General features: G+C 35.1%; 41 protein-coding genes and 2 tRNA genes. 27 read left to right on the top strand and 16 right to left on the bottom strand.

Translation table 11 applies throughout. The features are described from left to right. Positions 1-283: 283 nt before the first annotated feature. The 3 genes from SP041_RS14130 to SP041_RS14120 all read left to right on the top strand — a co-directional run bounded on the left by SP041_RS14130 (position 284) and on the right by SP041_RS14120 (position 2,050). Positions 284-372 (top strand) — tRNA-OTHER (locus SP041_RS14130). Between the two features lie 81 nt (positions 373-453). Beyond that, positions 454-542, top strand: a tRNA-OTHER gene (locus SP041_RS14125). Positions 543-1,243: 701 nt separating this feature from the next. Continuing rightward, the gene (locus tag SP041_RS14120; RefSeq protein WP_025563781.1) at positions 1,244-2,050 is read left to right on the top strand and encodes an ankyrin repeat domain-containing protein; all 807 of its coding nucleotides are present in this window, start codon (positions 1,244-1,246) and stop codon (positions 2,048-2,050) included. A 171-nt stretch (positions 2,051-2,221) separates the two neighbouring features. Here SP041_RS14120 and SP041_RS14115 read toward each other — a convergent pair whose 3' ends face one another. The 3 genes from SP041_RS14115 to SP041_RS14105 are packed head-to-tail and all read right to left on the bottom strand — an operon-like array spanning position 2,222 to position 5,127. Next, entirely contained in the window at positions 2,222-3,283 is a 1,062-nt protein-coding gene (locus SP041_RS14115; protein ID WP_025563783.1) for an iron ABC transporter permease, read from the bottom strand. Continuing rightward, positions 3,283-4,260, bottom strand: a complete 978-nt coding sequence (locus SP041_RS14110) for an ABC transporter substrate-binding protein (RefSeq protein ID WP_025563785.1) — start codon at positions 4,258-4,260, stop codon at positions 3,283-3,285. Before SP041_RS14110 ends, SP041_RS14115 begins: the two co-directional genes overlap by 1 nt. A 6-nt stretch (positions 4,261-4,266) precedes the next feature. Continuing rightward, positions 4,267-5,127, bottom strand: a complete 861-nt coding sequence (locus tag SP041_RS14105; RefSeq protein WP_025563787.1) for an ABC transporter ATP-binding protein — start codon at positions 5,125-5,127, stop codon at positions 4,267-4,269. A gap of 388 nt (positions 5,128-5,515) precedes the next feature. Here SP041_RS14105 and SP041_RS14100 point away from each other — a divergent pair, with 388 nt between their 5' ends. The 4 genes from SP041_RS14100 to SP041_RS14085 all read left to right on the top strand — a co-directional run bounded on the left by SP041_RS14100 (position 5,516) and on the right by SP041_RS14085 (position 11,699). Then, positions 5,516-6,733, top strand: coding sequence for an ammonium transporter (locus SP041_RS14100; RefSeq protein WP_025563789.1), 1,218 nt, complete (start codon positions 5,516-5,518; stop codon positions 6,731-6,733). A 263-nt stretch (positions 6,734-6,996) separates the two neighbouring features. After that, entirely contained in the window at positions 6,997-7,623 is a 627-nt protein-coding gene (upp, locus tag SP041_RS14095) for a uracil phosphoribosyltransferase (protein ID WP_025563791.1), read from the top strand. Positions 7,624-7,797: 174 nt separating this feature from the next. Beyond that, positions 7,798-9,072 carry a uracil-xanthine permease family protein gene (locus SP041_RS14090; RefSeq protein ID WP_025563793.1) on the top strand — a complete coding sequence of 425 codons (1,275 nt, stop codon included), beginning with the start codon at positions 7,798-7,800 and terminating at the stop codon, positions 9,070-9,072. Between the two features lie 212 nt (positions 9,073-9,284). Next, positions 9,285-11,699 carry a DNA polymerase II gene (locus SP041_RS14085; RefSeq protein WP_081695363.1) on the top strand — a complete coding sequence of 805 codons (2,415 nt, stop codon included), beginning with the start codon at positions 9,285-9,287 and terminating at the stop codon, positions 11,697-11,699. A gap of 272 nt (positions 11,700-11,971) precedes the next feature. Here SP041_RS14085 and SP041_RS14080 read toward each other — a convergent pair whose 3' ends face one another. Continuing rightward, positions 11,972-13,024, bottom strand: coding sequence for an aldo/keto reductase (locus tag SP041_RS14080; RefSeq protein WP_037048563.1), 1,053 nt, complete (start codon positions 13,022-13,024; stop codon positions 11,972-11,974). Positions 13,025-13,396: 372 nt separating this feature from the next. Here SP041_RS14080 and SP041_RS14075 point away from each other — a divergent pair, with 372 nt between their 5' ends. The 3 genes from SP041_RS14075 (at position 13,397) to SP041_RS14065 (ending at position 15,179) form a co-directional block, all read left to right on the top strand. After that, positions 13,397-13,636, top strand: coding sequence for a hypothetical protein (locus SP041_RS14075; RefSeq protein ID WP_025563799.1), 240 nt, complete (start codon positions 13,397-13,399; stop codon positions 13,634-13,636). 639 nt (positions 13,637-14,275) lie between these two features. Continuing rightward, a complete protein-coding gene (locus SP041_RS14070; RefSeq protein ID WP_025563801.1) occupies positions 14,276-14,800 on the top strand; it encodes an NADPH-dependent FMN reductase in 525 nt (174 codons plus the stop codon). Between the two features lie 37 nt (positions 14,801-14,837). Then, positions 14,838-15,179: a DUF1294 domain-containing protein gene (locus SP041_RS14065; RefSeq protein WP_025563803.1), complete on the top strand. Its 342-nt coding sequence runs from the start codon at positions 14,838-14,840 to the stop codon at positions 15,177-15,179. 244 nt (positions 15,180-15,423) lie between these two features. Here SP041_RS14065 and SP041_RS14060 read toward each other — a convergent pair whose 3' ends face one another. Further along, complete coding sequence (locus SP041_RS14060; protein ID WP_025563805.1) at positions 15,424-16,050, bottom strand: hypothetical protein; 627 nt, start codon at positions 16,048-16,050, stop codon at positions 15,424-15,426. Positions 16,051-16,277: 227 nt separating this feature from the next. On the opposite strand from SP041_RS14060, the gene SP041_RS14055 reads away from it, so the two are divergent. The 5 genes from SP041_RS14055 to SP041_RS14035 all read left to right on the top strand — a co-directional run bounded on the left by SP041_RS14055 (position 16,278) and on the right by SP041_RS14035 (position 22,922). Then, a complete protein-coding gene (locus SP041_RS14055) occupies positions 16,278-18,266 on the top strand; it encodes a DNA topoisomerase III (RefSeq protein ID WP_025563807.1) in 1,989 nt (662 codons plus the stop codon). A 51-nt stretch (positions 18,267-18,317) separates the two neighbouring features. Then, entirely contained in the window at positions 18,318-18,737 is a 420-nt protein-coding gene (locus SP041_RS14050; protein ID WP_025563809.1) for a DUF3010 family protein, read from the top strand. A gap of 311 nt (positions 18,738-19,048) precedes the next feature. Beyond that, complete coding sequence (locus SP041_RS14045; protein WP_025563811.1) at positions 19,049-19,453, top strand: hypothetical protein; 405 nt, start codon at positions 19,049-19,051, stop codon at positions 19,451-19,453. Positions 19,454-19,957: 504 nt separating this feature from the next. Then, positions 19,958-20,503, top strand: coding sequence for a HupE/UreJ family protein (locus SP041_RS14040; RefSeq protein ID WP_037048582.1), 546 nt, complete (start codon positions 19,958-19,960; stop codon positions 20,501-20,503). A gap of 388 nt (positions 20,504-20,891) precedes the next feature. After that, complete coding sequence (locus SP041_RS14035; protein WP_025563815.1) at positions 20,892-22,922, top strand: LTA synthase family protein; 2,031 nt, start codon at positions 20,892-20,894, stop codon at positions 22,920-22,922. A gap of 162 nt (positions 22,923-23,084) precedes the next feature. Here the strand turns inward: SP041_RS14035 and SP041_RS14030 are convergent, their stop codons facing one another. Beyond that, entirely contained in the window at positions 23,085-24,014 is a 930-nt protein-coding gene (locus SP041_RS14030) for an AraC family transcriptional regulator (RefSeq protein ID WP_240791476.1), read from the bottom strand. A gap of 273 nt (positions 24,015-24,287) precedes the next feature. On the opposite strand from SP041_RS14030, the gene SP041_RS14025 reads away from it, so the two are divergent. Then, positions 24,288-25,196 (top strand): EamA family transporter, encoded by a 909-nt coding sequence (locus SP041_RS14025; RefSeq protein ID WP_025563819.1) that lies wholly within the window; start codon positions 24,288-24,290, stop codon positions 25,194-25,196. Positions 25,197-25,285: 89 nt separating this feature from the next. Here SP041_RS14025 and SP041_RS14020 read toward each other — a convergent pair whose 3' ends face one another. From SP041_RS14020 to SP041_RS14010, 3 genes are all read right to left on the bottom strand, one after another. Next, positions 25,286-29,035, bottom strand: coding sequence for an EAL domain-containing protein (locus tag SP041_RS14020; protein ID WP_025563821.1), 3,750 nt, complete (start codon positions 29,033-29,035; stop codon positions 25,286-25,288). Further along, entirely contained in the window at positions 29,032-29,244 is a 213-nt protein-coding gene (locus SP041_RS14015; RefSeq protein WP_025563823.1) for a hypothetical protein, read from the bottom strand. Before SP041_RS14015 ends, SP041_RS14020 begins: the two co-directional genes overlap by 4 nt. A 314-nt stretch (positions 29,245-29,558) precedes the next feature. Next, on the bottom strand, positions 29,559-31,970 hold the full coding sequence (locus tag SP041_RS14010) for a diguanylate cyclase (RefSeq protein WP_025563825.1): 2,412 nt from the start codon (positions 31,968-31,970) through the stop codon (positions 29,559-29,561). An 812-nt stretch (positions 31,971-32,782) separates the two neighbouring features. On the opposite strand from SP041_RS14010, the gene SP041_RS14005 reads away from it, so the two are divergent. From SP041_RS14005 to SP041_RS13990, 4 genes are all read left to right on the top strand, one after another. Continuing rightward, complete coding sequence (locus SP041_RS14005) at positions 32,783-35,176, top strand: diguanylate cyclase (protein WP_240791475.1); 2,394 nt, start codon at positions 32,783-32,785, stop codon at positions 35,174-35,176. A 145-nt stretch (positions 35,177-35,321) separates the two neighbouring features. After that, on the top strand, positions 35,322-35,732 hold the full coding sequence (locus SP041_RS14000) for a hypothetical protein (protein WP_137297887.1): 411 nt from the start codon (positions 35,322-35,324) through the stop codon (positions 35,730-35,732). 206 nt (positions 35,733-35,938) lie between these two features. Then, complete coding sequence (locus SP041_RS13995; protein WP_137297886.1) at positions 35,939-36,802, top strand: DUF6279 family lipoprotein; 864 nt, start codon at positions 35,939-35,941, stop codon at positions 36,800-36,802. 836 nt (positions 36,803-37,638) lie between these two features. Continuing rightward, positions 37,639-37,953: a DUF4144 family protein gene (locus tag SP041_RS13990; protein WP_025562408.1), complete on the top strand. Its 315-nt coding sequence runs from the start codon at positions 37,639-37,641 to the stop codon at positions 37,951-37,953. A 244-nt stretch (positions 37,954-38,197) separates the two neighbouring features. Here the strand turns inward: SP041_RS13990 and SP041_RS13985 are convergent, their stop codons facing one another. From SP041_RS13985 to SP041_RS13975, 3 genes are all read right to left on the bottom strand, one after another. Continuing rightward, complete coding sequence (locus SP041_RS13985; protein ID WP_025562407.1) at positions 38,198-41,332, bottom strand: efflux RND transporter permease subunit; 3,135 nt, start codon at positions 41,330-41,332, stop codon at positions 38,198-38,200. A 4-nt stretch (positions 41,333-41,336) separates the two neighbouring features. Then, the gene (locus SP041_RS13980) at positions 41,337-42,551 is read right to left on the bottom strand and encodes an efflux RND transporter periplasmic adaptor subunit (RefSeq protein ID WP_025562405.1); all 1,215 of its coding nucleotides are present in this window, start codon (positions 42,549-42,551) and stop codon (positions 41,337-41,339) included. A gap of 289 nt (positions 42,552-42,840) precedes the next feature. Continuing rightward, positions 42,841-44,700 (bottom strand): DUF294 nucleotidyltransferase-like domain-containing protein, encoded by a 1,860-nt coding sequence (locus SP041_RS13975; RefSeq protein ID WP_025562404.1) that lies wholly within the window; start codon positions 44,698-44,700, stop codon positions 42,841-42,843. 502 nt (positions 44,701-45,202) lie between these two features. On the opposite strand from SP041_RS13975, the gene SP041_RS13970 reads away from it, so the two are divergent. Both SP041_RS13970 and SP041_RS13965 read left to right on the top strand, forming a co-directional pair. Next, complete coding sequence (locus tag SP041_RS13970) at positions 45,203-46,537, top strand: CinA family nicotinamide mononucleotide deamidase-related protein (protein ID WP_025562403.1); 1,335 nt, start codon at positions 45,203-45,205, stop codon at positions 46,535-46,537. A 137-nt stretch (positions 46,538-46,674) separates the two neighbouring features. Further along, positions 46,675-47,004 carry a rhodanese-like domain-containing protein gene (locus SP041_RS13965; protein ID WP_025562402.1) on the top strand — a complete coding sequence of 110 codons (330 nt, stop codon included), beginning with the start codon at positions 46,675-46,677 and terminating at the stop codon, positions 47,002-47,004. A 104-nt stretch (positions 47,005-47,108) separates the two neighbouring features. On the opposite strand, the gene SP041_RS13960 is transcribed toward SP041_RS13965, so the two are convergent. Next, positions 47,109-47,702, bottom strand: a complete 594-nt coding sequence (locus SP041_RS13960; protein WP_025562401.1) for a PEP-CTERM sorting domain-containing protein — start codon at positions 47,700-47,702, stop codon at positions 47,109-47,111. A 244-nt stretch (positions 47,703-47,946) separates the two neighbouring features. Here SP041_RS13960 and SP041_RS13955 point away from each other — a divergent pair, with 244 nt between their 5' ends. Then, on the top strand, positions 47,947-48,198 hold the full coding sequence (locus tag SP041_RS13955) for a rhodanese-like domain-containing protein (protein WP_025562400.1): 252 nt from the start codon (positions 47,947-47,949) through the stop codon (positions 48,196-48,198). Positions 48,199-48,325: 127 nt separating this feature from the next. Here SP041_RS13955 and SP041_RS13950 read toward each other — a convergent pair whose 3' ends face one another. After that, positions 48,326-48,919 (bottom strand): PEP-CTERM sorting domain-containing protein, encoded by a 594-nt coding sequence (locus tag SP041_RS13950; RefSeq protein ID WP_025562399.1) that lies wholly within the window; start codon positions 48,917-48,919, stop codon positions 48,326-48,328. Between the two features lie 439 nt (positions 48,920-49,358). Between SP041_RS13950 and SP041_RS13945 the strand changes: the two genes are divergently transcribed. Beyond that, the gene (locus SP041_RS13945) at positions 49,359-50,327 is read left to right on the top strand and encodes an endonuclease/exonuclease/phosphatase family protein (protein WP_025562398.1); all 969 of its coding nucleotides are present in this window, start codon (positions 49,359-49,361) and stop codon (positions 50,325-50,327) included. 616 nt (positions 50,328-50,943) lie between these two features. Here the strand turns inward: SP041_RS13945 and SP041_RS13935 are convergent. Next, positions 50,944-51,123, bottom strand: a complete 180-nt coding sequence (locus tag SP041_RS13935; protein ID WP_025562396.1) for a DUF6435 family protein — start codon at positions 51,121-51,123, stop codon at positions 50,944-50,946. Between the two features lie 151 nt (positions 51,124-51,274). On the opposite strand from SP041_RS13935, the gene SP041_RS13930 reads away from it, so the two are divergent. From SP041_RS13930 to SP041_RS13920, 3 genes are all read left to right on the top strand, one after another. Beyond that, on the top strand, positions 51,275-51,649 hold the full coding sequence (locus tag SP041_RS13930; RefSeq protein ID WP_025562395.1) for a MerR family transcriptional regulator: 375 nt from the start codon (positions 51,275-51,277) through the stop codon (positions 51,647-51,649). A gap of 190 nt (positions 51,650-51,839) precedes the next feature. Beyond that, the gene (locus SP041_RS13925) at positions 51,840-52,169 is read left to right on the top strand and encodes a multidrug efflux SMR transporter (RefSeq protein WP_025562394.1); all 330 of its coding nucleotides are present in this window, start codon (positions 51,840-51,842) and stop codon (positions 52,167-52,169) included. Positions 52,170-52,360: 191 nt separating this feature from the next. Then, positions 52,361-52,945, top strand: a complete 585-nt coding sequence (locus SP041_RS13920) for a VTT domain-containing protein (protein WP_025562393.1) — start codon at positions 52,361-52,363, stop codon at positions 52,943-52,945. Here SP041_RS13920 and SP041_RS21065 read toward each other — a convergent pair. Next, a partial coding sequence (locus tag SP041_RS21065) for a hypothetical protein (protein WP_205961202.1) occupies positions 52,902-53,114 on the bottom strand: 213 nt, incomplete at its 5' end. The two genes, SP041_RS13920 and SP041_RS21065, sit on opposite strands and share 44 nt — an antisense overlap.

The raw sequence follows: 53,114 nt of genomic DNA, 5'->3' as shown, positions 1-53,114 counted from the left end.
GCTTTTTGAGTACAAAATAATGCTTCTTCAATCCATTTAGAATCAATCGCTGTTAATACATTGTCGTAAGCATCTTTATTTTCAAATGATTCATACACCAATTCCATTTCTTGATTAAACAAAAAAATCCCCAACCTTAAATAAGAGTGGGGATTATGTTCTATCTGCAAGATCGTTCAAGTTTTCTTCTTAGATCCTTAACCGATCGGCATTATACTCAATGAGTAGGCTTTTTTTTGCTTAAAATTTAGAAACTGTTCAACAGACTAACAAATAGAACCATTCCTCTTTAACTCAGTTGGTAGAGCAACGGACTGTCCTCTTTTGAAGGTATAGCGTGTGTCGCTGGTTCAAGCCCAGCAAGAGGAGCCACATTCAAAAGCTTACTCAATGAGTAGGCTTTTTTTTGCTTAAAATTTAGAAACTGTTCAACAGGCTAACAAATAGAACCATTCCTCTTTAGCTCAGTTGGTAGAGCAACGGACTGTCCTCTTTTGAAGGTATAGCGTATGTCGCTGGTTTAAGTCCAGCAAGAGGAGCCACATTTAAAATCCTGAACATTATTGTTCAGGATTTTTTTCCTAAAATTTATGCTCTCCCTAATACATTAGCAAAAAGAGCAATTCCTCTTTAACTCAGTTGGTAGATCGACGGACTGTCCTCTTTTGAAGGTATAGCGTGTGTCGCTGGTTTAAGCCCTGCAAGAAGAGCCACATTTAAAAGCCTACTCGTTTGAGTTAATTTTTTTGCTTTAATTTTGCAAAAAGACCAAAATACAATTTCTCTTTAACTTAGTCGGTAGAGCAACTAACTGTCTGTTTTCAATGTATAGCGTGTGTCGCTGATTCAAGCCCAGCAAGAGGCGTCGCATTAAAAATCCTGAACATTATTGTTCAGGATTTTTTTTGCCTAAAATTCAGGAGCTGTTTAACAGACTAACAAAAAAACATTCCCCTTTAGTTTTGTTGGTAGATCAATAGATTGTCCTACTGTGAAAGGATCGTGTGTATCAATGGCTAAAGCTCAATAGAGTGGATATATTTAAAGACCTACTTATTGAGTGTTTTTTGCTTAGTGGTTATGCACTTCAAGGTTGAATCTGTCAACCTTTCCCTAGGGTAGTATTTTATCTCATAGAGAGGCATGACTTAATCTACTACAGATGCAGATATCGTTATTGTAGAGATTGAAGCATAATAAGATAAATGTATTAAAGCAGTTGAAACTTATGGGAATAATTACAATGGATGTTAAAGAAAAATTATTAACAAATCTTAAATGCTTTAATAGATCTTTATTAATTTTAAGCCTGTGTTTTACAAGTGCATGTAGTTTTGGAGGTAAAGTTAAAAAAAATAACTATTTTGATAGTAATATGGCTTTACTACTTAATGAAATCGAAAAGGGTGATAAGTTTACATCTAAACAGCTTATTAAAAATGGCTCTAATTTAAATAGTTATGGCAAAGAAGGTATTACTCCTCTTTTTTTCTTGATTATCAATAAAGACTTAAATGCTATTGAACTAGCATTACAACTTGGCGCAGATCCTAATTTTATTTCCGGTAATAATGATCATCCTATTGCTTATATTGTTGGAGATGGTGACGATAAGATTTTAGAATTACTGCTTAAATATGGTGGAAACGCAAACGCTGTTGATCATAATGCTTACCCTGTTATCTTTAGAGCAATTGGCCATGATAATTGGAACCATATTAATATGTTATTAGACGCTGGTGCGGATTTGAATTTAACTAATAAAACTAATGATAATTCAGCTTTATATTCAACTTCACTCAATAAATTTGAAATTACTTTTAGATTAATTGAGCTAGGTGCTGATTATCATTATCCTAATAAAGTAGGTGCTACCATTGCTAATCGAATAAACAAAAAACTATCTAGGAATCTTCTTACTCCAAAATTTAAAGCTTATGGTTGGGCTATTAAAACAAAAGAGCTCTTAATTAGTAAGGGAATTAAGTTTCCCCCATATTCACCTAAAGACGTTCGTGAAAGATTAAAAAACGGTCAATCTATTAATTAATTTAATGGATTATTTTATGCGTTTTGACATATATTGATGACAGTGTACTTAAACAGCGAAGAATAGTGGTTAAATCAATTATAATTAGGTTGCTAATACCCTCATGGGCTTATACAACTGTCTTATGAGCGATATTATACTCCTGAGCCTTCTTTCTAAAATTTACGGTTTTTAAAAAGCCACATTACGACGTTGTCGCATTAAAAACACAAAAGCGATACCGCCAGCTAGACCCGTTAAAATACCAATAGGCATATCTTCTGGTGGAATAATAATTCTTGCTACTATGTCAGCAAAGACTAAAAATAATGCGCCTAGTAAAGCTGATAATGGTAGAATTTTACGGTAGTCACCACCCACTAACAAACGGACGATATGCGGTACCATTAAGCCTACAAAGCCTATCACACCTGAGAAAGCAACAGCAGCACCCGTTAGCAGTGCACAAACCACAATGACGATTAAGCGGAAGCGTTGTACAGGCACACCTAAGGTACTCGCTGTTTCATCGCCTAGCATCATGGCATTTAGGTATCTTGCTTTATAAATAAGGTAGCTTGCCCCTAGTAATAAAGTAATAAATGGAAACCAAAGTTGATTCCATTGTGCTAACCCTAATCCACCCAACATCCAAAAAATAACCGTATGTGATGCGCGGTGGTCGCCCATGAAGATAAATAAGTTACCTAATGCGGTGAGTACAAATGCTACCGCGACACCTGCAAGCACTAATCTACCTGCGCTGTTAGCCATAGAGAAGTTAGCCACGCCTAATACTAAAAACATAGCAAACAAAGCCCCAATAAAGGCGAATACAGGCACAGTTACCAGCCCTAAAATCATACCAGTGTGTAATAACGCAATAATAGCGCCTAAAGCTGCCCCAGAAGAAATCCCCAATAAATGAGGATCTGCAAGCGGATTACGTGTGATCGACTGTAAGGCAGCACCAACTACAGCAAGCGTAGCCCCTACAATAGCGGCTAGAATAGTGCGAGGGAAACGGACTGCCCATACAATATTTTCACGTCCTATGGACCAATTAGGTAAACTATTGGAAAAGGATAGCTTATGAGCAATCACTCCCCACACTGTTGATTGTGAAATAGGTACAGAGCCAACACCAATTGCGATACCCATTGAGATAATGAGTAGTCCAGCTAAGCCCACTAATAGCAAACCTAATGGTATATTTGAAAAGCTTAGCTTTTTAGATGAAGGTAGCTTTTTCATTATTCCGTTCTAAACGCTTTAGCTAAACGTTTGATGGCTTGAATATTTCTTGGACCTGGTGTTGCTTCAACATATTCTAAAATAACAAAACGATTATTTTTTACAGCGGGAATATCTTTAAGCCCCGAATGGTTGCGCAGGAAATCAATTTTTTGCTGTGCCGTTACGTCACCGTAATTCACAATCGCGATAACTTCCGGTGCTCGGTCAATAACAGATTCCCAGCCCACTTGTATCCAACTTTTTTGTACATCATCAATAATATTTTTACCGCCAGCAGCCTCAATTAATGCCGTTGGCATACCGTGCATTCCTGATGTAAAAGGTTGCTCTTCACCTGAGTCATAGACGAATACTTTGGTCGGATGATCAAGTGGTGCTAAATTAGCTTGGAAGTCTTTTAATTCTTTTTTATAGCCTGTAACTAGTTTATTAGCGCGTTCTTCAACATTAAAAATATGACCTAGATTGGTTAGGTCATTATAAAGATCATCCATTGAGACTTTAGGTTTCTTCATAATATGAATACAACTTTCACTTAATTCATAAACTTTTATGCCTAACGGCGCTAGCGTATCTGGAGTAACACCTCCACCAACACGCATGCCATAGTTCCAGCCTGCAAAATAGAAGTCAGTGTCTGCACCTAATAACACTTCTTTCGTTGGATATTTAGGTGAAAGCTCTGGTAATTCACCGATACCAGCACGCAAAACAGGATCGAGTGTTTTCCAACCAGAAATGCCTGTTACACCTACCATATTGTCTTGTAAACCAAGTGCTAACATCATTTCTGTTAAATTCACATCATTTGACACCGCCGCTTTTGGCTTATGATCAAAAGTGACAATACGATCGCAGCTTTCTACATTAATAGGATAATGCGCTGGATCGCTCTGCGCTGCATATACGGTATTGGCTAATAAGCTCGTTAATACAATGGCGGTATACTTAAATGGGGCACTAACGTGAATCATGGTTAATTAATCCTGTTGGTTATTTGTATAAAAAGAAAATCGCGGACGTTGTGTTATCGGATGTTGATCAATAATAGTTTTAACTTCAAATACATGTTCAATTTGTTGTTCTGTAAATGCTTCATTTGCTGCCGAGTAACCTTGCATCTGTCCATCTTTCATCACCAGCACACGATCTGCATAAGCGGCTGCCAGTGATAAATCATGTAAAGAGACGATGATAGTGCAAGGTAATGTAGATAATAATTCAAGCACTTCAAGCTGATGGCGAATGTCTAAATGATTGGTGGGTTCATCTAGAATCAAAATATCTGGACCTTGTACTAAAGCGCGAGCGATCATAACGCGTTGTCGTTCGCCGCCAGATAAAGCGTTAAAGTTACGCTCAATAAGATGAGAGACATCCAATAATGCTAATACACCTTCAATGGCTTCACTATCTTCAGTGGTGCGCTTCCAACTGGTTGACTTAGGGGTTAATCCAATTTCAACCATCTCAAATACACTCAAACCAAATTCTGCCCCTGTATCTTGTAATACCGTTGCAATACGCTGAGCACAGGTACGAGCAGGTAATGACCAAATATCCTTTCCATCCATTAAAACTTGGCCTGAAGAAGGTTTATTAACACGATATAAGCAACGTAATAAACTGGTTTTTCCTGAACCGTTAGGGCCTACTACGGCAACAAATTCAGCAGGATTAACGGTAATACTAATGGGGTGAAGTAATGGAGTGTGTTTATAGGGTGACCAAGCTAGATTGTTTAACTCAAACGCAGCCGGTTTACAATTTGCAAAGCATGATAATGAGGATGCACTCCCTGATCTTTTTTTGTCGTCATTAGTAGATAAATTATTTAGCAAAGCAAGTAGAGTCCTATAACGACTAAGGTATTAAAAAGCACATGTTTAAAAATGGAAAAATATTAAATAGGACTATACGTAAGGCGTTTTATATAAACAAGTGAAGAGGCTTGAGTAATTTTCATTATCAATTGAAATTAATCAATATAAGCCAATTATTTTGGGATTTATATTTTTTATTTAAACTGAATTAACTTAAGTAAATATATTTTTTTTATAAAGGAAGTAAATCTTCGCATTATTCTTATCGTATTTTTATTTCGATTGTTGATTTTGAATCAAATAAACGTTCAAAAGTCACATAAAATGACATAAAACAATGTTAAGTAGGGGACCGATAAGTTATGGTTCTGCACAATTTTTTTTAAGGACTTTTGAGAGGGAATTTATGGAGTCAGTACAAAATCACGTCACAGCATTAATCAGTAGTGCAGATACCTTGTTTATATTATTAGGCGCAATCATGGTTTTTGCCATGCACGCAGGCTTTGCTTTTTTAGAAGTCGGCACCGTTCGCCATAAAAACCAAGTTAATGCATTAGTTAAAATCATGTCCGACTTTGGTGTGTCAGCTTTAGTCTATTTCTTCTTTGGTTATTGGTTAGCTTATGGGGTGACATTCTTTGATGGCGCTGCAGTACTTGCTGAAAACAATGGCTATGAGTTAGTTAAGTTTTTCTTTTTGATGACGTTTGCTGCTGCTATCCCCGCGATTATATCTGGTGGTGTTGCTGAGCGTGCTAAGTTTAACCCAATGCTAATTGCTGCTGCATTATGTGTTGGTCTTGTTTATCCTTTCTTTGAGGGGTTAATTTGGAATGGTAATTACGGCTTTCAAGAGTGGTTAGAAGTTAACTTCGGTGCGGGTTTCCATGACTTTGCTGGCTCTATTGTTGTACATGCAGTAGGTGGTTGGATTGCTTTTGCTGCGATTATTGTTTTAGGTAGCCGTAATGGTCGTTACCGTAACGGTAAAGTCGTTGCGTTTGCACCTTCGAACATTCCTCTATTAGCATTAGGTGCATGGATACTGTCTATTGGTTGGTTTGGTTTTAACGTGATGTCTGCACAAGCAATTGAAGGTATTAGCGGTTTAGTGGCAATGAATTCTTTAATGGCGATGGTTGGCGGTATTATTAGTTCTCTTGTTATTGGTAAAAAAGATCCTGGTTTCATTCATAATGGCCCATTAGCTGGTTTAGTCGCTGTTTGTGCTGGTTCTGATTTAATGCATCCGATCGGCGCTTTAATGACGGGGCTGGTTGCTGGTGGACTATTTGTTTGGGTATTTACCTACGTACAAAATAAATTTGCTCACTTTGACGATGTGTTAGGTGTATGGCCGTTACATGGACTGTGTGGTTTATGGGGTGGTGTTGCTGCTGGTATATTCGGACTTGAAGCCTTTGGTGGTTTAGGCGGTGTTACTTTTATGAGCCAATTAATAGGTTCTTTAGCAGGTGTATTATTTGCTGTTGTTGGCGGCTTCATTGTTTATAAAACAGTCAATGCAATCATGCCTATTCGCCTTAGTGAAGAAGATGAATTTAATGGTGCGGATGTAGCGATTCATAAAATTGGCGCGACTAACTTAAATAACAACTAGGTTTTATATTACTTATTACACTACTTATGACACCATTTATTACGTTATTTATTATATTCAGACACACATTGAAGTGTACTTTGAATATTGAAATGTTTTAAATCAAAAGGCTAAGAAGAAATTCTTGGCCTTTTTGCTTTAAAAATTGACTAATTTTAACAAAAAAGTGCGTTTTCAATTTATAATGATGCAGCACATAATTTGATTCATTTTATATTGTTATTATCAGCCGATTTTAAATTTTACCCATTTGGAGAAATATCATGAAAGTAGTTGAAGTAAAACATCCCCTGATCCAACATAAATTAGGTTTATTACGTGAAGCGGATATTAGTACCAAACGTTTTCGTGAGTTAGCACGTGAAGTTGCCAGTTTATTAACCTATGAAGCAACGAAAGATTTAGAACTAGAAGCGGTAACAATCCAAGGTTGGGAAGGTGAGTTAGAAGTTCAACAAATCGCAGGTAAAAAAGTAACAGTAGTGCCTATTTTACGTGCAGGTTTAGGCATGATGGATGGTGTTTTAGATTATATTCCAAGTGCAAAAGTAAGTGTTGTTGGTATCTACCGTGATGAAGAAACACTAGAGCCTGTTCCTTACTTCCAAAAATTAGTAAGCCAAATTGATCAACGTTTAGCCTTAGTCGTCGACCCAATGTTAGCGACTGGTGGCTCAATGATTTCAACATTAGACCTTATCAAAGAAAGTGGTTGTACTAATATTAAAGTTTTAATTTTAGTAGCAGCACCAGAAGGTCTAAAAGCATTAGAAGCTGCACATCCTGATATTGAAGTTTACACCGCGTCTATCGATTCACACTTGAATGAAAGTGGTTATATCGTTCCGGGTTTAGGCGATGCTGGCGATAAAATATTCGGCACTAAATAAGCTCTGTAAGCTTTATAAAAAACTGATAATTAGTGCGAAGCAATAAGTACTAAAGGTAATTAATAAGGCAGCTCATCGCCTTATTAAAATATTGAGCATGTTTATTTAACAGAATGTTTAAGTCTACGTGCTCAAAGACAAATTTTAACTGCAAATTATTAAAGGGAATTATTCATGTCTGACATCGCCTCAGAAGAACAATCCAAGCAACCTGAACAAGATATTACTGCCAACCTTAATGTATTTCAGCAATTACTAGCGGGTTCTCAAATGTTATTCGTTGCCTTTGGTGCATTGGTATTAATGCCTTTGATCACAGGTTTAGATCCTAATGTTGCTTTATTTACTGCTGGTATTGGTACGCTGTTATTTCATTTGGTGACCAAAGGTCAAGTACCTATCTTCTTAGCCTCTTCTTTTGCTTTTATTGCACCGATTGCTTATGGCGTTCAAACGTGGGGTATTCCAGCCACTATGTCTGGTTTATTTGCCGCGGGTGTTGTTTACATGCTGATGTCTTTCGCTGTAAAACTGAAAGGGGTTGAGTTTATTCATCGCTTATTACCACCTGTTGTAGTTGGTCCTGTGATCATGGTAATCGGTCTTGGTTTAGCCCCTGTTGCTGTGAATATGGCATTGGGTAAAACCGGTGATGCAAGCATGGTTTTGATTGATCAAAATACCGCTATGATCATCTCTTTTGCGTCTTTAATTACTACCTTGATCGTCTCGACATTGGCAAAAGGTATTTTTAAACTAGTGCCTATTTTTTGTGGTGTGATTGTTGGTTACTTGTTATCGCTGTTTTTTGGTATTTTAGATTTCACTGTGATATCTAATGCAGCATGGTTAAGTGTTCCACAGTTTGTTACACCTGAATGGAATTGGCATGCTGTGTTGTTTATGATTCCTGTTGCTATTGCCCCTGCTGTTGAACATGTTGGTGATATCCTTGCTATCAGTAATGTCACGGGTAAAAACTACTTGAAGAAACCAGGGTTGCACCGCACCTTATTTGGTGATGGTATTGCGACTAGTGCTGCATCATTGTTTGGTGGACCACCTAATACAACTTACTCTGAAGTAACTGGCGCGGTTATGTTAACGCGTAACTTTAACCCTAAAATTATGATGTGGGCGGCGGTTATTGCTATTCTACTTGCCTTTGTTGGTAAGTTTGGTGCGGTATTACAAACCATTCCTGGTGCGGTAATGGGCGGTATCATGATGTTGTTATTTGGTACGATTGCCTCGGTGGGTTTAAATACGATGATTCGTCATCGTGTTGATTTATCTCAGCCACGTAATATGTGTATTGTGTCAGTTACCTTGGTGTTTGGTATTGGCGGTATGGCATTAGGAATTGGTTCATTTAGCTTACAAGGTGTAAGCCTTTGTGGGATAGTGGCCATTTTACTTAATCTAGTATTACCGCGTCATCGCGTATAACGCTTCGTCGTTAATCTAGGTTGTAAAAGTAAGGGGCATTCGTGCTCCTTATTTATTTTTAGCCTTAGCTCTAAATTTTTTAATGCTCTGTATTTTTCCCCAATATGTATATTTTCCATTAAACCTTTAACATTAAAAATTAATGTCAATAAGCTATAGCTTATTTTCATAAATAATGACCTTTTCTCATAAACTGCTTTATGATGCACCCTATGAATGAATCTTCTATTACTTCCCTATCTGGTTTGATTTTATCACGTCAGCAAATTGAGACTGCGAATGGCGTTGATCTTGTTTTTTGGTTAAGCACCGAACGCGGACCTTGTCGACTTGTTATTCCACAGCAGCGTTATGTTTTCTTAATTGAACAAGATCAACTGGAACAAGCAGAAGCCATTTGGAAACAAGAAAATTGCCAGCCTAACTTTATCCGTCCACTTGATATTAAAACCTTTAATGGTAAAAAAGTTTGCGCTGTTTATACCTTTCAGCAACAGCTACATAAATGGTGCCAGTTAGCATTGATGCAGCAAAGCATTGCCACTTATGAAGGTGATATTAAACTCAGTGACCGTTACTTAATGGAGCGGTTTATCTATGGTTTGGTGAAAGTGTCAGGGCAGATAGAGTGGCTAGGAAGCTATTGGTCGTGTCAGCATGCAACCATTGCGAATGAGACCGACCCTGATGTTATCAAAGCGAATGTAACATTAAAAATGGTGTCATTGGATGTTGAGTGTAGCCCGCAAAGTGAGTTATATAGTATTGCATTAAGCATGGGGAATGTTGGGCAGAAAAAACAAGCACACCATACCGTCTTGATGATTGGTAAACCGCAAGCCGCGACCGATATCAATATCATCTGGGTTAAAGATGAACGGGCATTATTATCACAATTAATAACTTGGTTTGAGTGCTATGATCCCGATGCCATTATTGGTTGGGCTGTTGCTAACTTTGACATGCGTTTATTAGCAAAACGAGCACAACTATTAAATGTGCCTTTAACGATTGGCCGTGATGGTAGCGCATTAAAATGGCTGACACACCGAGACGACCCTGAATCTGGTTCGGTCATCTTAAATGGTCGGGTTGTGTTAGATGGTATTGATGCCTTAAAGAACGCAAGTTTACATTTTGAAAGTTATAGCTTGGAGTTTGTGAGCCAAAGCTTATTTGGTGAAGGTAAATTAATTGCGACCAATAGCGATAAAGGCTTGGAAATAAAGCGCCAATTTGAGCAAGAACCGTTAACACTTGCTCGTTATAATCTACAAGATTGTTTGTTAGTAGAACGCATTTTTGAAGATAAGCAATTAGCAGAATATACGATTCAACGAGCTAGGTTAACCGGCTTGATGTTAGAAAGGCGTGGTGCCTCGGTGGCTGCATTTATTAATTTATACTTACCTTTATTACACCGCAGTGGTTACATCGCACCCAACTTAGGAGATGTGCAAGCACAGCATTCACCTGGGGGGTTTGTCATGGACTCCATTCCTGGTTTATATGAATGGGTATTAGTGCTGGATTTTAAGTCTTTGTATCCGAACATTATTCGCAGCTTCAAAATTGACCCATTAGGGATGGTAGAAGGGTTGCTAGAAGCTGAAGATAAAACCATTCCTGGTTTTAGAGGGGCTCGATTTAGCCGTACAGAACATCACTTACCCGGTATTATAAATACCTTAACGAGTGCACGAGAACAGGCAAAGAAAGAAAAAAATAACGCCTTCCAACACGCAATCAAAATTATCATGAACAGTATGTACGGGGTATTAGGCTCTGCAGGTTGTCGATTCCATGATACACGATTGGCGAGTTCGATCACCTTACGCGGCCATCAAATTATGCAACAAACTGCGCGCTTTATTGAAAGCAAAGGGCAGCAAGTTATTTATGGCGATACTGATTCTACTTTTGTTTATTTAAAAGACTGTAAAAATCTGCAGCAAGCAAACGAAATTGGGCAACAGTTAGCGATTGATATCAATCAGCATTGGGAAGCGCTATTGCGCGATGAGTTTGATTTAGATTGCTTCTTAGAAATTGAATTCGAAACGGCATTTTCTAAGTTTTTTATGCCAACGTTACGTGGGCAAGATACGGGCTCTAAAAAACGTTATGCGGGATTAACTGCGACAGAGTCTGGCGAGAAAATGGTGTTTAAAGGGTTAGAAACGGTACGTTCAGATTGGACTGAGTTGGCACAAACCTTTCAAAAAACATTGTATCAAAAAGTCTTTTCAGAAATGCCTGTCGATGAATATATCACCGACACTATTGAGCAATTAAAACAAGGATTGTTAGACGATAAATTGGTCTATCACAAACGTCTACGTCGTCCATTAGCTGATTATGTGAAAAACATTCCTCCTCAAGTAAGGGCGGCGCGGTTAGCTGATCAACAAAATGCGGCATTAGGTTTACCTTTACGTTATCAACGAAACGGTCGTATTGGTTACTTATTAACGGTTAATGGCCCAGAGCCTCAGGAATATTGTCATTCTGACATTGATTATCAGCAATATATCGACAAGCAATTAAAACCGATTGCAGAGGCGATTTTACCCATCTTAGGTAAAGATTTTAATCTTATTACGTCAGACCAAATGTCGTTATTTTAAATAACTATACTTTAATTCCAATACTTCAATTGATTCAATCTTCAATGTTTTTGAACTGATAGGTTTTAAATTATAAGGGGGAAGTTAAATGCTAAAGCCGATGCTTAAAGGAAAGAGTCCAATAGAGTATCGGCTTGATTTAAGGCTGATGTGATTAAATTCCCTACTATTAGTTAAGTTGATTATTAACGAATAAAATAAAAAATTAACCAAGAAATCAACCTAAAAATTAAATAAGTCTAGTAAATAAGCCTAGTCGCTTAACCCGTCACTTAATAAGGTGCAGGATATAATTTTATGACGCCACTTATATCCGACAGAGCTTGTTCTGATAACGGATCTTTAAAGGCATTAATATTTTCTTTCAACTGTGCGATTGTTGTCGCGCCAATAATAGTTGAAGTTACACCATCAACTTGGTCACACCATTTCAATGCTAACTCTGCAGTAGTGATGCCATTAGTCATTGCAATTTCTTGATAAGCTTTAATTGCTGCTTCACTCGTTTCAGTATCTCTATATAGACCATTGCGCTGTTGAAGTGTCCAGCGACTCCCCTCAGGACGTGCACCATTAAGGTACTTGCCACTCAACATACCTGTTGCTAATGGTGACCAAGGTAAATAAGCGATATTTTCATGCACACAGTTTTCAATTAAATATGGCCAATCTTTCGCATGCAATAAACTAAACTCATTTTGAATAGAGACCATGCGCGGTAGGTTATGTTGTTCGCTGAGTTTTAAGAAGCTATTAATGCCCCATGGGGTATCGTCAGACAAGCCGCAATGGCGAATTTTTCCTGCTTTCACACATTTCTCTAAACCTTGTAAAATATCTAACATCGATTCAGTTTGTTCTGCGCTATCACTATCAGAAAATTTAAAATGATTTGGTGCATTACGACCAAAATGAGGTGTTTGACGGTTTGGCCAATGCAATTGATAAAGGTCGATATAATCTGTTTGTAATCGCTTTAAAGAGGCTTCTACTGAACTGATAACAGTTTCGCCAGTAATAGGACCTCCTTCTCTTACCCAAGGCAAACCTGGTCCTGCAATTTTAGACGCTAATATGATGTCTTTACGTTGGCTACTATTCTTTTTCAAATAATGCCCAATAATTGATTCTGTTTTACCGTAAGTCTCTGCAGAAGGCGGAACCGCATACATTTCTGCAGTATCAATAAAGTTAATATCTTGTGCTAATGCGTAGGCAATTTGTTGGTCGGCATCTTGCTGATTATTTTGTAATCCCCAAGTCATACTGCCTAAACAAACACGAGAAACGGATTCGTCACTACTGCCTAAAGTTGAAAACTGCATATTCACCCTTTTATAATTATCGAAATTAGTCTGCTAATGTAACTGCTTATGGCCCTTTTGTATATTACCTGAGAGAGGTGGTCGGAGCATTAAGCTGAACTTATAAATATGATAAAATAATTGATCATTAATGGTCGAAATTATCATCAAAATAACGTTCTAATCTCATATTTTATAGAAATTGAATTTTAAGTTAATCTAAATTGAATATTTTTATTGAATTTTTTGAATAATGCGTTAAAAAGAGAGGGTATAGTTTTTTATTTAATTGAAGATAAAAAGCGCCTATACGTTACGTATTAAAAACAATTTTTTTGTAGTTATAAAAAGCCGATAAAGGCTTAGCAATACTGTCATGATTGGAGAACTAAAATGACAAATACCAACACAAACTCTCTACAAACTGAAGACGATGATGTACAAGATGTGAATGACTTTTTTACTGAAGACGATTGGGATGAAGACAATTCTTCAACTAAAAAGAAACAAGCATTAATGAATGATAGAAAAAGAGGGCGAGTTCGCCGTAGCATTGAAGAAATTAAAGAAAGAAGACGTTTAAAAGATTTATTAGGTGATGATTACGACGATTTAGATTACCTCGATAGTTAAAAATTTAGACTGATAAGCTGTATTGTCTTTGTAATAAGGCGTTTCAAAAAATCATGCATTTATATCTTATGCTTTTGATGACACCTAAATGAAATTACACGGGATATAGCAATTTTATCTGTTATTAAAAAGGTTAATGGAAACATTAGCCTTTTTTTTCGTCTATTTTTTGTGATTGGTATTACTGCGATTAAATGAAGTTATTGAAACAGGTTTAAAAGGTTTAAAGTCTACATTCAATGATCGATTCAAATGAAAAGGTTCTTTTTAAAGGGTTTTTTACAGAGTGTTAATTGGATCGTTAAACTTACTATTAGTTTTCGATAATGATATCAATTATCAGTTCTATGTGATCTAATGTCGTGCGTTTAAAGTAGTGGTAATTGAAAGAGTATAGTCATTGCTCTTTTCCATATTTAATAAAAAATAAGTGGATAACACGTTTGCTTACAAATATATTATTAGAATTGATTTACAGTTACATAGTAGTAACATGACCATTATATTATGACATTTTTGTTACATGACAAATTGTAATGACAGATAAAATTAGTTATTCATTAAGTGATATTTCATACCTCGACCCTTATAGTTTTTTATTCAGCTATTGAGTGGCATCGGTATCATAAGGAGCTCAACATGAAAGTACTCGCGTTTGCTGCTAGTAACTCAGAAAATTCTATCAACCATAAATTAGCAGATTACACTGCAAATCTAATCCCAGATGCCGATGTCGAGTTATTAAACATTAATGACTTTGAAATGCCTATTTATAGTATTCAACGTGAAGTGCAATTAGGTAAACCAAAACAAGCACAAGATTTCTATGACAAAATTACAGAAGCTGATGTTTTAATTATCTCTTTTGCAGAACATAATGGTTCTTATACTGCTGCTTATAAAAACCTGTTTGATTGGACTTCTCGTATTGATATGAAGGTATACCAAGACAAACCTGTTTTAATGTTAGCGACTTCTCCAGGACCTGGTGGTGCATCTTCTGTATTAGGCTCTGCTGTTGGCTCGGCAACTTATTTTGCCGCGGATGTAAAAGGATCTTTATCCGTCCCTAACTTTTTTGATAACTTTGATATTGTGACGAATCAAGTCGTTAGTGTAGAAATCAAAGCTGCATTATTAGCAATGGTTTCAAAATTAAAATAACAGCATTTTTAACAGTGTTAAAGGCAAACTAAATAAAATGAAAAACCTTTTATTATTGCTGATCTCCACTGCTTACATCGTTTTTATTTTTTATTACCAGTCAATACAGCGACTACCTATGTGGTCGCTATATCTATTAGCTATTACTAATCTATTAAGTTTTATATTTTATGGTATGGATAAATTGGCAGCGATCAAGCATTGGCAAAGAACACCAGAAAAACACTTTTATGTTTTAGCACTATTATCTGGTTGGCCTGCAAGTGTATTAGGTCAAATAGTCTTTAATCACAAAATCAGCAAAGTGAGCTTTCGTCGGTGGTTTTATTTTATGAGCCTTGTTAATGCAACAGCAGTGGTAGGTTATTTATTGTATTAGCCTAATGAGTGATAGAGATTTAAGTGCTAATATAATTTTAAACATTGTACGACTACTTTAAATACTGATAAGGCCAATGTTACTAAAAAGACTGAACTTCGTTGGAACAAGCCACCCCCTAAATATAACTGCTAATATTCCCCTTCAACACTGCTTCTAAATATAGCCCTATATACCGTTTCTAAACACTGCACCCTAATTAAGTTTCTAAATAAAGAGCTCTGAACTCTCCTTGCAAATAGTCTTAAATTTCATCGGCCTCAAATGCTTCATTAGCTTTATTAAAGGCATCATTTTCAGCGCTGTTACCGTTGCTATCAAACAATTTCTCTAGTTTTTCTATGTGTTCATCCCAAAGTTCAGTGCTGCTTTTTTTGCCGTCTTTCCAAAGTTCATTACTAGATTCTTTTCCGTTATCCCAAAGCTCTTTAGTTGCCTCTTTACTCTCATTCCAGACTGCTTCACTAGATCCTTTACCATTATCCCAAATCTCTGCACTTGCTTCTTTACTACCTTCCCAGATCTCTTGACCTATTTCTTTACTTTTCTGCAAGGCTTCTTTGCTCGACTCTGTGCCTAACGTTAAAATATCTTGGCTGGTTTTTTTACTTTTCTCCCAAATTTCTTCGCTAGATTTACCTACTGCATCCCAAGACTTAGTGGGATCTGTTTTTCTCGCTGCAGAAGCGGCTATTTTCGCTCTCTCTAATAAGGTCGGTTTAGCTTCGCTTGTTTGTTGTTGTTCTGCTTGCAGATCAATCGCCATTGGCTCGCTTATTTTTTTTTCAGTCTCTTCCTCAGAGTCGCAGGCTGATAGTAATAACGCTGCGCTAAAACATAATGATGATGTTATCTTTTTTGACATTTTCATATCTCAATTCCTATGAGGTCATGCTAATTAACCAATTTCGAATAAGCTTATATAAAATAAGTTATGCTGGTTAATCTATGCGAATGATATCTTAAATATTAAGGGGTATTTTAAGAATCATTGGTGATTAGTCAAACAATAGTAAAACTAGTTGCAAATAAAGGCGTCTAAAACTTGAATTATTACACTATATAAAATACTGTTTATAAAAACAGTTGGAGTGTTCGTTGAAATTATATATTGCTGAAAAGCCAAGTTTAGGACGTGCAGTTGCAGATGCACTGCCAAAACCACATCGTAAAGCTGATGGATGTATCTATGCAGGCAATGGCGATGTGGTTAGTTGGTGTATTGGGCACTTATTAACGCAGGTTGATCCTGAAGCCTATGATCCTAGTTTTAAACAATGGAAATTCGAACACCTGCCAATCATTCCTGAAAAATGGAAACTAAAATCTGTTGCAACCACGAGTAAACAATTAAGTATTTTAAAAAAGTTAATTAAACAAGCTGATCAGTTGGTACATGTTGGTGACCCAGATCGAGAAGGTCAACTTCTCGTTGATGAAGTCATTCATTTCAGTGGTGTAAAAGGCAATAAATTAAAACAAGTAGAGCGTTGTTTAATCAGTGATTTAACGGTTAATGCTGTTAAACGTTCATTGCAACAATTACGTTCAAATCAAGATTTTATTCCTCTATCAACGTCTGCCTTAGCACGCACCCGAGCAGACTGGTTGTATGGTTTAAATTTAACGCGCGCTTATACCTTACTTGCACAAAAATCTGGTTACAAAGGTGTGATATCGGTTGGACGAGTGCAAACGCCGTTATTGGGCATAGTTGCAAGGCGCGATAAAGAGATTGAGCAGTTTGTTAGTAAGCCATTTTATGAGGTACTCGCACACTGCCAGGTTATTAACCAACAAAAAAATGAGCCTAGTTTTATTGCTAAGTGGCAACCGAGTGAGGCTTGTGCACCTTATCAGGACTCCGAAGGCCGTGTATTAGTAAAGGGATTGGCAGAAAACGTAGCGGCACGTATTACTAATCAACCCGCTACAGTTAAAAGTTTTATTAATAAAAATAAAAAACAGGTCGCGCCTTTACCTTATAATTTATCTAGTTTACAAATTGATGCGGCAAAACGTTTTGGATATAGCGCACAACAAGTATTAGATGCTGCGCAGGCACTTTATGAAAGGCATAAGTTAATTACTTACCCACGTTCAGATTCGCGTTATTTACCGCGTAATCATCATCAACAGGCTAAGTATGTTACTCAAGCAATTGCGAATAACGACAGTGCGATGCAAGAAGCTGTGCAAGGTGCCAATTTATCCATTAAAGGACGTGCCTGGAATGACAGTAAAGTCGATGCGCATCACGCCATTATTCCTACGGATACCAAAAAATCAACCAACACATTAGATTTGGTTTCAAAGAATATTTACCAATTAATTGCCCGTCAGTACCTCTGCCAATTTTATGATGACTATTGTTATGCGGAGTGCATTGCTGAAATAGAAATAAACCAAGGTTTGTTTGTTAGTAAAGCAAAATCAAAGCAAAGCGATGGCTGGAAGATACTGTTCCCACAAAAAGAAACTGAAAGCTTTTTACCAACGCTCAAAAAGGGGCAAGTTTTACATTGTGAGCGTGGTGAAGTGTTAGATAAAAATACACAACCTCCGGCTTTCTTTACTGATGCAACCTTGTTGGCGGCAATGAGTAATATTGCACGTTTTGTAAAAGATCCTGAGCTAAAAAAAATACTAAAAGAAACGGATGGGTTAGGAACAGAAGCGACCAGAGCTGGGATTATTGAATTACTGTTTAAGCGTCAATTCTTACAAAGAATCGGTAAAACTATTCAGGCAACTGAGGTTGGTCTAAAGTTAATTGAAAGCTTGCCAGATAGCCTAACGTTGCCTGATATGACCGCGTTATGGGAAATGCAGTTAAATGCTATTAGCCAAAAAGAACAAACTTATCAAGGCTTTGTATTTCCATTACAAGATCAGCTCGGGCATATTATAAGTAAAGCGATTGCTGATGGACCACAAGCGTTAATTAATTTACCAGCCAGTCCTGCAGGATTTAAAAAGTCGTTTTCTAAAAGAAAATCTGCGCCTAGAAAAACAACGGGTTTTAAGAAAACGACTAAAGCCATTGCTAACACTAAACCTAAGACTAAAAGAGCAGTGACTAAGTAAGTTTTATTAAAATACGCGATGACGTTATTAGGTATTATAAAAAGGATTATTATGAAAATATGCGGTATAGAATTAAAAGCAAGTGATGCGATTTTAGTGGTATTGGAAGCCGATGAAGAGCGCTTTCATCATGTAGATTTAAAAGTGAAGAAAATTTCATTAGGTGATGGAGATGTTAATGCGGACGTCTTATCTTTCAAAGAAAAGATTGATACTTTTGTTCTCAATAATCAGATAGGAAAAATATTTATCAAAAAACGTGGGAAAACAGGGCGGTTTGCTGGTGGAGCAAATACGTTTAAAATGGAAGGGCTAATTCAACTTTCAACGGTAGGTGAGGTAACGTTAATCTCCCCACAAACGACCGCCGCTATGCAGAAGAAAAACAAAATCGAATTATCAACTACGCTTAATGCATACCAACATGATGCATATTTAACCGCCGTAACTGGAATGCACTTCAAAGTTTAATCTGCCACACTTTATCAATATACCCCCAATTTTTTTCCAAGGCTTTTAAGAACATTATTTAAAATAGTGCTCTTAAAAGTGATTTATGATGAATTTTGGCGTTATCATTAATCGAGCTAAAAAATGAAAGTCATTGATGAAAAACCAAGAGTATAGAAATACTAATAAAAAGTGTGAGTAGAATGGCTACTAATAGAGAAAGGAATAATTAACTTAATATTCGTTGTAAGAGTACTTTTAGTGCTTTATTCGTTATACTTTTATGATAATAACTTAAGTCATTTCAACTATATAAAAAGGTTTAGAATAAGATGAATGGAGCAGGTGGAAGTTCAGGTGGTGTTGGCAATTTTTTCATTGGTTTGATTATGATGTGTGGTGGCTTTTATATGCTACTTAATGCTATCACAGTAACATCCAGTTTTGGTTTTGGCTCTCGACTTTATAGTTTTAACAACTTTGGTGGTATGGGTATTACCAGTGGCATGGTGATGATCCCTTTCATTTTTGGTATTGGCCTTATTTTTTATAATGCGAGAAACATTTTAGGTTGGATCCTTTCAATTGGTTCTCTTACTGCCTTAATTTTTGGTGTTATATCTAGCGTCAGGTTTAGTATGCGCACCATGACTTCGTTTGATCTTATTGTTATTTTGGTATTGTCCGTCGGTGGACTTGGGCTATTTTTACGCTCACTAAAATCTAATAAAAGTTAATTAATATTCTTCAGTAGGGTTCTATTCTAAGGGCTTCAAGGTTATTAGCCTTCTTCAATATTCATGATAAGAATATGATTGTTGTCTAAAATAGGATTCTATTGTACCTATACCAATCACACTAATTAACTGATCTATTTTACTTGTTAAAATAACTTATTTCTTCGTTGTAAATTTCGTAAAGGGAATGACCATTTAGCTCGATTTACGTCTTAAACTAAGTCATTTTTCCTGCGTAAAATTTAGATCACTTATTTAATGTAATCGGTATTAGAGAAGTTAATGAAAACATTAAGCTCTCTAAGTATATAATCATGATGCTTTATCGTACTTCTTTATCATACTTATTTATCATAGTTCCCCTCGCATAATTTTTTAATTTCGTTAAACTTAATGATTATTGATATCAATATTAATAATGAAAAACTATCTGTAATAAAAACAATAATAATAAACGTCATAGGTAATCGAATGAAAAAATCATTAATCACGCTGTTTGGAATTATGTTAGTCCTCCCTAATTTAGCTTACGCACACACTGTTCCAGGTGCTGGTGGCTTTATGTCTGGATTTAGTCACCCTGTACTTGGCTTTGATCATCTACTGGCTATGTTAAGTGTGGGTATTTTAAGTGCTCAGATGGGGGGGAAAGCAATATGGAAAGTACCTGCCACTTTTGTCATCGTTATGTTGATTGGTGGCATTCTTGGTATGGAAGATGTTCAATTGTTTTCTGTTGAATTAGGCATTATTTTGTCAGTGTTTGCATTAGGCCTTTCTATTGCCTCAGAGAAAAAATTTCCCGCTTTGCTAGCAATGCTGTTTGCTGGCATTTTTGCCATTTTTCATGGGCATGCACATGGTTCAGAAATGCCTTATCTAGCTAAACCTATGTATTACGCACTTGGCTTTGTTGCTGGTACTGCGATTATACATATTGCAGGTGTCTTCATTGGTCTTGTTTTATTGAAACTAAAAAGTGGTGCTCAACTCTTAAGATATTTAGGTGCTGGTATTGCAGGGGTTGGTTTCCACATGCTTGTAATGTGAGCCTTCTTTATTGTATTAATAGCTTCTATAAATTGCTTTTATAAATGACTTTGTAGCTCACTTTCTATAATTCAATTTTATCTCTATTAATGCTCTAGTTAATTCATCTTCCTTTTACAGGAAGGTGAATATTTAAGATGGCTTTAAATACTTATTGTATTCATGTTTAAAAATAACATTTACCAAAACAGCAATGTTTTACTGCTAATCATTCCTGCTACGCTCTTATTAACACTCTTCCCGTTTTACCTTTGTAATGGATTCAAAATAGCGCGGCTATTTGCTGTAATAAAGTCAGTAATCTTAAGCAAATCTTAAGGTTACTCTCAGTGTTCCTTAAGCTGGTAATGATACTTTATTGTTAAGTTCATTCATCTCAGGATACTGTATGTCGTTTTCACTCAAAAAACGCTTAGGCATTTTATTCCCTATCATTTCCACTTTTGTTATTTGTTTATCTATTTTCATGCTTTCTCGGTTGAGCTTGTCATTATGGCAAAGCGAGCGAATTAATGATGTTAATGGATGGGGGACCATTTTTTTAAGTGGGTTGCGTATAGACCTTGCCAGTTTAGGCTATCTATTTGCAGTGCCTGCGTTAGTGAGTTGTTTATTGTTAAATAACAATACTATTGGAAAAATTTGTTCTGTATTTTTACGAATTTGGATCGTTGCTGGTTTATGGTTAGTTGTTTATATGGAGGTAGTTACTCCTTCATTTATTATAGAATATGACGTTCGTCCTAATCGATTATTTGTTGAATATTTAATTTACCCTAAAGAAGTTTTTGGTATGTTATTGAGTGGTTATAAACTTGAGTTATTGTTAGGTGCATTGATCTCTATTACCACTATTTATGGGGCTTGGAAGTTCAGTCGATATGCTGTCACAGGGTTAACATTTCCTAAATGGTATTGGCGTCCCGTGATGGCATTATTAGCTGTTTCACTTTGTTTTCTAGGCGCTCGTTCATCATTGGGGCATCGTGCATTGAATCCTGCCATGGTCGCTTTCTCAACAGATCCATTAATGAATGATTTAATCTTAAATTCATCATATTCATTGTTCTTTTCTATTAAACAGATGAGCGCTGAAGATGATGCTTTTAAATATTATGGCAAGATGGATGAAGCTAACATTATTCGTCTGGTCAAAGAATCAATGTCTGCTAATACTAGGCTACCACATAGTGAATTATCGTCTTCAGAAAATAAAGATCTTAAAGGCGTTAACGGGAAACAATTTAATCTTAATGGTTCTAGTTCTGAATTAATGCCTACATTAGTTAACCGCTCAGCGTCCTATCAAGGTAAACCTAAGAACTTGGTTATTCTATTGCAGGAGAGCTTAGGGGCTCGCTATGTCGGTGGGTTAGGGGGATTACCATTAACTCCGAATTTGGATAAGTTAATGCAAGAGAGTTGGAGCTTTAATCGTATGTATGCCACAGGAACGCGTTCTGTACGTGGTATTGAAGCGGTAACAACTGGTTTTTCACCTACTCCGGCGCGTTCGGTTGTTAAATTAGGGCAAAGCCAAACTAACTTTTTTACCATTGCCGATTTATTAAAAAACCAAGGTTATCATACGCAATTTATTTATGGTGGTGAAAGCCATTTTGATAATATGAAAAGCTTCTTCTTGGGCAATGGTTTTAGTGACATGCAGGATTTTGCTACATTTGAAAACCCTGATTTTGTTGGCGCTTGGGGGGCTTGTGATGGTGACTTATATAAAAAAGCAGATCAACAATTTTCACAGCTTAATAAATCAGGAAAACCTTTTTTTAGTTTAGTGTTCACTTCGTCAAACCATTCTCCGTTTGATTATCCTGACGGGGTCATTACTCCTTATAACTCTCCAAAACAGACTCGGGAAAATGCAGCTAAATATTCTGATTATGAATTAGGGCAATTTATCAAAAAAGCGAAAGCCTCTGATTATTGGGACAATACTGTGTTTGTGGTTGTTGCCGATCATGATTCACGAGCATACGGTAATCAATTAGTCCCTATTGACCATTTTAGAATACCTGCGGTTATTTTTGGTGGAGGTATTGGTTATAAACAAGATGATCGTTTAGCCAGTCAAATCGATTTACCACCAACGTTATTATCATTGATCGGTGTTGATAACCTAACGCCTATGATTGGCCATGATATGACCCAAGATATTGAAGCATCAAAACTAAGAGCGATGATGCAGTTTTATAAGAACTACGCTTGGATGGACAATAATAATGACGTGGTTATTTTACAACCGAGTAAGTCTCCACTGGGTTTTCATTATGATGCTGAAACCACACAACTGAATAGTAAAGAGATGCCTGAAATAATGGTTGATAAAGCCAAAGCGAATGCGTTATGGGGCAGTTTAGCTTATAAAAAAGGCTATTATAGTTCAGAGTATCTTCATTAGTCTTGTGTCGTTATTCACCCGTAATTGTTGTCATGTCAGTGGCTACAATTGCGCTTTAAATGAACGCTATTTATTAAATAGCGTTATTGAATAACTTTATTAAGCCATTTTATTAAACCACTTTATTAAGTTACCCTTAACTGTTTTCGGAGCATACCGTTTTTAGTTGCTAATCACATCTCGATATTGACGAGGTGATATCCCTACGAGTTTTTTAAAGTATCGTCCCATGTGGCTTTGATTAGAAAAACCACAATGTAGAGCTGCGTCACTGATGCTTTCTAACTTATTATGTAGTCGTAATTTAACTTGTTCTATTCTAATGCTTAATAAATAAGCCTGTGGTGTTTGCGCTAAGCTTTGTTTAAACATACGGCAAAAATGATATTCACTTAATTGGCCTAACTCAGCTAATTCACTGAGATAAATTTGACGGTGAAAGTTGGCTTGCATGTAATCACACACTAATGATGTCACCTTTGGTGATAAGCCTCCTTTGATAGGGGCTATTATCTTAGTTATTCCCATATTTTGTATCATGGAGACTAATATCGTATTGGTAACTTGCTCCATCGCTAAATGATTATCTTTACTTTGCCAATCGCTAGTAGTCATACAGTGTCGAAATAAAGCTTCAGTTGCCACATCGGTAGTAAAGTTTAATTCTGGTAGTTGTAACATACGTGGATCGATATCAAAGACTTTCAAAGCAAGTTGTTTAAGGTAGTCATCATTAAAGTACAAGTGCATAAACTGTTGCATTTGACCAAGTTGCCAATGACTTTCAGAATCTTTTGGCATTAAACAAAACTTACCTGGCGCACCAAATCTTGAATGAATGTCGGTACGATGTGTTTGATATCCACCTGTTAGATATAAACTCAAGGTATGTTGTTTTTCATTTCTATAATAGACATGGTCATTTTCATTCTGATAATGCGCCCAAGATAAGGCATCCGTTAAAGATCTTTCCCTTAAACAGATTTTGCTAGCTGACTGTTGAAAGCTAGTATTAGAAGACTCAAAATGCAAATGGGTCTTCTTTATATTGGCATGATCTGAACTAATGTTATCCATAGTAATATTATTCACAAACACAGCGTTGATAGGTCACTCTATAAATATTATAGAAGGAAGTAAATTGTTATAAGGTGTTTTTATAAACGACTATAAAAATAGATAAGAAAACACTCATACTTACATTAACACTAATATTAAATAGCTCAACTTATACTCTGCTTTCGATGTTACCCATGATTATAAAACCGCAATATTGTGTTAGTTTTAATGAGATTGTGATATTTCTTATAAGTTAAATACTGCATGATGTGATTCTATTATAAGTTTTATTCTTAAGGGTAAAGAATGTCAGTATTACTTTATATATCAATGGTTTTTATTTGGGGGTTGTCGTGGATATCGATTAAATGGCAGCATGGCGATGTACCGATGGAAGTCTCTATTTTTTATCGTTTTGCTATTGCTGCGATGATTATGTTCATCATTGGAAAGTGTTGGCGAAAACTTCAACCAGTAAAACCAAGAGATCAATCTTTTTTAGCACTACAAGGTATATGTTTATTTTGCTGTAATTTCTTAGCCTTCTACAGTGCAACCTTGTATATCCCGAGTGGTTTAGTGGCTGTTTTTATGGCGACGGCTCCAATTTTTAATGCGGTGCATAGTCGTTTCTTCTATCAAACTAAAACCAGTGCTAACTTTTGGTTAGGTGCTGTGTTTGGGTTAGCCGGTATTAGTTTATTATTTACCGGAGATTTACTGAAAACAGACTGGTCACAGAATACATTATACGGGCTGTTCTTTGCTCTTTTAGGCACTTGGTGTTTTTCCATTGGTAATATGCTCAGCATACGTAATACAAAAAATAATATTCAACCTTTCACTGCAACCAGTTATGCAATGCTTTATGGATGTGCTGCATTATTGCTAATCATTTTAGTTCGAGGACTGCCTTTTGAATTTACAATGACTACAGAATACATAGGCAGTTTATTGTATCTCGCTATTCCTGCTTCTGTGCTTGGGTTTACCTTTTATCTTATCTTGGTTGACCGTTTAGGGGCGAGTAATGCAGCTTATATATTAGTGTTAACACCGATAGTGGCATTAAGCGCCTCTGCTGTTTTTGAAGGCTATCATTGGACATTACTTTCAACACTTGGTTTGGTGTTAGTGATATTAGGAAACGTATTAACTCAGCGGAAGAAACCTTTATTTTCTCGTTGCAAACAAGCTGCACTGCAACCAAGCTAACGACGGTTTATCGACATGCTAATTACTCTTTAGAGACATTGGTAATTAGCATGTCGAGTATGCCTATATCATCTACCTATTTTCTCTAATTAGGAATTATCTAAACGCTTTGAGGCATCCATTGTTATTGACTCTGAACTTAGTGCATTGTGCATTTCTTTAAAAACTAACTCTAATGCTGCTAAATCATTCTGTGCTTCTTGCACTTTTCCTGTTTGATATTTATGTTGTATTGAATAGGCAACGTCGTGAATTTTATAATGTATTTTTTCAATTCGTTGGATTTCCTCTTCATCAAATAGTTGTGTTTGTTTTTGAAGATAGAGCCAATTACCACAATGACAAAATTCATTATCCAATATAGGCCAAAATGCAATGTCGCCGTGTGATGATAAAATCTTATTTCGTAACTTCTCTTTCCATTTAGTTGTCATTAATTTGAAAATTTCTAGCGTGTTTTGTTTCCTTGTATAATGTGTACTGCCACAGGCAAGCCACTCTTTATTTGGCGTGTAATGATTTAGCCATTGAAAAAAGTCTACAGCAGGCATCGGTTTCGCTATTCCATATCCTTGTGCTTTTTCACACCCCATCAGTAAAAGCATTAACCCATGATCTGTTGTTTCAACACCTTCAGCAATAACATTACGATTAAATGATTTTGTTAACGAAATAACACCATCAATAATAGAGTAGTCACTTGGGTCATCAAGCACGTCTCTTACAAAGCTTTGATCAATCTTTATCGTTTCTGCAGGTAAACTTCTTAAATGCGTTAGAGATGAGTAGCCTGTACCAAAATCATCTAATGCAAAAGTGACCCCTAAGCCACTTTGACAAGCCTTGATAATATGAGTAATGGTATTGAGATCACCTAAAGTAGAGCTCTCTAGTATTTCTAATTGTAAATCTTTTGCGTTAACAGAAGGGTGCTCAGCTAAGTGTTTTTCAAGCACAATAAAGAAAGAGGAAGAATGCAGATGATTTGATGCAATATTAATACTAACTTCTAGTTTAATACCTTGCTGCTGCCAATTATCAAGTTGTTGTAAAGCATTCTTGATAACCCATTCACCGACTTTAATTTCTAGTGGTGTTCCATCGATAAAAGGCAAGAAGTCTAAGGGAGGAAGCAATCCTTTTTCTGGATGGAACCAGCGAATTAAAGCTTCAACACCAAATACATTACCTGTTGCCATATTTACTTTTGGTTGATAATACAATTGAAACTCATTGTTTTCTAAGGCGTTATTGATTTCTTCTAATTGGAGGTTTTTTTGAATAATTCGTTGGTCTGAATCTGGACTGTATAAATTTGAACGATTTTTACCAGCTAATTTCGATTGATACATCGCATGATCGGCATGACGTAATAATGTATCTATATCGCCCTCATCAGATGGGTATAAAGTCACACCACTAGAAACGGTTATCTGATGTTGAATACCGTCAATAATATAGGGTACTGCTAAAATTTGGTGAATACGTTTAATCGTTGCTTCATATTGTGAATTAGATTCAATGTCATTAAGTAATATTGCAAACTCATCTCCACCTTGTCGTGACACGGTATCTTCTTCTCTGATACAGCCTGTAATACGTTCAGCGACTTCAATTAATAAATGATCACCTGCATCATGTCCAAAACTATCATTTACTGGTTTGAAGTCATCTAGGTCAAAAAAGCATATAGCGAGTTGATGCCCAGTACGTATACTATGTGCGATTGATTGATGGAATCGGTCTATAAATAAAGCGCGATTTGGCAATTTAGTTAATACATCATAATGAGCCATCAAGTTAAGCTTTTCTTGTTGTTGCTTAATACTGGTTATATCTGAAAATACACCAATGTAATGGGTTATTTGATTATCTTCGTTAGTCAAGGATGTAATGTTTAGTAGCTCTGCGTAGAGTTCACCTTGTTTGGTTCTATTCCATATTTCACCTTGCCAATGCCCACTTTCTTTAATTGATTGCCACATTTGTTCATAAAATTGAGGGCTTTGTTTACCTGAACTTAAAAAAGAAGGTTGTTTGCCAATGACCTCTTCTCTTCTATAGCCTGTTATTTTAAAAAATGCAGAGTTAACATCAACAATTAATTTTTTAGCATCAGTTATCACAATTCCTTCATGAGTATCGCTGAATACTTTTGAGGATAATTGAAGTTTATCTTCTGCTTTTTTGCGTTTACTAATATCTTGAGCGACTACGATGATAGTTTTTGGCTGAGAGCCAACTTGGCGAGTCGGTGAAATAGTTAATTCCACCCAAATAATATGGCCATCTTTATGAATATAACGTTTTTTTATCGTTGATTCATGTTGTTGACCTGTTAATATTTTTTTACGATGGCTTAAATTACTTTCTAAGTCATCGGGATGTGTGATCCTTTCAAAAATATTCACATCTGACATATCTTTCATACTATAACCAACCATATCGCAAAATCGTTGATTAATACGAATGACACTTTTTATGTCGAAGCTAATTAATGCAACACCAACCGTTGCTTGCTCAAAAATAGTTCGGAACAGTTGTTCGCTAACGGCTAAAGATTCTTGAGAGCGTAATTCATTGCTAACATCTCTAATAATACAAATTAATTGATCATTAAAGCCGATATTATTAAGGCGGACATCAAAATAAGTGATTTGATTGTTGATCATGAGTTGGTATTTGAAAGTAAGTATTTTATCTGTTTGTAGTACATCATTAATTTTAGATTGAAAAAGTAAGCCTATATCCTCTGGGAAAATATCTTGTAAGCGCTTACCAATAAAGTTGTTTGAATCATTATAAAATTTATCATTATTTTGCGTATGGTAATCTAAAATAACCCCATCGGACATAATTCGAAAGTAAGTATCAGGTAAAGCATTAAATAAACTCTTTAATTCAGCATGATGACGTAAGTTCGTTTCTTCTGCCTGTTTTAGGTCTGTAATGTCCTGCACTATGCCGACAATCAGTTTTGTTTGTTCTGACACATCGAAGGTATGTCCACCCGAGGCTAAAATCCAACGAATTTCACCATCTTTTCGACGAATTCTACACTCAATATGCCAGTTAACTTTATTCGCAATAGCTTGTTGGAGTTTGTTATCAACTTCGTCTTTTTCCTCCGGTAATACATGTTGAAGAAATGTCTCGTAGGTCCAATCAGGTACTAGTGAATCGTAACCAAATATTTGGTCATGTATCAGAGAGTGATGAGTCGTTTGATCTGCAAGATTAAGTTCCCAGTTACCAATGCGGCTTTGCTCTAAAACAAGCTCTAATTTGGTTTCATTTTTTTTATGTTGATTTTCTATATTACGCTGTTTGGTAATATCAACTATTTGAATAATATAACCTGATGGTTGGTCATTATTTTCAGGTGTATAGATAGGTGTGATGGATGTATTTGCATAGTAAATAGTGCTTTGGGCAAGTTGAAAACTGCTTTCAACTTGCAAGTTCTTCTCAACTTCAATAGTGTTTTTAATTTGAAGGGGAGCATTAATTTGAGGAGAGCCATTCATTTGAAGACAATCTGCAATTTGAAAGGTGTCTTCGAATATAACCGTTTGCTTTTGATTAGAAGACTTCTCTAGTCTTGCTCTCCAAATTTGTTCCCATGCTGGTGTGTTGCACCAGGCTGGAGATTCCCAAAATAGCTTTCCAATATAATCCACTTCTGGTTCATCTTGAAAAGTTAAAGCGATGTCATTCACTTTTAATACTTGACCCTCCCGAGAAAGAACCGCCATATATTGAAGTTGTTGACTGAAAATCATTTTAAATAACGGATCTGAATTATTCAGTACCAAATTAGGAGATGAATTTAAATTCATAATTTTTTACTAGCTAAAAGTGAGATATAAAACAAAAATACAATGGTGATTACTTTTAAAATGGATGAAAGTAAATGGAATTTACTTTCTTCTATGAGTAAAATGAATTGATTAATAACCTTATATTGAAAGATAGGTAAATGACAGAAAGCATATAGAGGGTTCTGTTTTTTTAATGATATTGATAAGTCATCTTCACGTTCTGCCATTTCTTTTCCTTGCTGTACAGCTGAGTTGGCCGATATAAAATTATTATCTGTGCTGCACTATATTACTTACTATAATCATTCTGATTACAGGTATTAATGATGGATATAAAGTGCCACAAAGTGGAGAAGTAAATAGCATAAATATAAATATAAACATAACAATAAAATACTATAAAAAATAAATATACTCTATAACCATAAATTAATATTATTCATTGATCACATGCTTAAAAGTCTTATCTAATATAACTTAATAATACTACCCCTATATAACGTCATGCTTATAATCACTAACGTTGTATTTTATTCACACATTACAGATTGTTTCTATCGGTCATGTGAACTTGATTTCTTCCTTCCTTTTTCGCTCGATATAAGGCGGAATCAGCTTGATCGATTAATCTTTCTAGTATATCTCCTTTTTTATATTGACTCGCTCCGATACTAATAGTGATATTAATAGTGGTATTTAATTTTTCGGAGTGATATGGATTTTGCTCTATGATTACTCTGAGTTTTTCAGCCACGATCAAGCTTTCATTAATGCTCGTTTTAGGTAACAGCAATATAAATTCCTCTCCCCCATACCGGGCAAATAAATCATCCGCTCTTAATGTCTTTTGTATGTTCGTTACAACGTGCTTTAATATTTTATCGCCAGCGATATGACCATAAGCATCATTGACTTTTTTAAAGTAATCAATATCTATCAGTAATATAGATAATGGGCGGTTAAGTAAATCAGACTCTTGAAAAAATGAATCAGATTTTTCTAAAAGGTAATGTCTATTAAAAATACCGGTTAAGTGATCTCGATAGGCTACATTTTGTAGTAGTTCTTTTGAGTGTTCTATTTTTTCAGTACGTTCTTGAATTCTTAGTTCAAGGCTTGCATTTAAATAGAGTAACGCTTTGGTTTTTTCTGCTACTTTTCTATTGAGTTTCTTATTTAAACTTTTTAACACTCGTTGCCTATACAAAAATGCGGAGACAATGACGAATGCGATAAATAATATCCATTTCAATAAGTTATAATTTACTTTATCTACGTATTTAATCAGTGTCTTTTTTTCCGTAATATTATTTATTTGCTCTTGAGATAAGTTTTTAACTAACTTTTCGAAAATACTTAATAACAATGGTTCATCATTTCTCACCGCTATACCTAGTTTTCTATCTTGAGCAAATTTTCCGCTTACTTTTAGCTTACCTAAGAACTCATCTTCTAAAAATAAATCAACAGTATTTAAACTACCAATAAATCCGTAAAGGCGACCATCAGCGACTTTTTGTAGTCCATCTTTTATCGTATCAACCTCCACTATTATTATTTCTGGGTAATCTTTCTTAATAATGTCCTGATGAGCGTACCCTCTAGGTACGCCTATAATTTTATTAGCTAAGAGAGTGAAGTTATTGATAAAAGGAGAATTAGTTTTGGTGACTAATACACGAGGAAAAACTAAATAAGGCGATGTAAAGTTAAGGTATTTCTTCCTTTCTGGTGTTGATGCAGCTAAGGATAATAAATCACATTTTCTTTGCTGTGCGAACTCAACTGACTCATTCCAAGAGTCTGTTTCGACTGTTTCTATTGGAATGGTAAGTTGTTTTCTAAAAATATCGAGAAATTCTGTATTGATGCCAATATGTTTCCCATTATTATCAAATCCTTCATAAGGTAACCAGTTAGGATCGATACATATTGTTATTTTTTTTATTTTTTCTAAGTAACTTTTTTCGCGTTCGGTTAAAAATATCGTTGGGTTTTTAGCATTGTAAATAAGTTGTGTGAAATCAATCGCCTCTCTTTCAATACCTAATACTTTGTAAAGTTCGAAGCTTTTTCTAATTTTGTTTTCGTTGATCGTTCCAATTTCAGAGGTGTTTAAATAAGCTAATTTTTTAAGTTCTGTACCTTCAAAAAAAAGTGCTTTTTTAGTTAGTTTTTGTTCGTTGTATTGTTCGAATATGAGATCGACCGTTTCAGCTATATTATCAAAGGCATATTTCCAGCCCCTTAAAGATGCTTCTCTAAATGCCTTAGCGGTATCAATATCGTTGGCCATAAAGTGTTCGCTTGTATATAAAAAGTCACTATATAAGTCAAACCCATAATCCTTTGGGTTAAAAACATTATATTGCACTCCCATTTCCTCTAAATAATAGGGTGCTCTAGAAATATAAGCAGACATTAGATCTGTTTTTTTATTGATTAAATCTTCTATGTGGTGAGAGTGTTTTAAGAAGATTAAATCATTTTCTTTAATGCCATTAGAGTTAAGCATAGCTTTTAATGAGGCTTGTTGGGCATCAGCAATACTTGCCATGACTCTTTTACCCGAAAAATCTTCAAATGCTTTTATTCGAGATGCTTTAGTACTTAATAATACAAGTGGACTGGATTGAAAGAGGGCATATAAAAATACTATCTTTTTACTATGTGATTTTGAAAGAATCAGTGTTTCTTTGGCAACAGCAAAGTCAATTTCGCCATTTGTCACTTTCTGTGGGGTAAGAGGTTGGTTTTTTATATTGAAAGGATTTATGTTTACCGTTAAACCTACTTCATTATAGAAGCCTTTTTCTTTGGCTATATAATAACCAGCAAATTGAAATTGCTCAAACCATGATAGTTGTAATGTTACTTGTTTCAATTCATTTGCTGATAACGAGTTGCTAAATACTACAAGTAAACAAATACACAGCCTTACAATGTTAGGCACTAAAGAATTCCTTTTCTTTTTGAAATATCCAAATAAAAAGATAGTAGAGAAGAGTGAATAAGACAATAAAAATACTTATATTGGTAAATATTTGATTATATCATGCGATTGCGATGACTTTAAAACCTTTTTGGCTAATGGTAAATAAAAGCTAATATAAATGGATTTCGAGGGGAAATATAATATTCAAATACTTTATGGTTTTGTCTTATTTAAGGAGTGACTAGTGCTGTATTAAAGGCCATGTTATTTAGCTTAAACACTCTAAAGCCTATAGTAAGTAAGCAATGGCTCTTATTCATTATTGTCGGTTAAATAGGTAGGTTTTAAACCTGCTAGACTAATTAATAGTTTATGTTGAGCTGTAAGTTAATTATCTTGTATAAACAAAGTAAAAATATGTTGTAGCTTGCAAAAAATCAGTTTAAATAGTCATAAAAATGACAAATTGATTAAAATAAGATAAATTATTCTATGCTTATTATATATTCATAAAATATGACTAATGTGGCGTTGTTTATTTATGACTCTTTCTATTATTAATAATGAAATAATCAGTAAATACTTAACGTTAATTTTCTCGAACTGATTTTTATCTAACTATTTTGTATGAAACTGAATGCTCTCGTGTCCCCCTGTTCTTAAATTACACATTAGAGTGTTTAAATATATATTTACTTTTAACATATTTGCGGCTATTTCCGTAAAGGACAAATATTTAGGTAGTCACTATGTGCTTTTGCTCAACACGATATAGATTATGTTTTACTCTTTTTAATAATCAAAGTGCGTATCCTAATACCAGAATTTTTTTGCCCTTATTTAATCTATTTTTTGTTAAGCATGTAACGCATTACTTGTTGTTTTTTATTCTACTTCTTTTTGTTACGACTGTTTATTCGCAAGAAGCTGTATCTCAAGTTAAGCCTTCAATCGCATCTCAAACCACAGTCGTGCAAAATAAATTTTCGAATTTAACTGAAAAAGAACTTATCACTAAAGCACAATCACAAATTGACAGTAATCGAAAACAAAGCCGTATTTTGGCCCATAGCGCCCTTCAACGATCTGAAAATAAAAATAATATTATTGTCAGTGCTGAAGCCCACTTTTTGTTAGGTGAGATAGAAAGAAAATCAAAGAATAAAAAACCGTCAACATTTCACTTTCTACAAGCTTCTCTTCTTTATGAAAAACTAGATGATAAAGAACACTATATTATTGCTTCTGTTGGTTATATAAATTCGTACTTAGATCGAAAACTATATTACCAAGTAAGCGAAAAAACCAATGAAATTATATCTATAGCGAAGCAATACGGGAAGCCATACCCTATTGCTTTAGCCATTATTGTTAAAGGTAAGAGCTATTATCGACAAAAACATTATGAAAGCGCCATCGAACAATATACTGAGGCGCTAGCGTACCTTAAAAAAAATGAAAATAATGAAAGGTTAATCCAAAAAGAACTTGGAGAAACCTATACTAAGCTAGCAGAGTCTTACAAACGTTTAAAAAATAGAGAATTAACGGCTTCTTCTTATAAAAATGCTCTGGATATTTATACGGAAATACAAGATCGTAAATTAATGGCTCGTACATTAAATACATTAGCTGAAGCTGAGCGTTATCTTGGTCATTACAATGTTGCGCTTGATTATTCAATGCAAGGATTAGAAATACATAAAACAATAAACGATCCCGTTGGGCGGGGGAAAGCGTTAATGGGGGCGGGGATTATTTATCGCTATATTCATCTTTATGAAAAATCATTGGAATATATTTACAAAGCACATTTGTATTATAAGGAAGTGAATAACACAAGTGGGATTGCAAAAACATCAAATCAAATAGGGCTTCTCTATACGCGATTAAAGGAGTTTGACCAAGCCAGATCATTTTATCACTTAACCATTGATTTACCTGAAAAAAAGGTAGACGCTAAGACCATGGCTTCTGCATTACGAGAGCTAGCTGTTATCGATCTGAACTTTGGCAATTATCAATCAGCAAAAGCCAAAATTAAAAGAGCTCACAAAATTTATCAAACAGAAAATGAAAAATCAAACGAGTCTCTAACAGCGAGAATTCTGGCTAATATATATCGTGCAGAGAAAGATGATGCGAGTGCAATTATTTACTATAAAAGATCTCTCGATATTGCGATTGAAATAAAGAGTGATATATACCAAATAAAAGCACAAATCCCTCTTGCTGGTATTTTGATTGGTAAAAATGATGAAGAAGCGATTAAGCTATTAAAAGACTCATTAGCTTTGTCGACCAAAATTAATTCAACAACTCACATGTTATACGCTTATCGAGAATTAAAAAAAGCTGAAAAATCACTTCAAAATTTTGAAGCGTCTTTAAACTATGCAGAAAAAGAAATTGAGCTATTTAGAGTGATGCAACAAGAGCGAGAAGATGAAGAGCTGGTTTTAGTTAAGGCTAAGTTATATTCGCATAAGAAAGAGGTTGAATTAGCGGAGTTAAAAGAAAAAAACCGACTAGATCAACTTGAAATAGTAAAGAAGAACAATGAAATAGAAATATCAAAACAAGATCAAATAATTGCTGAGTTAGAATTAACTAAAAACAAATATGCGAACTTAATATTAGCGACTTTACTGTTGATATGTTTATTTGCAGTCTGCTTTATTTATCGTCAATTTAATCACTCACGAAAATTAAATAGAAAGCTCGATTATCTTGCCGCTCGAGACCCACTGACTAACTGCTTCAACCGACGTACTTTATTTGATCTCATGAACCAAAGCTTTGCTGATTTAGAAACACTTGGCGAGTACTGTATTATCATGGTGGACATTGACCGTTTTAAAGAAGTTAATGATACTCATGGACATAATGTGGGTGATACGGTACTTCGTGGAATTGCTAATATTTTGCAAGCTGGTGTTCGTCAAGATGATATTACCGTACGTTACGGAGGCGAGGAATTTTGTCTTATATTATCAGGTGTACTACCGGGGCAAGCAATATTAATTGTAGAGGCAATACGCCAAAAAATAGAAGCGAGTTATTTCGATGGGGTGACGGTGACATGTAGTTTCGGTGTTACATCTATTCAATTTAACGCTCAAACGCCAGCAGATCTCATCCACCAAGCTGATTTGGCCTTGTACAAATCGAAACAAAACGGACGTAACAAAGTGACTCTGTGGAATGAAACTATTGGTCGATAGTTGTGAAATCCTTTTGTATCTTACAAATAGAACTTGTTAAAGAGACTTTTAATACGGTAAATTATGAATTTAGTTATTCAATAGTTGTCTATTGAGACAGTCATTATTTATTGAATAAGCAGTTATCTATTAGGAGCCTCCCATATTGAACCATATCAATGTGCCTGTACTGGCATCAACTATTAATATCTCAGGAAATACAAGCTATTCAACCTTTAATGATGTGCAGTATTCTATTCAAGACTATAACGGTTTATTTATCACTGACAGGCTAGATGCACTTAACTTTCGTCACAGGATGAGCGAACCTGGTTATTTTAGTTCGTGGCATGTTGCAGGCGACCCCACCCTTATTGTTGTGCGCTCTGGTACATTACGTATAAGTTTACGCAATGGAGAATATCGTGATTTTATAGCTGGAGATATTTTTATTGCTGAAGATCGCTTACAAGAAAATGAATCATTTGATTTTAATATTCATGGACATACGGCAGAATTAATTGGTGAAGAGGTGTTACTTGCTATCCATATTAAGTTAGCTGAAATAAAGAAATAAGCGGCTAGTATGAGAGATTCATTTTTCAAATTGAAGCTCTTGATACAGTTGTTTTAACTTTCTAATCTACCAATCTATTTAGCCATCATTATTGCGAATATACCGTTAATTTCACAGGCAATTGCACGGTTAGTTACATAGTCAATTACATAGTTAGTTGCACAATTAGCATTATAGTTAGCCACATAAGAAGGAGGCCTCTGAGAATGAAAAATTCAATTTACGTTTTTATGTTAGTCATTATGATGTTGAGCATTACCTCATGTAGCACAAAGTTAACTTATAATAATTTAGATTGGATAGTGTCTTGGTATATAGATGACTATGTAAAATTAACCGACACTCAGGAAAATGAGTTTGATAAAAAATTAGAGACTCTGTTGTTCTGGCACCGAAAGACAGAGTTAAAAAATTATATTACTCAAATTAAGACAATTCAAATTGACCTTAATAAAGGCATTACACAACCGAATATTGAAAACTATTTTAAATCTGTCAAACGCTTTTTAGAGGTGGCTTTAGTTAAGGCTGAACCAGATATTGTTAAGTTAGCTTATTCTTTATCTGACAAACAAGCAGGTAGTTTTTTAGCTGAATTTGAACAACAGAATATTATTAAAATTGAAAAGATCGAGGAAGAAAGTAAAGAAAAACGTTCTGAAAAGAGGTTTGAAAAGTTTGAAGAACAAGTAACGTCATTTGTAGGGAAATTAAATACACAACAAAAAAAACTGCTTGAAGAGGGGAATAATCAATTATTATCTAGTTTTCAAGAGCGTATTCAATTTCGCCGCCAATGGGCAGACGCTATAAGAGGGGCTTATGTCATACGCGCTCGAAGCCTAGGTGATACAGATAAGAAAAAGAAAGACTTTGAACTTGCATTAAAACAATCAATCCTAGAATCAAACTCGTTACGTTCAGTTAAATATTCAAACATATTAGATCATAATCAAAGAGTACGGATAAATACGCTGTATCAAATCATCACGTCGTTGGATGAACAGCAGTTAAAACATCTTAATGAAAAGTTAAATGAGACTATTGAAGATTTAGAAGCGTTACTTTAGATTTTTTGTTTTTTATGTAGTTGGTATTAGGCCGATTTAACCTTTTTCCAGCTAAAAAACAATATTTAATAGGGTGTTAGACATATACCCGTTACCGCTCAAGGTGCTTTGCTCAGTCGTTAACTTGGACTTCAAATCAAGTGCAACATGATGACAATCTCTAGTCCTTATCGAAGGTAGCAACGCAGAGTTGGTTTTCAAGCTAACGATCCAGAAGGCAAGCTGCGAAGTGAGCACCTTCGTTGTTAGAAAGTGTTGACTTAACCCGTTAGATCTTCCTCTTTTTGCCTAGCATTTTTTCACTTCTCCGTTTGCTGAATTTTGCAGCTTAAATGATAACGAGTATATATTGTTATGATTATACCAATCACAATAAATAGCTTATCTATTTTATTTGTTAAAACAGCCATTAAAGAATTAACCTCTTTTGGTTAATCTTCGAAAGGCTCAATTTATACCAATGGAATTAAATAAGTGATCAGAGATTGCGCAGGAAAAATCAACACTAATAAGGCGTGAGTTGTAGGAGATAGTTGTTCTCACTTCAAAACTCACAACGCAGTTAGGGGTGATTTTAACCAGCAAGAATGATCACCTTATTAATTCTTTTGGTATTACGCCTGAATTGAACTATTTTTTCAGCGCAAAATTTATATAACATATTTAATGTAATCGGTATTGTTCATGAATTAAAAAGAATCGAGTCCTCTTAGTATGTAATACTCCTTTAAATTAATGTCGGTTCTGTATCAATTTGCTTATTTTAACATTGAAGTTATTTATTTACTTTAAAGCCCTCGACGCTAAAATTAAAAAGTATTTACTGAGGAGTATTGATGGTTGTTTGGCCTTGTTTATTAACGCTAGAAGGGGATGATGAGCTTATTTATTTAGCTGAAAATCATGATTTTATGACTGAATGTAAAGAGCTTATTTTCACTGATGATGATTACATTATTGACTCTACAGGGCAATGTTACTTAATTGAGCCTAATCTAAATTTATATCAATCAGAACAATGTCTTTCGACCGAAAAAGTGACAGATCTAATACGTTTGCATGAGTTTAGCAAAGCACAAGTTTGTTTAACAAAGATTTATTTTTTAAGTGTCGAAGAGGCCGTTAAGTCGATGGCTTATGAAGCTAAATAGCGATTTTTTAGCCGTAACATTTAACCGCAATTTTTATCAGTAAAATTTAGCACTAATATTGCCGTCTTTTTTATGTATACCCGTTACCGTTCAAGGTGACGCCCCATAGAGTAAGAGGCGAAATAAACACCTTCGTTGTTAGAATGTGTCGATTTAACTCGTTAGATCTTCCTCTTTCTGCCTAGCATCTGCTCACTTCACCTTTGCTGAATTTTGCATCTTGAATGATCACGGGTATATATAATTAATACTTATTTACATGTTGTTCAATGACTTCTGTTACTTCTTCCTTAGGCGTAAATAATTTCACGATAAGCACAAAGAATAAAGGAGCAAAATAGATAACGAGGCAAGTTGCCGCTATCATCCCCCCTAATACAGATGTACCAATAGCATTACGTGCATTTGCACCAGCACCAGTGCTTATTACTAACGGTAATACCCCTAAGCCAAATGCAAGTGACGTCATAATGATCGGACGTAAACGCATCTCACAGGCTTGTATTGTGGCATCAATTAAATTAGTTCCTTTCTCATATAATTCTTTTGCAAATTCTACAATTAAAATTGCATTCTTAGCGGTTAATCCAATGGTCGTGAGTACACCAACTTGGAAATACACATCATTTTCAAGTCCTCTGACCATAATTGCCGCTAATGCACCTAATATTCCTAATGGCACCACTAGAATGATCGCGATAGGGATACTCCAACTTTCATAAAGCGCCGCTAAACATAGGAATACCATTAAGATTGAGATACCGTATAAAATAGGCGCTTGGTTACCTGCTTCAAGCTCCTGATATGACATACCAGACCAACTCACTTGTACATCACTAGACAACTCAGCAGCGATTTTATCGACTTCAGCCATTGCATCACCAGTACTGTACCCGGAAGCCGCTTCACCTAATATTTCTACGGCTGAATTACCATTAAAACGTATTAACTGCGGAGAACCTGTCCCCCAATGCGATGAACTGAAAGCCGATAAAGGCACCATTTCATCTTGATTATTACGAATAAACCAAAGGTTCATGTCTTCAGGCGTCATACGGTATTCGGCATCTGCTTGGATATATACCTTTTTAGAGCGCCCTCGGTCTATAAAGTCATTAACATAAGAAGAGCCCCAAGCGATTGATAATGAATCATTGATATCATCGATATCAAGCCCTAATACTTTGGCTTTTTCATAATCTATATCAAGAAAAAATTGTGCATTATCTTCTAAACCATTTGCTCTGGCATTTTGTATTATTGGGCTTTGTGCTACTTTTTCTAGTAATTGATTACGTACTTCGATTAGTTTTTCATGGCCAATACTACCCACATCTTGAAGATAAAAATCAAAACCAGTTGCTTGCCCTAACTCTCTAATCGGCGGACTACTAAAAGCAAATATAGATGCCTTTTTATAGCGAGAAAAATAAGCCATGCTTCGTGCAATAATGGAGTCAACATCTGTTCCTGATGTTGTTCTCTCACCCCAATCTTTTAAACCAATGAAAGCCATACCTGCATTTTGGCCTGAGCCTGAAAAATTGAAACCTGACACATTAAAAACAGAGTTAACAAGATCTGGTTCATTTTCATCAAAGTAATTTTTCACATCAGTCATTACTTCATTTGTTTCTCTTAGTGTTGAGCCTGTTGGTAATTGCACCATGACCATAAATGAACCTTGGTCTTCATTAGGTAAAAATGAACTTGGTAATACGCTATAGAGATAAACAGTACCGCCAAATAATAAGACATAAATTAATGAAAAACGGATTGGACGTAATAAAAAATGCTTAATAGACCCGTGATATTTTCCTATTAGCTTGTCAAACAGTCGATTAAATACTTTGAATACTTTAAAGCTTTTTTCTTTGTCAACAGGTTTTAGTAAAGTTGCACAAAGCACTGGCGTGAGTACTAAAGCGACTAATACTGACAATCCCATTGCAGAAACGATGGTCAACGAAAATTGTTTATAGATAACACCTGTTGAACCTGACATAAAGGCCATTGGAATAAACACCACCATTAATACCATGGTAATACCCACCAATGCACTGGTGATTTGCCCCATGGATTTTTTTGTGGCTTCTAATGGAGAAAGCTTTTCTTCATGCATGATTCGTTCGACATTTTCTACTACCACAATCGCGTCATCAACCAATAAGCCGATAGCTAATACTAATCCAAACATGGTTAAGGTATTAATAGAAAAACCTAACACGGACATGATGCCAAAAGTACCCAGTAACACGACAGGTACGGCAATGGTGGGTATTAATGTTGCGCGTAAATTTTGTAAAAACAATAACATCACTAAGAAAACTAAAACAATTGCCTCAATTAACGTTTTGACTACTTCACTAATAGATAATCGAATAAAGTCATTGTTATCGACTGACTTTGCCATTGCTAAACCTGCTGGAAATGACTCTGATAATTGTGCTAGTTTTGCATCTACACCTGCTTGTGTATCAAGTGAATTAGCGCCTGATGCTAGGGTAATTGCAATCCCAGAGGTTTCATAACCATTAAAAATAGGAATGACACTAGCACTTTCACTTGCTAGCTCTACGCGGGCTACATCTTGTAGTCGAACTTGAGATCCATCAGAGTTTACTTTAAGTAAAATCTCTTTAAATTCATCGACTGTCGTCAATAGGCTTTGTGCTGTGATGGTTGCATTAATTAATTGTGATTCGGTTGCTGGTGTTCCTCCTAATTGCCCAACAGTCACTTGGCTGTTTTGTGCTGATACTGCACTAGAGATATCCACTGGTGTTAAGTTGTAACTATTTAATTTAGCGGGATCTAACCAGATCCGCATTGCATAAGAAGGGCCGAAGATAGTCACGCTACCAACACCGTTAACACGGCTTATAATATCTTTGATACTAGAGTTAGCATAATCTTGGATGTCACCGGCACTCATACTGCCATCAGGTGAATAAATATTAGTCACAGACATAAAACCAGACGTACTTTTAGTGACCGACGTGCCTGCATTTTGCACGGCAGTTGGTAAACGGCTGCTGGCTTGTTGCAAATTATTTTGTACTTGTACTTGTGCTGTATCAGGGTCTGTATCTGCGCTAAAGGTAAGTGTTATTTGCGCACTACCTGAAGAGGCACTGGTTGAAGACATGTACAATAAGTTATCTAGCCCCGTCATACTTTGCTCAATAACTTGCGTAACACTATCTTCAATTGTTTTCGCTGATGCACCTGTATACGTTGCTTTAATCGTTATTGCTGGTGGTGCAATGGTCGGGTACTGCGCTATTGGCAGTGTTAAAATTGAAGCAATACCTGCCATCATAATAACAATGGTTAAAGCCCAAGCAAAAATGGGTCTGTGAATAAAAAAGTTAGACATATAATTAATCCAGATCTGTTGAGTTAGTGTCAGATTTTATTGTTGAATGTTTATTTTTAACATCCATTTTAGGAGACGTTTGAGCAGCGTTTTCCGTTGCATTATCAACAATGACTGTTAACCCATTTTTAATTTTACTCAAGTTATTAATGACGACTTTGTCACCCACCGTTAATCCTTCTTTAACGACCCATTTATTACCGACTTCATTACCTAATGTGATCGACTTTTTAACAACTTTATTATTATCGTCAACAACAAATACGGAAGGTTGCCCCGATTGACTTCTTACTACGATTGATTGTGATATAACAATATAGTCACGGGCTTCAGGCATTGAAATATGGGCTCTAACATACATACCTGCTAGTAACGAATTGTCTGGATTTGGAATAATCGCCCGTAATGCTAAGGTGCCAGTAGAGCCATTAGTTTGTGTATCGGTAAATTCTAATTGGCCTATTTGATTATAAATTGTTCCATCTCCTAATGTGATGGTAACTGGGACAACAGGGCTTTCATCAGTCGCGTTTTTAAATTCTTGTTGTATCTTATAAAAAGCAATAGCGGACTGCTGCATATCAATATAAACATTGTCTGTTTGAATAATCGTGGTGATGTAATCAGATTGGCTTGATGTTAATAATGAACCTTCAGATACCAGAGAGAAGCCTGCTTTACCAGAGATAGGCGCTTTAATTTTAGTATAAGATAATTCAATGTTCGCGTAATCTAATGCTGCTTGACGTATCGCAACTTCAGCTTTAGCTTGTAGGTAAGTTGACTCTGCTTCGTCATAAACTTGTTGACTGCTTAGCTTTTTCTTGACTAATTGTGCGTAACGAAGCATTTCCTTTTTAGCATTTTTTTCGCTTGTTAATGCTTTTTTTAATTGTGCATCTTCGCTGTTCACCGTTGACTGATAACTTGTGTCATCAATTTGGAAAAGTACTTGTCCTGCTTCTACATCGCTACCTTCTTGGTATAAGCGGCTTTTTACAATTCCTGTTATTTGTGGTCGTACCTCAGCTTCCTTGAACGCAGTAATGCGGCCTGGTAATTCAGTGCTTAAGCGTAATGTTGAATAGGTTAAAGGTGAGACATCAACATGAATAATGCTTTCCACCTTTTTATCAGAATTTGTTTGATTTCCACAACCTAATATACTCAGTGTAAACAAAAGAGGTAAAGAATATTTTAATGCATTAACAAAAAACATAGAGCGACCTTAAATTAAAAATTGAACATCATAGATGTCGATAATTTAATCATAATAGGTCAGGGGTTAAGGGGGAGTTAATAAATAAGCCCTCTTAATATAATTATTTAAGCATTTCTCCATTTACCTTCTTTTTTGTATCAAAGTAGAGGAAAAGAATAAATCACGTCTAAGAATGAAGTTTTTCAATTAATTTACAAGTAGATAGAACAATATTGAAAATAAGCTATAAGTGTATTGTTAATCAATATGAACCTTTTCTATGAGTAATCATAAAGGTTAAATGACATTATTTTAGATATTTCATTTTAAGTATATTTTGAAAGTTCGAAATGATACGAAATGAATCTTTTAAGTGCTGACGTTCAAAGCTACCAAATAGATTAGGCTTTAATAGATTATCTATTTTCAAGTTACTTTCTATTGCCTGTTGTTGGTGTTGATACCTTAGGTGATTGACGTATTGATACGTACCAATTAAATCTTGGTACGTTGCTTTGTTTAATATTTTAGCTTGATATAACCACTTAATTCGATCGCTAGTATTAATATCTCTACATTCATTGATTATGCTATAAATTCGCGCAATATCGACAATACAGCCGATCGCTGCCTTTTTGATATTAAGTACATTGTTATTGTTACCGTCTTTTTCCAACACTAGACTTTGAAAGATACCAAGTGGTGGGCGAGTTCTTAGTGCATTTCTAACCAATGCAATGGTCAATGGGAAATTATGAGTGATCTGTTGATGACGATGAGTATCTAACTCTCTAAATAATGATTTATCACCGTATATATGACGAGTTTCAATAAAGACATTGAGGTTTAGTAATGATTCATATTCAGGTTTTTTACTCCATGTTTCATAATACGCTTTCCACACTTCGATGTTTTGGCACCACTTTGGTGTGGCTGCCATAAAGCGTCCTTTACACAGAGTATATCCAAGTTTAGACAGACCTTTACAAACGGTCATAGCAACATGATTAAAGTAAATACGATCGGACTTGGTTGCACTTTTATCAAGTATTAACGCATTGTCTTGATCTGATGCTAAATGCACTTCATTTCGTGCATGAGAACCTGCAACAACCCAAGAAAATGCACAAGGTGGCTTGCCAAAATTCTCAATAGCAAGTTCAATTAACCGGCAATTAAAAGCATCATAAATAGTTGTTAAGATCTGTGCCACTAGACTTGGAGAAGAGGTGCTTTCCATTATTTCTTTAAAGGCTGCATTACGCTGTTCAGACAATGAAATAAGTTGCTGTAATGAACTTGCATGACGAATTTTATTGACTAAATAAATACTTTGAACACCGCTGTTTTGTATTAAATCTTTCGGTGTAATATAACCAATAACATGTTGTTTTTTGTTAATAACAGGTATGTTTTGAATATTGTATTTTGTCATTAATTGTACGGCTTCCATTACCAGTTCATTCGCATAAATGGTATGTGGGTTTTCAGTCATCACTGAGCCGATAGATTGTTGTACATCCAATGCTTCTGCAACAACACGTTGAGTAATATCTTTATCGGTTACTAGCCCTATTAATGTTTTATCTTCCGCGACAATAAATGCACAAGAGATACCGGTTATGTTACGCATTTGATGTGCAACACTTTGAATGGTGTCATTGACTGAAACGAGTGCCAATTTAGCACTCATTACATCGCTACATGGACGCATATATTGATGAAAAGAATGTCGAGATTCATCAGCTTCTGTGGCACTTGCTTTCAAGCGAGTGCGTAAACTTAAATCAAGTTGGCTTAATATATGCGGGTAGTTATTGATTAATTTAACTAACGAATCGTAGTTAAATTGATAAAGTAACGTATCTTCAACCGCATTAATTGAGTAATGTTGTGTACCGTCTCCCGGTTGTTGGTTAAAGCCAAAAATATCATCATTGCCAAGTTTAGAGCGCAAACTACCATCTGGATTATTTTGTTCGATAATGCCATTACGAATAATATAAAGGTACGAAATGTCAGGGTTGTGATTTAAAATTTTGCCCGCATTAAGTTGAATAATGTTAACAGAGTCTGCTATTTCTTTAAGTGTATCGGAAGATAGTTTATTAAAAGAGGGGATAGTTTGTAAAAAAGACACAATGTCAGGGAGTAACTCATTCTTCATATTAACCATGCTTTTTATTGTTGACTTTTTCTAGGTGAAAACTAAGTATTATTTGATATTAAAGTCATGCTACAGCAATTTGGCACCATAATGTACCTTGCAAACTTTTAATGTTGATAAATGGATAAGTGAGTGGATAGGTTAATGGATTACTTAAGCATAAATCTAACAACCTAAACAACAATATATTCATTAAGTTTTATTTTAAAACGTAATTAGCCTTTACTAAATCATCGCTTTTAATAGAAAATTATTTATAGAAAAGTGTTAATACTAGAAAAATAAGGCTCCTAACTAAGTAAAACGATTAACTTTATTAACTCCTTAGTTATTCTTTTGAATAGAGCATGTTAAAGTAAATAAGTGATATGTAGGCTTTAATTAAACCCACTAGATTTAACTATTATTCCAATCCTTCCAGTAATGACTTAGTAATTTAACGGGTAACTTTATACATAAGTCAATTATTGAACATCAAGCATCTAATAATGAGACGTTGTTAATGAAACTAGAAATGATATGCACAGGCGAAGAAGTACTTGCGGGACAAATTGTCGATACTAATGCAGCATGGTTAGGCAACCAATTGATGGACAATGGCTTTGAAATGCATCGTCGAACGACAGTCGGTGACCGATTAGCTGATTTGATTGAAGTCTTTCAAGAGCGCAGTGCTTTTGCTGATATTGTTTTAGTAAATGGTGGGTTAGGGCCAACAGCGGATGACCTGTCAGCGCAAGCAATGGCGGATGCCATGGGCGTTGAATTAGAAGAAAACTTAGCTTGGCGTGAGACGCTCGAATTGTGGGCTAAAGAACGCAATGTTGAATTAAACCCAAAGAATTTAAAACAAGCTTTGTTGCCAAAAGGGGCAATTGTGGTTGATAACCCTGTCGGAACGGCCTGTGGCTTTAGAGTTAAACTAAATCGCAGTTGGTTCTTTTTTACGCCGGGAGTGCCCCATGAATATAAAAAAATGGTAATAGAGCAATTTATTCCTTTTGTAAAATCACAAACTAATTTACAGACTAAAGTAGAAGTCACCAAATTGTTGAGTTTAGGAATTGGTGAATCAGACATGGCAGAGCGTTTAGAAACATTAACTTGGCCAGAAGGGATCACCTTAGGTTACCGTTCATATATGCCTTACCTAGAATTAAAGTTAATTGCGCGTGATGTGAGTCAAGAAGAACAAGATAAAGCCATATTACAGGCAACTACGTTATTAGGCGATGGTATTGTCGCTCGAAATAAAGGAACGTTAGCTGCTGAAGTGCACGAACTTTTAATACAAAAAGAAAAAACATTGACCATTGCAGAGTCATTAACCGGCGGTGAAATTTGTAGCCAATTAGTCGCGTTTTCAGGTAGCTCTCATTACCTAAAACATGCCCTTGTTACCTATTGTAATGAGTCAAAAGTCGCATTATTAAATGTCAACGAGCAAACTATCTCAGATCAATCTGAAGTATCACTAGCTTGTGTTGGGCAAATGGCAGCAGGTGCGGCTTGTGTTAATTTAAAAGCTGAAGTGTCAGATTTCTCTATAGCAACTAGCGGTATTGCTGGTCCTAATGGAGGCACTGTTGAAAACCCAGTAGGCATTGTAGTTATTGGTGTGAAAACAGGCGAACAGATTATTTGCCAAAAGATTAAGTTTTCCGCTAAACGTAATAGAAACCATATACGCGACTTAACGGTTGCTATTGCATTCGATATGCTGCGCCGTGCTATCTTAGGTTTATCGCCTATTGCAGATTACAGTTATATCGAGCGAGTTGAATCAGCTGTTTATACTATGCAAGAGTGTAGAGAAAACACTAATAAACAAGCGTAATACTGTCATCTATAAACTGTCTTATCGGTGAGGTTGTGTTGCGTTTGAAATTCAAGAGTAACATCAATTTATTAAAAATCTGCTCATTTAAATTAACTATTTAAGTTATCTATTCTAGAGACAGAAGGAGTTAAATAATGAAAATTAAAACGTTTAATTTGTCCGCTTTATTTGTGATAACAGCGCTGTTTAGTTCTTTCTCTTTTTCTGAAACAGTGTGGATCGATGTACGCACTTTAGTGGAAAACCAACGTAATAATATTGAAGGTGATTTACGTATTTCACATTCAAATATTGTAAGAGAAGTGCGCGCCCTTTTTCCTGATAAAAATACAACATTTTATCTATATGACAAAACAGGTGGGCGATCTGATATTGCTATTTCAGCACTAAAACAGGCCGGGTATAAAAATCTACACAATGCAGGCAGTATTGAAGAAGCTCGTGAACAAAGAGGTATTAAATAGAGAAAAGGTTACTACAACAATAACAATAAGAGAAAGTGATGACTCAGAATAGTGAAAGTTCACTATTCTGAGTAGAACATACTATTAAATAAATAGAGTTTAAATTATAGCTGTTTCTTTTTTCTTGCTAAGCTTAATCCCATTAAACCGAAGCCTAATAATAGAATCGTTGCAGGTGCAGGTACTGATGCAGCAACATACTGCATATTATCAATAAGGTAAGCGTTGTTATCGATACTATCTAGGTTAATTGTAATTTCATCAAATGTGAACCCTGAAAAGTTAACATAGTTACCACTTAAGTCGGTTTCAATCACAACACTTTCAACAAGAGCATCATTTAAATAAGCTGAAAAGGTAGTTGATTGAACGTTACTAACAAAAGCAAATGCAAGTGCTGATAATTCAAAACTATAATTTATAGAAGTAGGGTTAGTAATTACTAGGCTTTCATCAAAATTACTAATGGCACTGTTCGATATATTTGGGAACAGACCACTATAGTCATTATTTACAAAATTTCCTGTGTTGAACGTTATGTTAGAAAACTGTGAAGCTGCAGATGTGTAATTTCCATCATTAGCATCGAAATTTTCAGTTTCAAAGTTCCCACTAAGTCCATTTTCGTTATAGATAATAGAAGATTGTACTGTACTCGTTAGTGCTATTAAGCCAAGCATGCATAATATTTTTTTCATTGTTTTCCCTTCTTTAATTTTTATTCCATTTAAATGCAATAGATTAAAGCAATTTTTAGACCATTTTACGTAACTACATGTTTTATAAATAAGTTGTTTTTTGTTTTTAATCTACCTCTAACGGGGTGTAAAATAATTCGTCATTTTTAATTGTCAATTGCACTTGGATTCAGATCATAAGTGCATAACTTGAATTGGTAGAAAAGACGAACAACTGAATAGTTGCTTATCGTTTTCTGAAACAGTGTGGTTCGATGTACGCACTTTAGTGGAAAACCAATGTAATAATATTGAAGGTGATTTACGTATTTCACATTCAAATATTGTAAGAGAAGTTCGCGACCTTTTTCCTGATAAAAATACAACATTTTATCTATATGACAAAACAGGTGGGCGCTCTGATATTGCTATTTCAGCACTAAAACAGGCCGGGTATAAAAATCTACACAATGCAGGCAGTATTGAAGAAGCTCGTGAACAAAAAAGTATTAAATAGAGTGAAGGTTACTATAACAATAACAATAACAGAAAGATAACGTTAGGAATAAGAGGAAGTGATGACTCAGAATAGTAAAATATAACTATTCTGAGTAGAACATACTATTAAATAAATAGAATTTAAATTATAGCTGTTTCTTTTTTCTTGCTAAGCTTAATCCCATTAAACCGAAGCCTAATAATAGAATCGTTGCAGGTGCAGGTACTGATGCAGCGACATACTGCATATTATCAATAAGGTAACCATTATTATCTGTGTTATCTAAGCTAATTGTGATTTTATCGAATGTGAATCCAGAAAAATTAACATAGTTACCACTTCCATCTGTATCAATATCAACAGTTTCAATAAGAATATCATTTAAAAAAGCTGAAAAAGTAGTTACTTGAATGTTACTGATATAAGAGAATGCAAGTTCAGATAAGTCAAAGCTATAACTAATAGAAGTTGGGTTAGCAATATTATCTATAGCGTTAAAGTTAGTAATAATACTACCGGACATATTTGGAGCCACCCCATTGTTAATCTCTTCAACATAATTTCCAGCAGCGAAAGTAATGTTAGAGAATTGCGATGCTGCAGCTGTTAGCCTTCCATCATTAACATCGAAACTTTCCGTTTCAAAGGTACCACTAAGTCCGCTATCACTATAAATAATAGAAGATTGTGCTGTACTCGTTAGTGCCATTAAGCCAAGCATGCATAATACTTTTTTCATTGATTTCCCTTTTTTAGTTTTTATTGTTATTTTTAATTCCTTTAAAGTGCATCCGATTAAAGCAATTTCCAGACCATTTCTTGTAACTGTATGTTTTATAAGGAATTTATGTTTTTTTGATTGGTTTACCTCTAAGTAGGTGTAAAAAAAACCGCCATATTTTTAACCGCTAATTATATTTTTACCGTACCCTGTACAGCTAACTACATGATTAATTAGTCTTTGTTGCCAATCATTAGCTTTTAAACAATTATTGAACCTCTAACGCCATATTAAAGTTTACGGGAAAATACCTATTTTTAATGAATACTAAAATTTTCTATTTAATGTGTCACATACAAATAAGTCGCATATTTTTGAGCGTATTGTTGAGACGTCGTTGTGTGTATTATTGATTGTATCGGAGAAGTGTATTTATTTAATATTGAGAGAATTTGATATGTTTGAAGTTTCTATTATTTTGCTTACTAGTCTTATGCTGGGCGTTACCGTCGCTCCTTTACTGCCAACCAACCACTGGTTGTCGAGAGTCTGGGAGTTTCCTAGAGTACAAATTGCAGTGATTACTGTTTCTCTTGCTCTTATTAGCTTTTATATTGTTTCACCTGTTATGCAAATTACTCTTATCACTATAAATGGGCTATTGTCCGCTTACCAAATAGCTTGGATCTTTCCTTATACACAGCTATATCCAATTCAAGTGCGTAAGGCTGCTTCAACTCATACGCAATCAATTAAAATAATGACCAGCAATGTACTGATGACAAACCGATCATCTGACAAGCTAATTGACTTGGTGAATTTACATCAACCTGATGTGTTGGTCACGTTAGAGACCGATATGTGGTGGCAAAAAGCGTTAGAACCGATTCATCATGATTATCCACATCGAGTTAATCAGCCGTTAGATAATTTATATGGTATGCACCTTTACAGTAAATTTGTATTAGAAGATGTACAGTTGCTAGAGCTTATTGAGGAAGGTATCCCATCAATACACTGCTATTTAATGTTAAAAGATAACATTAAAGTTAAATGTCATTTTTTACACCCCGCACCACCAAGTCCAACAGAGAATGCAACGTCAACGCCAAGAGATAAGGAGTTGTTAGTAATCGCAAAGCAAGTTGCAGGACAAACGGAACCTATTATAGTGACTGGCGATTTAAATGATGTAGCTTGGTCTCCCACGACTCGTGCTTTTAGGCGTATTAGTGGATTAAAAGATCCTAGAATGGGAAGAGGAATGTTTAATACTTTTCATGCTAGCTATCCATTTTTACGCTGGCCTTTAGATCATATCTTTCATAGTGATCATTTTGAATTAGGTGCGATACACAGAATGCCATCGATCGACTCAGACCACTTCCCTTTATTAAGTGAGTTAGTTTATGTAGGAAAAAAGTAGCAGGGCCGTATTAAACCTGCAACTTATTTTTTGTTGGGCTTTTCTTCTCCCTTAGTAATGCAGAGTAATGGGGATATTCATTTTATTGATATTGAAAACCTGACAAAATGCTATGTAATAGTTACATAGTAAGCCTTCTCATATTTTCCTTTTAAAATCAATTGTTTATTTTTTGGCATAGAACTTGATAAGTTTATATTGAACGTACTTATCGCAATAAATATACTTTATTTTTACTACTTCATTTTAATGAATGAAGGAGTCGCTTTGATGAATCACGATATTATGAAAGGTAAGTAGAAGCAGGTTTCAGGTGCACTTAAGGCGAATTGGGGTAAATTAACTGATGACGATTTACACTAAATAGATGATAACCTTGAAAAATTCCAAGGCAGATGCAAGATAAGTATGGAATGCCTAAAGATGAATCTAAGAAATAATTGGAAAAGACATACTCTTAATTAATTTTTAGTTATCATATATTGTTGATTATGAAGTTATTCGGTTATCCATTCGGTAAACAATTGAGTGCCAACCAGTTTGTCACTCACTTAACAATAGAAGAAAAGAAGTTAATAAGAAAAGAAGTTAAAAAAATTGTTTTAAAATCATTAAATTAGTTTTTTTCTTCAGCTTCTATGACTTCAATTTGTTTATCAATTTCCTGTGCTTCAAAACTTAATTGTGAAAATTTTCTTATATCTCCATTTCTTTGTGCATTCATTGCTTGTTCTAGTTTAATAGATAATTGCTTCTTGAGTTTTTTAGTTGGATCTTTTTTAAAAATTGAAAACATAATGAACTCCTTTTTTGTTTTGTACCTATTTATACGTATCAATTCAGGGTTTGGTTTACTTTTTTAAAATGATAAATATTGAATCTTAAAAACAATGAGTTAGTTTTATATGAGGTTTTAATTATGTATAAAAAAATAAGCAGAGACAATATTGAATATTAAAAAATTTTCTCAGGTAACCAAAGTGTCTGCTCATACTCTCCGATATTATGAAAAAATTGGATTGTTAAAAAATATTGCTAGAAATAGCAGCGGGCATCGATGGTTTACTGAAAAAGAAGTGCTTTGGATTGAGTTTATCAAACGACTTAAAGAAACAGGGATGTCGCTTGAACATATTGCGCATTATGCTGATTTAAGAGAGCAAGGAAACATCACTTCTGACTGTAGAATGAAAATGTTAGAGCAGCACGCTTTAACCTTAGAGGCTAAAATTGAAGAAGAGCAATTTCACCTTAAAAAGTTACAACAAAAAATCACATACTATAAAAGCTTATTAGCAAATAATATTGAAGATAAGATTTAGTTTTATTTTGTTATTTATAGGTTAACCTATTGATATAAATTCTATATTAACGATTATGATTTTTGTTCTAGTTAGTGCTAATGGCTATTTCAGTTTTATTACTGGTTAATATAGATGGCGTTATCAATAATTAAATTACGTTTTATTCTTTTTAGTATATTTATTCTTTTTAGTATAGTTGGAGTAGGTGATGGGGTATTGGTTTTTAGCAATTGCAATAGTATCTGAAGTCATTGGCACATTAGCGCTTAAAGCGTCTGATGAATTTACCAATTGGTTTTATAGCTCTGTTTGTATCGTGAGTTATGTTGTTGCATTCTATCTTTTATCATTAGTCTTTAAGACGGTGCCTATTGGTATTGCTTATGCAATTTGGGCTGGTATGGGGATTGTATTGGTCGCTTCAATTAGTGCTGTCGTCTATAAAGAATTTCCTGATACCGCGGCGATCATTGGTATGTTTTTGATTATAACAGGTGTCGTTATCATGAACGTTTTTTCAAAAAGTGCAGCTCATTAAAAAATTAATTAAGCACCTGAAAAAGTAATAAATAAGTTAAGTCATTTAAAGGTAATGAATAAACGGTTAATGAGTAATGAAAAAATAGAAACTATCTTCATTTTATCTGTACCCTCACTTTATTTTTTTGTCATCACTCTATTTTCAACGTTTATGTGAAAGCAATTACCTTATTGCAAAAAAGGAATCTTATGTCTATCCAAAACAACATTAAGCAAAAAACACGACGTTTTATCGATTCTAAACATATGCTCAGCGGTATTACGATTGCTTCATTTTTGGAATCAACCATAGTACCCATTCCCTTAGAAGCTGTATTGGTGCCGTTAATGCAGGCTCGTCGTGAAAAACTTTGGGCTATTGCGTTAATGGCTACGTTAGGTTGTATTGTCGGTGCATTATTCGGTTATGCTTTGGGTTATTATTTATTTGATGTGGTTGGCGATTGGGTCATCAATACATTTTCAAGCCCAGAACAATTTGAAAATGTGAGACAACAAATGCAAGAACAAGGTTTTTGGTTTGTGATGACGTTAGGGATCGTGCCTATTCCATTCCAAATAGCAATGTTAGCTGCTGGAGCAACAAAGTACTCAATTACCCTGTTTTTAATTGCTTCAGCTATTGCCCGTTCTATACGTTACTTTGGGTTAGCGGTTGTTGTCTATTATGCGGGTAATCAGGCAGAACGTATTATTAGTAAACATAAAAACAAAGTAATGATTGCCTTAACTATTTTAATTTTAGGTGCTTGGGGGTTAAGTCATTTATTATAATCAAGCAACCTAAGCAACCTAAGCAACCTAAGCAACCTAAGTAACCTAAGTAACCTAAGTAACCTAAGTAACCTAAGTAACCTAAGTAACCTAAGTAACCTAAGTAACCTAAGTAACCTAAGTAACCTAAGTAACCTAAGTAACCTAAGTAACCTAAGTAACCTAAGTA

The organism is Psychromonas sp. SP041 (genome assembly GCF_000470315.2).
Lineage (GTDB): Bacteria > Pseudomonadota > Gammaproteobacteria > Enterobacterales > Psychromonadaceae > Psychromonas.
This window is presented reverse-complemented; position numbering and strand designations above follow the sequence as displayed.

Excerpts from the sequence above, each read along its gene's own strand:
- SP041_RS14120 (WP_025563781.1), top strand. The coding sequence starts at position 1,244 with ATGGATGTTAAAGAAAAATTATTAACAAATCTTAAATGCTTTAATAGA.
- SP041_RS14115 (WP_025563783.1), bottom strand. The coding sequence starts at position 3,283 with ATGAAAAAGCTACCTTCATCTAAAAAGCTAAGCTTTTCAAATATACCA.
- SP041_RS14110 (WP_025563785.1), bottom strand. The coding sequence starts at position 4,260 with ATGATTCACGTTAGTGCCCCATTTAAGTATACCGCCATTGTATTAACG.
- SP041_RS14100 (WP_025563789.1), top strand. The coding sequence starts at position 5,516 with ATGGAGTCAGTACAAAATCACGTCACAGCATTAATCAGTAGTGCAGAT.
- upp (WP_025563791.1), top strand. The coding sequence starts at position 6,997 with ATGAAAGTAGTTGAAGTAAAACATCCCCTGATCCAACATAAATTAGGT.
- SP041_RS14090 (WP_025563793.1), top strand. The coding sequence starts at position 7,798 with ATGTCTGACATCGCCTCAGAAGAACAATCCAAGCAACCTGAACAAGAT.
- SP041_RS14085 (WP_081695363.1), top strand. The coding sequence starts at position 9,285 with ATGAATGAATCTTCTATTACTTCCCTATCTGGTTTGATTTTATCACGT.
- SP041_RS14080 (WP_037048563.1), bottom strand. The coding sequence starts at position 13,024 with ATGCAGTTTTCAACTTTAGGCAGTAGTGACGAATCCGTTTCTCGTGTT.
- SP041_RS14075 (WP_025563799.1), top strand. The coding sequence starts at position 13,397 with ATGACAAATACCAACACAAACTCTCTACAAACTGAAGACGATGATGTA.
- SP041_RS14070 (WP_025563801.1), top strand. The coding sequence starts at position 14,276 with ATGAAAGTACTCGCGTTTGCTGCTAGTAACTCAGAAAATTCTATCAAC.
- SP041_RS14065 (WP_025563803.1), top strand. The coding sequence starts at position 14,838 with ATGAAAAACCTTTTATTATTGCTGATCTCCACTGCTTACATCGTTTTT.
- SP041_RS14060 (WP_025563805.1), bottom strand. The coding sequence starts at position 16,050 with ATGAAAATGTCAAAAAAGATAACATCATCATTATGTTTTAGCGCAGCG.
- SP041_RS14050 (WP_025563809.1), top strand. The coding sequence starts at position 18,318 with ATGAAAATATGCGGTATAGAATTAAAAGCAAGTGATGCGATTTTAGTG.
- SP041_RS14045 (WP_025563811.1), top strand. The coding sequence starts at position 19,049 with ATGAATGGAGCAGGTGGAAGTTCAGGTGGTGTTGGCAATTTTTTCATT.
- SP041_RS14040 (WP_037048582.1), top strand. The coding sequence starts at position 19,958 with ATGTTAGTCCTCCCTAATTTAGCTTACGCACACACTGTTCCAGGTGCT.
- SP041_RS14035 (WP_025563815.1), top strand. The coding sequence starts at position 20,892 with ATGTCGTTTTCACTCAAAAAACGCTTAGGCATTTTATTCCCTATCATT.
- SP041_RS14025 (WP_025563819.1), top strand. The coding sequence starts at position 24,288 with ATGTCAGTATTACTTTATATATCAATGGTTTTTATTTGGGGGTTGTCG.
- SP041_RS14020 (WP_025563821.1), bottom strand. The coding sequence starts at position 29,035 with ATGAATTTAAATTCATCTCCTAATTTGGTACTGAATAATTCAGATCCG.
- SP041_RS14015 (WP_025563823.1), bottom strand. The coding sequence starts at position 29,244 with ATGGCAGAACGTGAAGATGACTTATCAATATCATTAAAAAAACAGAAC.
- SP041_RS13995 (WP_137297886.1), top strand. The coding sequence starts at position 35,939 with ATGAAAAATTCAATTTACGTTTTTATGTTAGTCATTATGATGTTGAGC.
- SP041_RS13990 (WP_025562408.1), top strand. The coding sequence starts at position 37,639 with ATGGTTGTTTGGCCTTGTTTATTAACGCTAGAAGGGGATGATGAGCTT.
- SP041_RS13985 (WP_025562407.1), bottom strand. The coding sequence starts at position 41,332 with ATGTCTAACTTTTTTATTCACAGACCCATTTTTGCTTGGGCTTTAACC.
- SP041_RS13980 (WP_025562405.1), bottom strand. The coding sequence starts at position 42,551 with ATGTTTTTTGTTAATGCATTAAAATATTCTTTACCTCTTTTGTTTACA.
- SP041_RS13975 (WP_025562404.1), bottom strand. The coding sequence starts at position 44,700 with ATGAAGAATGAGTTACTCCCTGACATTGTGTCTTTTTTACAAACTATC.
- SP041_RS13970 (WP_025562403.1), top strand. The coding sequence starts at position 45,203 with ATGAAACTAGAAATGATATGCACAGGCGAAGAAGTACTTGCGGGACAA.
- SP041_RS13965 (WP_025562402.1), top strand. The coding sequence starts at position 46,675 with ATGAAAATTAAAACGTTTAATTTGTCCGCTTTATTTGTGATAACAGCG.
- SP041_RS13960 (WP_025562401.1), bottom strand. The coding sequence starts at position 47,702 with ATGAAAAAAATATTATGCATGCTTGGCTTAATAGCACTAACGAGTACA.
- SP041_RS13950 (WP_025562399.1), bottom strand. The coding sequence starts at position 48,919 with ATGAAAAAAGTATTATGCATGCTTGGCTTAATGGCACTAACGAGTACA.
- SP041_RS13945 (WP_025562398.1), top strand. The coding sequence starts at position 49,359 with ATGTTTGAAGTTTCTATTATTTTGCTTACTAGTCTTATGCTGGGCGTT.
- SP041_RS13935 (WP_025562396.1), bottom strand. The coding sequence starts at position 51,123 with ATGTTTTCAATTTTTAAAAAAGATCCAACTAAAAAACTCAAGAAGCAA.
- SP041_RS13925 (WP_025562394.1), top strand. The coding sequence starts at position 51,840 with ATGGGGTATTGGTTTTTAGCAATTGCAATAGTATCTGAAGTCATTGGC.
- SP041_RS13920 (WP_025562393.1), top strand. The coding sequence starts at position 52,361 with ATGTCTATCCAAAACAACATTAAGCAAAAAACACGACGTTTTATCGAT.